47 protein-coding genes (2 of these 47 only partly in view) are annotated in these 57671 nt (G+C 38.1%); 14 read left to right on the top strand and 33 right to left on the bottom strand.

The features are described from left to right. Positions 1 to 24: the start of a class I adenylate-forming enzyme family protein gene (locus CHB71_RS05130; RefSeq protein WP_089355829.1), read on the bottom strand. 1821 nt of this gene lie to the left of the window's left edge; 24 of the gene's 1845 nt are visible here — the first part of the coding sequence; its start codon is at positions 22 to 24; its stop codon lies off the left edge, out of view. After that, positions 21 to 2873, bottom strand: coding sequence for an AMP-binding protein (locus tag CHB71_RS05135; RefSeq protein ID WP_089355830.1), 2853 nt, complete (start codon positions 2871 to 2873; stop codon positions 21 to 23). The genes CHB71_RS05130 and CHB71_RS05135 overlap by 4 nt, the downstream gene beginning before the upstream one ends. 318 nt (positions 2874 to 3191) lie before the next feature. Here CHB71_RS05135 and CHB71_RS05140 point away from each other — a divergent pair, with 318 nt between their 5' ends. Next, a complete protein-coding gene (locus tag CHB71_RS05140) occupies positions 3192 to 4811 on the top strand; it encodes a sulfatase-like hydrolase/transferase (protein ID WP_089355831.1) in 1620 nt (539 codons plus the stop codon). A gap of 233 nt (positions 4812 to 5044) precedes the next feature. Here CHB71_RS05140 and CHB71_RS05145 read toward each other — a convergent pair whose 3' ends face one another. Then, positions 5045 to 5683 (bottom strand): hypothetical protein, encoded by a 639-nt coding sequence (locus tag CHB71_RS05145; RefSeq protein ID WP_089355832.1) that lies wholly within the window; start codon positions 5681 to 5683, stop codon positions 5045 to 5047. 66 nt (positions 5684 to 5749) lie between these two features. After that, a complete protein-coding gene (locus tag CHB71_RS05150) occupies positions 5750 to 6721 on the bottom strand; it encodes a phosphotransferase (RefSeq protein ID WP_089355833.1) in 972 nt (323 codons plus the stop codon). A gap of 161 nt (positions 6722 to 6882) precedes the next feature. Here CHB71_RS05150 and CHB71_RS05155 point away from each other — a divergent pair, with 161 nt between their 5' ends. Beyond that, positions 6883 to 8259: a transglutaminase-like domain-containing protein gene (locus CHB71_RS05155; RefSeq protein WP_089355834.1), complete on the top strand. Its 1377-nt coding sequence runs from the start codon at positions 6883 to 6885 to the stop codon at positions 8257 to 8259. Between the two features lie 15 nt (positions 8260 to 8274). Here CHB71_RS05155 and CHB71_RS05160 read toward each other — a convergent pair whose 3' ends face one another. Both CHB71_RS05160 and CHB71_RS05165 read right to left on the bottom strand, forming a co-directional pair. Continuing rightward, entirely contained in the window at positions 8275 to 8538 is a 264-nt protein-coding gene (locus CHB71_RS05160; RefSeq protein ID WP_089355835.1) for a hypothetical protein, read from the bottom strand. Positions 8539 to 8643: 105 nt separating this feature from the next. Beyond that, a complete protein-coding gene (locus tag CHB71_RS05165; RefSeq protein ID WP_089355836.1) occupies positions 8644 to 9033 on the bottom strand; it encodes a response regulator in 390 nt (129 codons plus the stop codon). A 196-nt stretch (positions 9034 to 9229) separates the two neighbouring features. On the opposite strand from CHB71_RS05165, the gene floA reads away from it, so the two are divergent. Next, entirely contained in the window at positions 9230 to 10132 is a 903-nt protein-coding gene (gene floA / locus CHB71_RS05170; protein ID WP_089356330.1) for a flotillin-like protein FloA, read from the top strand. Between the two features lie 19 nt (positions 10133 to 10151). Here the strand turns inward: floA and CHB71_RS05175 are convergent, their stop codons facing one another. Together CHB71_RS05175 and CHB71_RS05180 are read right to left on the bottom strand one after the other, a co-directional pair. Further along, positions 10152 to 11093, bottom strand: coding sequence for a PorP/SprF family type IX secretion system membrane protein (locus CHB71_RS05175; protein ID WP_089355837.1), 942 nt, complete (start codon positions 11091 to 11093; stop codon positions 10152 to 10154). Continuing rightward, positions 11090 to 17425 (bottom strand): FG-GAP-like repeat-containing protein, encoded by a 6336-nt coding sequence (locus tag CHB71_RS05180; protein WP_144017336.1) that lies wholly within the window; start codon positions 17423 to 17425, stop codon positions 11090 to 11092. The genes CHB71_RS05175 and CHB71_RS05180 overlap by 4 nt, the downstream gene beginning before the upstream one ends. A 75-nt stretch (positions 17426 to 17500) precedes the next feature. Between CHB71_RS05180 and CHB71_RS05185 the strand changes: the two genes are divergently transcribed. Further along, positions 17501 to 20371, top strand: coding sequence for a caspase family protein (locus CHB71_RS05185; RefSeq protein WP_089355839.1), 2871 nt, complete (start codon positions 17501 to 17503; stop codon positions 20369 to 20371). A gap of 80 nt (positions 20372 to 20451) precedes the next feature. Here CHB71_RS05185 and CHB71_RS05190 read toward each other — a convergent pair whose 3' ends face one another. From CHB71_RS05190 to CHB71_RS19290, 6 genes are all read right to left on the bottom strand, one after another. Further along, positions 20452 to 20649, bottom strand: coding sequence for a cold-shock protein (locus CHB71_RS05190; RefSeq protein ID WP_089355840.1), 198 nt, complete (start codon positions 20647 to 20649; stop codon positions 20452 to 20454). A 34-nt stretch (positions 20650 to 20683) separates the two neighbouring features. After that, a complete protein-coding gene (locus CHB71_RS05195; RefSeq protein WP_089355841.1) occupies positions 20684 to 20878 on the bottom strand; it encodes a cold-shock protein in 195 nt (64 codons plus the stop codon). Positions 20879 to 21166: 288 nt separating this feature from the next. Then, a complete protein-coding gene (locus CHB71_RS05200; RefSeq protein ID WP_089355842.1) occupies positions 21167 to 21508 on the bottom strand; it encodes a hypothetical protein in 342 nt (113 codons plus the stop codon). A 109-nt stretch (positions 21509 to 21617) separates the two neighbouring features. Beyond that, complete coding sequence (locus CHB71_RS05205) at positions 21618 to 24242, bottom strand: ABC transporter permease (RefSeq protein ID WP_089355843.1); 2625 nt, start codon at positions 24240 to 24242, stop codon at positions 21618 to 21620. Beyond that, positions 24239 to 24574 carry a PadR family transcriptional regulator gene (locus CHB71_RS05210; RefSeq protein WP_089355844.1) on the bottom strand — a complete coding sequence of 112 codons (336 nt, stop codon included), beginning with the start codon at positions 24572 to 24574 and terminating at the stop codon, positions 24239 to 24241. The genes CHB71_RS05205 and CHB71_RS05210 overlap by 4 nt, the downstream gene beginning before the upstream one ends. A gap of 142 nt (positions 24575 to 24716) precedes the next feature. Next, positions 24717 to 28880, bottom strand: a complete 4164-nt coding sequence (locus tag CHB71_RS19290) for a T9SS type B sorting domain-containing protein (RefSeq protein WP_089355845.1) — start codon at positions 28878 to 28880, stop codon at positions 24717 to 24719. A gap of 138 nt (positions 28881 to 29018) precedes the next feature. On the opposite strand from CHB71_RS19290, the gene CHB71_RS05220 reads away from it, so the two are divergent. The 5 genes from CHB71_RS05220 to CHB71_RS05240 all read left to right on the top strand — a co-directional run bounded on the left by CHB71_RS05220 (position 29019) and on the right by CHB71_RS05240 (position 32428). Next, positions 29019 to 29528: a hypothetical protein gene (locus tag CHB71_RS05220; protein WP_089355846.1), complete on the top strand. Its 510-nt coding sequence runs from the start codon at positions 29019 to 29021 to the stop codon at positions 29526 to 29528. A 33-nt stretch (positions 29529 to 29561) separates the two neighbouring features. Further along, complete coding sequence (locus CHB71_RS05225) at positions 29562 to 30341, top strand: MBL fold metallo-hydrolase (protein WP_089355847.1); 780 nt, start codon at positions 29562 to 29564, stop codon at positions 30339 to 30341. 74 nt (positions 30342 to 30415) lie between these two features. After that, a complete protein-coding gene (locus CHB71_RS05230) occupies positions 30416 to 30859 on the top strand; it encodes a PAS domain-containing protein (protein WP_089355848.1) in 444 nt (147 codons plus the stop codon). A gap of 164 nt (positions 30860 to 31023) precedes the next feature. Continuing rightward, positions 31024 to 31419 (top strand): DUF1987 domain-containing protein, encoded by a 396-nt coding sequence (locus tag CHB71_RS05235; RefSeq protein ID WP_089355849.1) that lies wholly within the window; start codon positions 31024 to 31026, stop codon positions 31417 to 31419. Between the two features lie 106 nt (positions 31420 to 31525). Beyond that, the gene (locus CHB71_RS05240) at positions 31526 to 32428 is read left to right on the top strand and encodes a type III secretion system effector protein (protein WP_089355850.1); all 903 of its coding nucleotides are present in this window, start codon (positions 31526 to 31528) and stop codon (positions 32426 to 32428) included. Between the two features lie 2 nt (positions 32429 to 32430). On the opposite strand, the gene CHB71_RS05245 is transcribed toward CHB71_RS05240, so the two are convergent. After that, positions 32431 to 32910 carry a hypothetical protein gene (locus CHB71_RS05245; protein WP_089355851.1) on the bottom strand — a complete coding sequence of 160 codons (480 nt, stop codon included), beginning with the start codon at positions 32908 to 32910 and terminating at the stop codon, positions 32431 to 32433. Positions 32911 to 33075: 165 nt separating this feature from the next. Between CHB71_RS05245 and CHB71_RS05250 the strand changes: the two genes are divergently transcribed. Then, positions 33076 to 34683, top strand: a complete 1608-nt coding sequence (locus CHB71_RS05250; RefSeq protein ID WP_089355852.1) for an ABC-F family ATP-binding cassette domain-containing protein — start codon at positions 33076 to 33078, stop codon at positions 34681 to 34683. Between the two features lie 49 nt (positions 34684 to 34732). On the opposite strand, the gene CHB71_RS05255 is transcribed toward CHB71_RS05250, so the two are convergent. The 15 genes from CHB71_RS05255 to CHB71_RS05325 form a co-directional block, all read right to left on the bottom strand. Beyond that, positions 34733 to 37456: a TonB-dependent receptor gene (locus tag CHB71_RS05255; RefSeq protein WP_221406678.1), complete on the bottom strand. Its 2724-nt coding sequence runs from the start codon at positions 37454 to 37456 to the stop codon at positions 34733 to 34735. A 65-nt stretch (positions 37457 to 37521) separates the two neighbouring features. Continuing rightward, entirely contained in the window at positions 37522 to 38316 is a 795-nt protein-coding gene (locus tag CHB71_RS05260) for a PP2C family protein-serine/threonine phosphatase (protein ID WP_089355854.1), read from the bottom strand. Between the two features lie 9 nt (positions 38317 to 38325). After that, entirely contained in the window at positions 38326 to 38793 is a 468-nt protein-coding gene (locus CHB71_RS05265) for a chemotaxis protein CheX (RefSeq protein ID WP_089355855.1), read from the bottom strand. Beyond that, positions 38783 to 39157 (bottom strand): response regulator, encoded by a 375-nt coding sequence (locus tag CHB71_RS05270; protein WP_089355856.1) that lies wholly within the window; start codon positions 39155 to 39157, stop codon positions 38783 to 38785. The genes CHB71_RS05265 and CHB71_RS05270 overlap by 11 nt, the downstream gene beginning before the upstream one ends. Beyond that, positions 39154 to 41757: a nitrate- and nitrite sensing domain-containing protein gene (locus CHB71_RS05275; protein WP_089355857.1), complete on the bottom strand. Its 2604-nt coding sequence runs from the start codon at positions 41755 to 41757 to the stop codon at positions 39154 to 39156. Before CHB71_RS05275 ends, CHB71_RS05270 begins: the two co-directional genes overlap by 4 nt. Before the next feature lie 15 nt (positions 41758 to 41772). Then, positions 41773 to 42135, bottom strand: a complete 363-nt coding sequence (locus CHB71_RS05280) for a response regulator (RefSeq protein ID WP_089355858.1) — start codon at positions 42133 to 42135, stop codon at positions 41773 to 41775. A gap of 78 nt (positions 42136 to 42213) precedes the next feature. Further along, positions 42214 to 42810 (bottom strand): hypothetical protein, encoded by a 597-nt coding sequence (locus tag CHB71_RS05285; protein WP_089355859.1) that lies wholly within the window; start codon positions 42808 to 42810, stop codon positions 42214 to 42216. A 78-nt stretch (positions 42811 to 42888) separates the two neighbouring features. Further along, the gene (locus CHB71_RS05290) at positions 42889 to 43251 is read right to left on the bottom strand and encodes a response regulator (RefSeq protein ID WP_089355860.1); all 363 of its coding nucleotides are present in this window, start codon (positions 43249 to 43251) and stop codon (positions 42889 to 42891) included. Positions 43252 to 43255: 4 nt separating this feature from the next. Further along, positions 43256 to 44074, bottom strand: a complete 819-nt coding sequence (locus CHB71_RS05295; RefSeq protein ID WP_089355861.1) for a CheR family methyltransferase — start codon at positions 44072 to 44074, stop codon at positions 43256 to 43258. A 17-nt stretch (positions 44075 to 44091) separates the two neighbouring features. Then, positions 44092 to 45804 carry a chemotaxis protein CheA gene (locus CHB71_RS05300; protein WP_089355862.1) on the bottom strand — a complete coding sequence of 571 codons (1713 nt, stop codon included), beginning with the start codon at positions 45802 to 45804 and terminating at the stop codon, positions 44092 to 44094. Then, positions 45805 to 46842 (bottom strand): chemotaxis-specific protein-glutamate methyltransferase CheB, encoded by a 1038-nt coding sequence (gene cheB / locus CHB71_RS05305; RefSeq protein WP_089355863.1) that lies wholly within the window; start codon positions 46840 to 46842, stop codon positions 45805 to 45807. It abuts the gene before it with no gap. Continuing rightward, entirely contained in the window at positions 46843 to 47529 is a 687-nt protein-coding gene (locus CHB71_RS05310; protein ID WP_089355864.1) for a chemotaxis protein CheW, read from the bottom strand. Positions 47530 to 47532: 3 nt separating this feature from the next. After that, positions 47533 to 48279: a ParA family protein gene (locus CHB71_RS05315; protein ID WP_089355865.1), complete on the bottom strand. Its 747-nt coding sequence runs from the start codon at positions 48277 to 48279 to the stop codon at positions 47533 to 47535. Positions 48280 to 48282: 3 nt separating this feature from the next. Beyond that, positions 48283 to 50808: a methyl-accepting chemotaxis protein gene (locus tag CHB71_RS05320; protein WP_089355866.1), complete on the bottom strand. Its 2526-nt coding sequence runs from the start codon at positions 50806 to 50808 to the stop codon at positions 48283 to 48285. A gap of 33 nt (positions 50809 to 50841) precedes the next feature. Continuing rightward, positions 50842 to 51423, bottom strand: coding sequence for a chemotaxis protein CheW (locus tag CHB71_RS05325; RefSeq protein ID WP_089355867.1), 582 nt, complete (start codon positions 51421 to 51423; stop codon positions 50842 to 50844). 144 nt (positions 51424 to 51567) lie between these two features. On the opposite strand from CHB71_RS05325, the gene CHB71_RS05330 reads away from it, so the two are divergent. From CHB71_RS05330 to CHB71_RS05345, 4 genes are all read left to right on the top strand, one after another. Continuing rightward, a complete protein-coding gene (locus CHB71_RS05330) occupies positions 51568 to 52032 on the top strand; it encodes a DUF2061 domain-containing protein (RefSeq protein WP_089355868.1) in 465 nt (154 codons plus the stop codon). Between the two features lie 98 nt (positions 52033 to 52130). Next, positions 52131 to 52949 carry a hypothetical protein gene (locus tag CHB71_RS05335; RefSeq protein ID WP_089355869.1) on the top strand — a complete coding sequence of 273 codons (819 nt, stop codon included), beginning with the start codon at positions 52131 to 52133 and terminating at the stop codon, positions 52947 to 52949. 67 nt (positions 52950 to 53016) lie between these two features. After that, positions 53017 to 56208 (top strand): ATP-binding cassette domain-containing protein, encoded by a 3192-nt coding sequence (locus tag CHB71_RS05340; RefSeq protein WP_089355870.1) that lies wholly within the window; start codon positions 53017 to 53019, stop codon positions 56206 to 56208. Continuing rightward, the gene (locus CHB71_RS05345; protein WP_089355871.1) at positions 56205 to 56585 is read left to right on the top strand and encodes a DoxX family protein; all 381 of its coding nucleotides are present in this window, start codon (positions 56205 to 56207) and stop codon (positions 56583 to 56585) included. Before CHB71_RS05340 ends, CHB71_RS05345 begins: the two co-directional genes overlap by 4 nt. On the opposite strand, the gene CHB71_RS05350 is transcribed toward CHB71_RS05345, so the two are convergent. The 3 genes in view from CHB71_RS05350 to CHB71_RS05360 are tightly spaced (each overlapping or abutting the next) and all read right to left on the bottom strand, a layout consistent with a single transcriptional unit that may run on beyond the window. Further along, on the bottom strand, positions 56571 to 57164 hold the full coding sequence (locus tag CHB71_RS05350) for a pseudouridine synthase (RefSeq protein WP_245811218.1): 594 nt from the start codon (positions 57162 to 57164) through the stop codon (positions 56571 to 56573). The two genes, CHB71_RS05345 and CHB71_RS05350, sit on opposite strands and share 15 nt — an antisense overlap. Then, a complete protein-coding gene (locus tag CHB71_RS05355; RefSeq protein WP_144017337.1) occupies positions 57157 to 57522 on the bottom strand; it encodes a VanZ family protein in 366 nt (121 codons plus the stop codon). Before CHB71_RS05355 ends, CHB71_RS05350 begins: the two co-directional genes overlap by 8 nt. Continuing rightward, positions 57522 to 57671, bottom strand: the end of a protein-coding gene (locus CHB71_RS05360) for an MBL fold metallo-hydrolase (protein ID WP_089355874.1). The gene runs 582 nt beyond the window's last position; the window shows 150 of its 732 coding nt (coding positions 583-732); the start codon falls outside the window, past its right edge — the gene reads right to left on this strand; the stop codon is at positions 57522 to 57524. The genes CHB71_RS05355 and CHB71_RS05360 overlap by 1 nt, the downstream gene beginning before the upstream one ends.

Genomic DNA, 57671 nt, shown 5'->3' on the forward strand with positions numbered 1-57671 from the left:
TATCCGATTCATTGTTACGCTCATACGGTTAGTTTAGGATTTTTTAATTCAACATTTCCTCTGCCATTTCTTGTCAGCGCATTGACAAACTCAATTATCGGCACTTTGGAATTGCCTATTTTCTTTCTCACGAAGGATTTTATATCTGTTTCAACTTCTGCTCTGGCTTTTGTATCCTTTTTCAAAAGAATTGATGCCAAAATGGACTCAGCTTCTTCATGATCTAATTTCGACACTTCAACATCAAGTATGTCAGGATGTGACAACAGCGTATCTTCGACTTCTGACAGGTATACTACATTCCCAGAATCATCTTTTATGATATTCCGCTCCCTGCCCTTTAAGAAAAAGTTTCCCATACTATCTTGGACAGCAAGATCACCAGTGTATAGCCAGCCATTTTTTATAGTAAGATCACTTTTGTTGTCTTTACGGAGGTACCCAGACATCAACCTGTCATTGAAGATTCGTAAACGACCAACATTCCCTGATTCAATTACATTATCCTCCGAATCAACAATTTGTGATATAGAATCAACCGGAATTCCTATCGAAACTTCTCCAACATTACTGGTACTTTCGGGTGTTTCCCCTATGCATAGTCCGCTGGTTTCAGTTAATCCATAGTAATTAAGGATTCGAATATTGAATAAATTCTCGAATTGAGTCACTAACGTTGGAGATAAATTAACGCCGGTGCATAAGACCTGTCTAAGTGATTTTAATGAGTTTTGAATTCGCTCTCCAAGACTATTGAATTGCTTAATTAACGCGGGAGTACACGTAAGAAGCGTCGCTTTCGATTCTTCAATACCCTGAATTATAGAAAGGATGTTGTTTGGTCCTGAAAAGGAAGGAATGACAATGGTAGTTCCGGAAAAGCTTGTTGCAATTGCGATGTTTCTTAATCCACTCATTGAGTCCAATTCTGTAACCATCACTAGTCTATCGCTTGGATTCCATCCATATGTTTCTGCAAAGACTTTTCCACTTTTAAACAGGGTTTCCTGACTTAGCTGAATGCCTTTTGGCTTCCCGGTACTACCTGAAGAGTATAAAGTAACTGCAATATCATCAGGCTCAGGAATTGAAGTTTGGTCAATAGGATCTTCAGGACCAGACTCCAACCAATTACTAAAATATTTTTCGTCTGGGATCTGGTCATTTTCATTATCCAAAACAACCGCAATTACATCATCAATTTTTTCCCTGGATTGAAGAAATGTAATTGAATCAAGAAAGAGATACTTAGCATCTCTTTCATTGAATAGTTCTATTCTTGTTTCAAGCGGAATTTCCGTGCTCACAACACTTACCTCAATACCAAGTTCTAAAGCTGACCAAAGAATGAGCAAGGCTTCAAAATGAGGCTTGGAGCAAATAAAAACACAATCCCCCCGACCTACATTATTGTCTATAAAACGTGATTTAATTGAAGACGTTAGATACGTTACATCTTCAATAGCCAGTTCAGAGCCTTCCGCCAGATCTACAATTACAGGTTTTTCTGATTGCTTGTAAAGCCCTTGCCTTTGATGATAAAAAGTCTGCTGTTTCTTAGAAGGAAGAAATGGTATAGCGGAATGAAACAACTGAAGATTGACAGCTTCTTCCGTTAATGGAAGCACATGTATTATCTCACTATCTAATAATCGATCAAGTATTTGTACTAGTAAGTCTGAAGATATTCTCAACTTATCTTCTATCTCAGCGATTGTATAATTGTGTTGAGCTAGATATAGCACTTGCACTTCCTGCGATGATAATGGGTATTCTATTAGATGCTCAACACGCTTACGATAGATAGGATGTCTTTCCAGCATTTTTCCAACAGCACCATTCAAATAATTTTCATCCACATTTACTTTTCCTCTATTCAAGTCAATGGTTAAATAAGGATTTACAATGATTCGATCATTGTCCTCTAATTCAGGTTTATAAGGTGCGATATTCCAGCTAATATCTTCCGGCAATAGGGCAATTAGACCATTGTAATCTGATGTGTTTGGCTTGCTTTCAATCTCTTTTGACACTTTTAAATCGAACAACTGCGGCTCTGAAAGCACATAAGATTTCCATGAAGTATTGGTCAATCGCTTTTCAAAAAACCGTGCCCACTCTGTACCATGGAGTTGCTTCTCCCCTCTTTCAAAAAATGGGTCAGGTTCTGAATTTGTAAGATGAATATGTGGAAATATCAGCGCTCCATCATCTTGGGTGATACGAAGTAGTTCTGAAACCAGGCTGGTTTGATCATAGCGATGCAGTGTGTCCAGTCCGTATATCACTTTAAATGTGTTATCTGCAAATGGGAGTTGCTTATTAATATCGAGATGCAGAAACATTAAGTTCTCAGGTCTTTTGCAATTGTTTAACCAATAGTCAAAACCAGCATAGCCTAACACATCCTTATTACCTTCCCATACTGATACAATCGTTTGTTCCGGAAACAATGAGGCTAGAAAATAGCCCGTCCAGCCGGTTCTGCACCAGGTATCTAAAATCAAATCGCCAGGCTCAAGTAGCTTGCTTTTTAAATCGGAAATGAAAGGACAAAAGGATCTGGACGATTCATTAAAGGGTTGAAACGCAGAATATGGATCTATTAGTTTACGTGAAATCTTATTGCTAATAAACTTTAGATACTCATCTCTTTTTTGCTCTATCCTATTCCTAAAGTAATCCAAGAAACTCCTTTCGTCAGAATGATATGCGATTTCCTTCTCAGTATAATAAACAATGCCATTTACAACAGGAACGACCGTTTGGCAATGGTTACATTTTATTACTGAATCAGTCTGATCAAACTCTTTAGATGAAGAAGAATATGCAAAGTCATTTGAGCAATTAGGACAGATGAGTGGCGGTAACATGGTGATAAATTAATTCAATATTAATCATCCATATCAATTAAGTAAGAATAGCTCTAAACTTTTTCTTAAGAAAATCACGTAATTGCAACAATCCTAAGTATTAAAGGTCAGGCGATAAATGCATCTTTGATCAATCCAGACTAAATACGCTTGCTCATGTAACGAGCTGGCTCTCGATATACTAAATCAATCTATTTCTATTTGCAAATTGTAATTATTTTATAATTTAAGTTTGAAGTATAGTATTTAAATCATCATATCTTGGTTTTGATTTGTCTTAAAAGAATTATAATCTCAATTCCTATTCTTATTGGGGTAATGGTAAATAACTGTTATTCCCAAGATGCTCCTCCTAATGTTGTGATTTTATTAATCGACGATTTAGGTTGGGGGGATTTTGGCTTTTATGGTAATCCATTTAATGTCACACCCAATATCGATTCAATCTGCAATCATTCACTTGTATATAAAAAAGCATATGCAAACTCACCCGTTTGTTCGCCATCAAGAGCAGCTTTGATTACTGGGAAATATCCATTTAATGTTGGAATTAGAACTGCTATAAATGATGACCATGATAAAAATATGGCAAAGAATCAGGTCGATTATTTAGATCCTGAAATTCCAAACATTTACCAAATATTTGCATCACATGGCTATACTACTGGCCATTTTGGGAAATGGCATTTAGGAGGCACAAAAGATTCTCCGGTGCTTTCTGAATATGGTATTGATTTTTATAAATCTGATCAACTCCATGATCCTGATTATTATATTGGCAAAGAAATTTATGGGAGAAACTTTAGACCAACTGCCTCATCCTTTTTGGTAGACTTGAGTATAGATTTTTTGAATAATTCATCCGAAAATCCACTGCTACTTAATCTATGGTTTTCCGATGTACATGCTTACCTAAACCCTTCACAGGAACAGATTGATAGACTACAGCTATTTGATTTTTATGATCAGCTGACTGATAAACAAAAAATCTATCTGGCAGCACTTCATGAGTTGGATATTCAGGTTGGTCGGCTAGTGAAAAATATCCCGGACAATACCTTATTAATAATAACTAGTGATAACGGACCAGAAACAGAAGCAATTTCCAAAGCATCCCACAGTGCGGCTGGCTATGTTGGAAATCTGAGAGGTAAAAAAAGGAGTCTCTTTGAAGGTGGTATCCGAATCCCTCTGATAATCAATTGGCCCGAAAAAATTAGTAAAGGAGTTAACAACTTTACAGAAATTGCACACATTGACCTCCTCCCTACCTTAATCGATTTTGTATTGTCCGATTCAGAAACAGACAATGGAAATTTTGAATTTGATGGTGAAAGTATGGCGGAAAGTTTTTTTAATCAATCCTTTAATAGAGAAGCGCCCATTTATTGGGAATATGGGTTCCCTTATCATGGAAACGAAATAAACAAAAGTCTTCCGTTTGCTATACTAAATGGAAAGAGAAAAATATTCTTTGACGCTTCATATAATGAAATTCAAGAATATAATTTACAGTCTAACCCCCAGGAAAACGCTAATATTTTCGACCCAAAAAACTGTATTACTTTAAAGTTGATTAATGAATCAAAAGAAGAGTTTGGTTCATTGCTATCACAGGAGGGTTTTTTTCTCGAAAATGAATGGAAACGGTGCAATGAATCAGTAACATCTCTTGATTATGAGATCGAGCAAAATATTTCCATTTATCCAAATCCTTTTGAAAAGGAAATTAACGTTTCTTTCCCTGAAAATAAGTTGAAAGAGTTTGAGTTAAGAATTTCCAATGCTATTGGCAAAATAGTTTTTATTGAAAATAAAGCAGAAAACATGGATAACCTTAAAATTGATTTGTCCAACCTCAATCAAGGTCTGTATTTTTTGGAAATTCGTCATCAGAATGGCCTTAAACTCATTAAGCTTATTAAATCAAATCACTGATCTGGTTGGGTAACTGATTTAGTTATTTACAATAATCATCATTGAGAGTGTTCTACCAATTGAATTCTTTTCATCAAAAGACTGCATTGCGATCTCTGTGACTTGAGCTCACCATAGCTCGAATGCATTCAATGTAATGGTTAATTAATAGCAGATGAATCTCGACAAGCGAAAAAGTGCCTTAACTAGGCATGATCCAAATATCTGGGTGTCATGATATTATTGATTGCATTTTAATACTTCAATACCCATACATTTCCAAAGTTGCTAAAAGAAGATAAGGCAGCCTCTGCTTGAGCCCAGGTCTCATAATCGCCAACAGAAATCCCATGAAAGGGTAACTCATTGTAGTTGTGCTGCACCAGCTTTACACTAGTTCCTTCCTGGGCTAATTTTTTGGCATAGTCCATGGCCAGGTCATCGTCTATACTACTCGATACGATCACATAGAATCGCTCGGTGGGTGAGCTTACTGTTTCTACTACACCTGCCGCAATCCGTGCTTCTCTTGCGGCTATCTCCTCCAGTTTAGCATTAACCAGAGCTAGTTGATCTTTAGGATATTGTTCGTTTGGTAAAAAAGTTGAGGCATTTGTATACAGAGACTGTGCCGTTTGCCAATCTTCCGAGTCAAAAGCATCATCAGCGTCCGTAATTAGCTGATCGTATCGAGCTTTCCGTTTCGCAGCTTCTTCCTGTCTCTTTTTCTCTGCTTCAGCTTGTGCTATTTGCTCCAGGCGTGCTTGTTCCTTCGCCTCTTGTTCAGGTTTATACATCCCAAAATACCAGGCTGCAGTCAAACCGGCTAAAACAACCACAATGATGACAATGATGCCTGTGGTTTTACTGCTATTGTTAGAATACTCACTCATTCGTTTAAATTTCTTTTAATTAAAGGTAACTAAATGTACAAGACTGCTATATCTCACTATGAAAAATCATTTAATAGAGACCTCATCAAGCACTTCCTGTGCGAGCCTCTCGCTATACCCATGCATTTTCCAATGCCCCGGATTCCATCCATCCAGAAAACGATAAAAATCAGCCCATGCATATTTATACAATCCCATCCATTCCTTTTTAACTAACTGAAAATCAATGTTTTTATCCAGTGATATTTGAAGTTGATTAAAATAGTGATTCAGTAATTCGTCTTCATAGGTTTCGCATTGAGCCTCATCAAAGCAACTGCTAATAAAATAGGCAACATCTTTCATTCCACACCCTTTACCAATATACTGAAAATCAACTGCTGCAACTGATACTTCATTGCTAAAACAAAAATTTGCCAACTTAGCATCACCATGAACCAATGTTTGGAACAATGCATTTTTTAATCTGTCATCTATCTGCTTCGCAGCATTTTTTAGGGTGATATTTTCCATCCGTGCCAATTCATCCGGTCTTGTATCCAGATGCCAGTAGCTACCTGTGGGCCAGAGTCCTTCAGGCTCTGTTCCCATGAAAGTGGCATGAAAATGAGCCAACCAACTAAGGCATGTTTTAACATGGATTAAATTAACTGATTCAATATCCGGTCTGATAGAATATCCACTGGCATCAAGGTCTTCCATAAGCAGTAATAGCTCGCTTTCCTCTTCAATAATTTGATGGCATTGCGGTATTTTACTATGTTCATTTGTATACTGAGAATAATGCCGATACCATTGGCACTCAACTTGATATGATTTAAGCTTTCGCTGATGAGATAAGGGTGTACTCCACCCTTTGGGATGATGTGGTTTGGCTGGAAATTGGATATGTTTGACAATGACGCTTTTGTACTTCCCTCCTTCCAAAAAATACCTTTTGATTCCACCATATTCGCTCCAAAGTGATTGGACCGACTGTACACTGAGTATTGCTGAAGCCTCCGTGTTATTTAGAATGACTTCCTGTATTTGCTGCATAAACTAAATAATGGATATCAAGTATAGCTATTATGAAGCATGCTCGTCAAAAATTCTAAAAAATTGATGAGGTTTCGAATCTTCCTTGCAGAATAAATTAGATATGTAATTACTGTCAACCAGTGCTTGGTATCCATGAAACGATTCAGTACTTTTTCTACATGAAGCGCTCTCATTTCTCCAAAAGCATACGAATATTAAAAGCTACTTGCTTTTTCACGCTGATCATTTATTTAACAGGATGCAACGCAAAAGCAGATAAGCAACCACAGAAAACGCCAAAGAGCAAGGTCACAGTCGAAGATGTAGATCGTGGAATACGAGCACACATAAACAAAGAAGTAGCTGTCAGCAACGGATACTTTCGCTATGAAGGGGATACCGCAACATTCGACCTTAAATTGGTACGTGTGCATACAGAATACCTTTCTGTCTTAGGACCCAATGAGTTTTTTGCATGTGTCGATCTGGCAACCTCTGAAGGTGACGTTTACGACGTAGACTTCTTCCTTAAAGGAACCGCTGATAGTATGATCGTGACTCAAACCAACCTTCATAAGCTAAATGGAAAACCGTACTACACCTGGAAGCAAGCAAAAGACAAAACCTGGTCTACAGTACCGGTTAAGAGCGCTTCCAACGAGCTACTTGGTGTCATTGAAGGTCAAGATCGGTTTTCTTTTACCTACAAAGTGACATTACCTGAACTAACAAATAATGCAAAGCTGTGGTTGCCATTGGCACAGAATGATCGTTTTCAGCAAATCGAATCAAAACAGATCAATGCTCCAGTAGGCTACAAGATCATCAAAGAAGTAGATTTTGGTAACGAAATACTATTTATGGAGCTCACTCCAGCACACAGTGGTAGTATCGTCAGTGTATCTTATGAAGTCATTCGTGAGGAAAAATATCCGTACAGAGAGGATCATTTAAACCTTGACCAATACCTGACTAGCACCCCTCTCATTCCATTGACAGATCGATTTTCAACCATAGCGAATGAGGTGATTACTGAACGAAATGCAAACACTCCTTTAACCGAGGCAAGAGCATTATATGATTACATTATTGATAACATGAGATATGCAAAGCAAGGGACTTATGGAACAGGCGATGCGAATTATGCTTGTGACAGCAAGTCAGGTAACTGCACGGAGTTTCACTCTTTCTTTATAGCGTTAGCAAGGTCTGTTGGTATTCCGGCCAGGTTTGCTGTTGGAGCATCCATCCCATCAGAAAGAAATGAAGGTGGTGTGAATGGCTACCATTGCTGGGCAGAATTTTATGCGGATGGAAAATGGTGGCCTGTAGATATAAGTGAAGCAAATAAATATACGCCATTGGCAACCTATTATTTCGGACATCATCCGGCCAATAGAATAGAATTGAGTCAGGGTCGGAACCTTCAATTCAGTCCGGGACCCGCTTCCGGGCCAGTACCATTCCTGGCCTACCCCATTCTTGAAGTAAATGAGGAGCCAGTCAATGTAAAGACAACTTTCTCATTTGAGAGAAAGTCTGATTCATCTAATTAAATTTAAAGCAAGTGTTTATTCATTGCCTTCTGTAGCTGTACTATCAGCTTCTGCCTCATCACCGGTTGGGTGCTCGCCACTAGGGTGCTCATCACCTTCAGCAGACGGATGCTCATCTGATGCCGCCTCTTCTTCAGCAGCTTCAGCAGGCTCTTCTGTTTGATCACTACTTTCTTCTGATTGGCTTCCTCCCGTGCATGAAATCATAGTACTTGCTGTGAAAAGCACAGCTAATAACATCGCAATCAGAGATTTTAAGGTTTTGGTTAGCTTTTTCATAATTTAAATGTTCTGTTTTTTCAATGAGGCAGAAAGCTAAACGTATTTTGAACTAAATTGAAATGAATCATCGAGAATTAAGGAAGGGTCAGTAGAATGAAAAGCTTATTTCAACAGCAATTTTACTATTTCGTTAATCATCCGAAGGGACAAAGGTTTAAATTTCAAATCAGATACAAGCACATTTTCTTCAGCCAGTTTTTGATCTCTGGGGTCAATGGATGATGTAAGCATGACTACTTTGTCAACCGCTTTATTTTGATTTTTCGTTGCGTAAAGCCTTAAAAATTCCCACCCGTCCATTACAGGCATATTAATGTCAAGAAGGATCAAAGAACCCTTTTCTTCATCAGGCCTTTTGTTGAGATAGTCCAGTGCTTCCAATGGAGAGGAGAAGATTACAACTTCATCAACAACATTCGATCGCTCGATGGTGAGCTTGTTAAGGAAATTAGTTTGCTTGTCATCATCTATGAGTACGATTCGCTTCTTCATCTATCTACCTAAGGCTTGAAAAGTTATTCCAACAGGCAAACTAGTACTATTTATAATGAGATTTCTAAGATATTTTAATAATCTAAGAAAATCACGCTTCAGTGAGGTAGATAAATTTTTAAACTCAAGGGTATCAAAGCACATCACAAATAGGTGTACCTTCCCCACATCTTATAAAAATCGATCCTTAGATCCTATGGAAGTACAAACGTTGATTATAATAGGATCGGTTGTAGCTGCTTTATGGCTGATTCTCTTCATTTTTCCTGTTAGTTTATGGGTTACTGCCATCTTCTCCGGCGTGAAAGTTAATCTACTGGATCTGGTATTTATGCGATTTCGAAAAGTGCCACCAACACTCATTGTAAACTCTTTGATTCTTGCGGTAAAAGCCGGAATTAAAGACGTCAATACTCAGCTATTTGAAACCCATTATCTAGCTAGTGGAAACCTGAGCAAGGTTGTCAAAGCACTTATTGTTGCAGATAAAGCAAACCTCCCACTATCATTCAAGCAAGCTACTGCCATTGACCTTGCTGGCCGAGACGTTTTGGAAGCCGTTCAAATTTCTGTCACCCCGTATATGATCATTGTGCCGGCTATTTCAGGCATATCTGCCGACGGCATTCAGCTGATCGCTGTTGCTCGCGTGACCGTACGGACCAATATTCAACAACTGGTCGGTGGTGCTGGCGAGGAAACCATTAAAGCGCGTGTTGGCCAGGGGATTATCTCCAGAATGGGTGAAGCTACAAACTATAGAATTGTATTGGAAAAGCCTGAAGAAATATCAAAGCGTGTACTCGCTGCAGGTCTTGATGCCGGCACAGCCTATGAAATATTATCCATTGATATCGCAGACATCAATATCGGACAAAATATTGGAGCTAAACTACAGATTGATCAAGCCTCTGCAGATTTGGAAGTGGCTAACGCCAAGGCAGAAGAACGACGAGCAATGGCTGTAGCTGAAGAGCAGGAAATGCTTGCAGAGATTCAGAAAGCAAGGGCTGCCGTTATAGAAGCTGAAGCTGAAATACCTGCCGCGCTTTCTATGTCTTTTAGAAGGGGGCAACTATTGACAAGATTGAAAAAGTAGCTACTCTTAACCGAGAGCTTTAATTTTTCAGCCGTTTCTTCCTAAATGTAGTGCTTTTTAATGGGGTGTCTTCAGCTGGATTTACTCTTCGGTAATACTGTTTATTTAAATCATAGCGAAAGGTAATTTCATGAGATGCACCCAGATCCTTTCCCTCATTACTAAGAACACGTTCCATCGAATAGCCAATGAGATATTTATGATCGACTCGGAATCCTAAAGACACTCCAGCTATTGATCCTGAACGGTAAGTAATACCACTAACTACCTGATCTTCGTAAGAATAAAAAATAGCAGCAGAAAGTACATCTCTCCCATCTTCAAATCGCTGATAAATTAACCTTGGCTCTGCAAGGTCATATCCATATCTGACAGGTACACGCCCATTGAGTGTTGTAGTTAAAACCCCTTCTAGCCTACTACTTTTATTACCCCAGATGCTGTTTAAATGGTGATATGCAACACCTATGTCCCCGTATTGATTCGCCACAATAAACCCAGAGCTAACATCCCAACTATTATCCGATTCTGAATTCAATAAAGGATCGTTCATATTTTGGACGAAAATATTCTCCCTGTCCAAGCGAACCTGAAACCATTCAGCCATTAGCCCGAATGAAATACGGAAAGATTCATTCAAGCTCATATGATACGCCCCAGAAGTCACCGCTCGATAGTTCTTAAAAACATCAAACTGCTCATAGTAGACATTACCTCCAACACCAACGCGATCACCTCTCAATAGGGTATGACCTGATAAATATGACATTGATTGACTGCTTTCTAGTCCCGTCCATGCTTGCCTGTAGGTAAATGAAACAGAACCACCAGAAAGCCCGGTAAATGCTGGATTTAAGCTAAATCCATCTGTCATAACTTGCTGAAAATTAGGTATTTGCTGAGCTTCAGCAGAATAAATAAATATGACTATTAGATGGATATATAATAAAAGCTTTTTCATCTGGTTATGATGGTTATTGGCTGCTTAATTACAGTTGATTGCTCATCTACTTTTAGCACACATAGATAAGTGCCCGCGGAAAGCGGTTTACCTCCTGAAGTTGCATACCAGTCATTGGCATACCCTTTTCTACTAAAAATCAATTCCCCAGCCCCTGAGTATACCTTAACACTATTTTCCGGATACCTCTCAATATTTTCAATGTAGAGGTAATCATTCATTCCATCGTTATTGGGTGTTATTACATTGGCGATTTTGACAGGAACATTGGTTGTAACAACAATATCCTTTACTATACTATCTGTGCAACCATTATCATTGGAAACAGTAAGCCTCACCTCAAAAGCACCAGCCTGGGAAAAGATATTTGTAGGATTTGACTCTGAAGAGGTATTGCCATCTCCAAAATCCCAATTCCATGTGGTCACAGATTTTGATGAGCTATCATAAAATTGAATCAAAGCGCCAGTTCCTGGGTTTTCATCCATAAAAAAGGATGCTTCAGGGCTACTGAGAACGTTCATTTCAATGCTATCCGTCCTATCATATATTGTATTTGTAACCCATAACCAGTGAGGTCCTGATTCCGTCCATGTAATAGTTACTTCATCATTATCTGCAACAAGTTCTCCTCCTGAAACAGTCCATTCATAATTCTCTGCAAAACGACTTGGGCTTACAAGGTGGGTTGATGATTCACCCTGACAAATTTCGAAAATTTGTTGCTCAATTTTTGGATCTACATTTATTTCAAAAGATGCTGACTGTGAAGGGCCCATTGTAGCCAGTTGGCTATCAAACGATTGCACGGACCACATGTAACTTCCGTCCGCTAAAGAATCAAGTACAACTTCGGTGGTTGAGATCACATCATCAATTCTAGTTCCGAGTGGGATTAAGTCCTGACCATCTTTTATCAAAGAGAAAGTGTAGTACAATCCATCTCGAGCAGTTTCTGTATCCAGTGCACGATCCCACGTCAATTTAACCTGATCATTAGTAACCGTATTGGCCAGGTTTTGTGGAATTGTAGGAAGCTCATTGGGGTATAGCAGGTTATTATAATGAATGTAAGAAACCGTATCACCCGTCGCATTCAGGCCACTAATCACGATTTCCAAATTGGTATCCCCATTCACATCGATCCAATGGACAGCTCCAAAACTTATGCCTTCATACTGGATCGGAAAGTCATCAAATTGAAGATCATTGTTTATCAAAATCTCTGTATAGTCTGGATAACTTATCATAATATCCAAATCTCCATCGCTATCCAGGTCTCCCATATCTGTGCTGGTTGCACCTATGGCTAGTGGAAAAACATCGAAAATGAAATTGGACCTGTTCACATACAAAGTTGCCTGGGTATCTAAATTCAGTGCCATGAAATCCATGTTTCCATCTGCATTAATATCACCCAGATGTGCTTGCGAAAAGGACGTTTCTAACAATGACCGATTATAAAGAACTGCATTATCATTACCGATACTTAAATTTTCATAAATATTGATCTGAGTATCTTCTGATATAAATACATCATGTTTTCCGTCATTATTTGCATCCATTAATTTGTAATCCAATCCCGGATATGCATCAAAATAGTCATATGCACCATTTGCAGTCTCATACATCCAGACGATGAATTCAGAAGGCTCAGCTACTATCAGTTCTTTAACACCATCCAGTCCCATATCTACTGCTTCTACCCTACTCGCATTGATGCCTGTAATCAATATTTCTCTGCTGCTTTCCGGAGTATTGAAATCATAAATCACCTCAACTGTGGAAGGAGTAGCTAATAGTATATCCATTGATCCGTCATTATTCAAGTCTTCCCACCCGGCATATGTCACACTTGTAAAATCATATGCATTCCGAACAAACTCATCTGCACTTTGATTATAAAGTGCGTAACCGTTAGCCTCTTTTACCAACATGTCATATTGGCCATCTGAATCGAAATCTGCCCCACTCTGAGCATCCATAAAGATTCCTTCGAATGGATTTGTTTGTCGTTCAAATGTTTCGACTTCAAAACTGAGCTCCTCACTAAATGGGCTCGTAGCATAGCCATTATCTATCGTTTGTACAGCCCAGTAATAAGTGCCGTTTTCAAGATTGGTAACAATAAATTGTTCTACATGACCAGCATTTCCCTGATCAATCAGTTTTCGGGATCCATCCGGATGGGAATACGGATAAACAATGGTATCACTTTCAGAGCGTACATAAACATTATAGAATAACCCATTTTCATGTGTTTCGGCATCAAATGCCTTATCCCAATAAATTGTTGCTTCATCAAACTCAACGATTGAAAAAAGATTGCTTGGAGCAGAAGGTGCGGTATTGATTTGGCCATCGATTTCCTCAATATCTGCCATAAACCACGAATCATCTCCGTTGAATCCTCCATTACCTGAAAGCAAATGATTGATTTTACCATCTCCATCAATATCATAATAGACACTCCACGCACTGTAATACTCTAACCTTCCGAAGTGGCCTGTTTTATAATATTCTCCATTAGAGGACTGAGGAAAAAAATTACCTTCTGGGTCAATTAAATCCGATTTTCCATCAACGTTTAAATCGATGATTGATAAAGATCCACCCTGTTGACTAATATAAAATGGTTCAGTTAGTGATCCTTCATCGTTTATAGATATGTATCCCTCTCCGACCATATCGATATACTCATCATTGTTATAATCAATGAATCCATCCACTGGAATAGATCCGGATCTAAGACTTGTTTTTGAGAAATTATTTGGATCAAATCCATCTTTACTCCCATAATAAATTATATAGGCATCATTAATGTCGTCAAAAGCAAAAGCATCTAACCAACCATCATTATTGTAATCTCCAATTTTTCTCAAAAATCCTTCAATAGGAATGGAATCATATTTAACAAACTTTTCTCCATTGTTGTGAAGTATCATAATCATTATGCCTGATTCTCCATAGGCATCATCAACCAAATCAATATCCCCATCTCGGTCAATGTCAACCAAAAAACGTGTTGAAACATTTTGAATTCCATTCGAGTATATCGAGTCGTACTTATAGGAGTTTTCACTTTCCCATAGCGCTATTCGTCGTTGATTCTCTGTTGCGGAAAAATCTTGATAGATGATATCTAAATTTCCATCATGATTAATATCAGACAAACCGATTATAAAGCTGATACTCCCATTTACTTCAAGTAAAGAAGTCTCTAAGCTAAGTGACCCATTTATATTATTTAACAGACTAAGTTGCCCATCCACAACCTGCAATAAGTCAATGTCACTGTCATTATCAAGATCTGCTGCTAATATGTTGCTGAGATCTATGTAATCATTGGAGTTTATAACGAAATCATAAGCATATTTTTCATGCTTATAAACGTTCCATTCTGAAAATTCACTACCTGCCAGGGCTTTATTGATTGCCTGCACCCGCCAGACATAATATCCTTCTTTTAGGTTAGATAATTGGTGAATATTTGAAGTTGCTGAATTTCCAGACCTCCAAACTTTTCTGAAACCATCATCAAAAGCCATAGGGTGTATTAATGTCGACTGATTCAAAGAATCATAAAGCGGAGCATACAATACCTCGACATTATAAGAGTCAAAAGGTAAGTCATAATCCCAGGTTAATATGAGTGTGTCAGATTGCATAAATGAGCTCTCATTATATGGTGAACTCACATCTGTAGCAGGATTACTTGTATTTAGGTATTTAGCATTTCCATTAATTGCAACCAGATCAAGATCCAGATCTTGATCCAAATCTGCAAAGTGGACAACACTTGATTCAAACTGTTGAATGATTTCCAAAGCGTTTGCGGAATCATTTTTAATCAGATATGATTGTTTAAAGGCCTCTTCACCGAATAGCAGAATTCGATATCCTGCTATGACGTCAGTGAAGTTATCGTGATCCACATCACCCAGTTCCATATAAAAATCACTCACATGATAACCTGAATTATCATCGACAAATGGCGAAGAGAGAATGGCTTCTGATACTTTTTCAAATTGATTATTTTCATTCTCAAAATATTCAACCAAAAGATCTAAAGTGTATACCCCTTGCTCGATATCAATGGGTGCATAAACCCTGCTGAGTAGAATCATGTCCACATCACCATCATTGTTAAAGTCGGTCAATAAATGTTCATAAGATTCTCTAAAAACATCAGGTGCTAATTCAGGTATTTGAAATCCTGTACTAACAGGATTAAAATTTTCTTCTTGTCTTTGATATAATAAATCACCATTTAGCAAATGATACATATCATTAATACCATCCATATTCAAATCTCCAAACGCAACATATTCTGAAAAGAAGGAAGATCCTTTAGTATGGGTTAGATAGTCTTTCGGTTCGGATATTTCATTTCTGATAACACCCTGAAAGTATTGATCCTGCCCCATTGGAAAAAGGTCATTAATCCCGTCGAGGTTAAAATCGAAAACATCCATTCCTAGTAAGAACTCATAAGAAACATCTACTTCTTGCTCAAAGAAATTCTGTCCATCGTCATTAATATAAACACCTTGCTCATTCACAATATCCAAGAGCTCATCGTTGGATGTTTCAACAATTTTTGAGATAAATAAAGCCCGATCCTCACTGTAAGAAGTTTCTTCATATTTTCCATCTCTAAATACAAATGCCCGTTCATTGTTTAACCCATTGGCATTTCGTAAATCACTAATAACTAATAAGTCGGCTTCTCTATCATTATTAAAATCACCGACAGCAACGTCTTTCTTAAACCTAATATTCTCATCTTCGATAGATAGAACTGAAACTTCATATGGGCTAAGTGTAACAGGAAGCTCTGAGACTACATTAAAAGTAGATTCAGTACTAAAATCTGATAACTGTCCATTGGCCTTAAAGGCCTGAACAGACCAAAAGTACTCGCCAGCAGGAAGTTGCTTCACCTTCACAATTGTATCGCTTTTAAACCCCGGCCAACTCACTTGAGTGGTATTATCCGAAAAATTGACGGATGGTTGAATAACATACCCTGTGGGTCCAATAAGCGAAATATTGAAAGCATGTGATGTGTCATTTGGGTAGCTCCACATGAGAGTCACATCATTATTGTCAACCTCAGAAGTAAGCAATGCAGGAACTGCAGGCATAAAGGATGGGTACCCACCATCATTGCGAAGGATTCTGGTCGAGTAATAGTCATTATCCAGCGATCCGCAAACGGCTAAATCCACATTATCATCTCCGTTAATATCTCCCCAGGCTGCAGCAAAGCGTACGTTAGGTAACAATTCTGCTACATTAAAAGTGAAATCACCAGTGTTCTGATAAACCATTGCTTCTGGCTCATCCCCGGCGGATTCATTAAGCCCTGTAATAACAAAATCTAATAAGTTATCATTGTTAAAATCACCTGCTTCAATGTCTCCCCAATATGAGTTTCCTATTGTATCAACCAGGTTAAAATCTCCGGAACTATTAAAGTTATTCTCATAGATATAAACTCCATCAGACTCAGCATCAAAATCATATCCAGAAGCAAGTAAGTCCTGATCTCCATCATTATCAAAATCACCCCATTCTGTGGCGGGTAAGTACAATGTTGTGAATTCATATGCTTCATAGAACACACCGCCATCATTTATCAAGAGTTTGGCCACTAATTCGCCAAAGGCAGTTTGGCCAAAAATGGAAACATCTAAGTCTCCATCTATATCTACATCTACAAATTTGGCATCTCCATTATACAGGTTATCTGTGAATTCTATAGGTGTAAAGACATCATTACCATCATTTCTAAATAGTCTTGTTTGCACCAGCCCCTCTTCGTAACTGGCAACTCCCATCCCAAGTAAATCAAGATCACCGTCGTTATCATAGTCACCAAACTCCAGGTTCCCTCGGTCCATACCAATATTTTCATCGTTCACTGCCACGAAACCTTCACCTGTGTTCTTATAAATGATTAGCTTAATTTTTCTATTACCACTCGCGTCTAAATCTTTGGTTAGTCCGGTTACCGCAAAATCCACCAGTGCATCTGAGTTGTAGTCACCAACTGCAAGTGATGGTATGGAAGATAAGCCTTCCAACCCAAGGTTGAATGCTGGCTTAAAATTCCCAACGCCATCATTGACACTAATTCGACAAACAGGTTCATTATTATCAAAACCCGTAACAAGTAAATCCAGATCCCCATCAGAGTCAAAGTCAATGAAAGCTACATCACCAGCTGCTTGTGGGATTTCTGCAGATGTGATATCAGTGAATTGAGCGCATGTAAATTGAATTGAGAGTCCAAAAAACAATATCAGGCAGAATCGTATAAGTTTCAATGTCTTGGCGGTTAGAACTATAATATTAGGAATATTTTCTAACTTTTCATTCGACAATTCGACAAACCACCAAAGATGAACAGATATATAGTTTACTTTTCAGTCATATTATTTTGCCTATTTGCTTCTGCGCAAAATAAAACATCAATTCTCTTAAGTTCTACCGGGCACACAGGAAAAATAAGAGATCTGGGATTCATATATGGCACTAACGAGCTAGTGAGTGTCAGTGAAGATAAAAGCCTGAGATGGTGGAATATCGAGGAAATGTCCCTTAAAGAAAAACGATATCTACCTGATATCATTGAAAGATCTGGCTCCAATTATGCCATTGCAATTAATGAAAATCTAAATCTGGTTGCAGTGGGATCTGCCTACAACACATTAAAAGAATATGCGCCTGTAACTATCATAAACAATAGCAATAAATCGATAACCAAAACCTTAAATGTTCACCAAAATAATATTGTTGCGATAGCGTTTCATCCTACCGATCCACTGCTTATAAGTGGAGACGAATCCGGAAAATTAGTTTTGTGGGATGTTTCAGATGTGCTCTCCCCTACAGAAATCAATGCCATAAATCTCTCAGATAAGATTAATGAAATTTCATTTCATCCATCACAAAACATCATAGCTGTGGCTACAGATTCTAAGCTTATTGAAATCATCGAATATGACCCTACAAACAAAAAATTAAAAAGCAATAAACCAATATCCGGCCATTATCTTGGGGTTAATAGAGTTTCATTTTCATCCAATGGGAAGTACTTGATTTCCGGAGGGCAAGACGGTTATGTTATCATATTTAGTCAGGAAGGAAAAGTATTAAAAAAAATAAGCGGGCTTGGGCATGAGATTACAAGCCTGGCCATCACAGACGACTCTGAAATGGCAATAGCGATGACAAAGGTTAGCGGTATGGGCAGAAGTTATACACTTCCTGAAGGCATTCCCATCGCGGAATTTAACGGTCACAGCAATACCGTTTATGATGCTGTGTTTCTAAAGGATGAAAACAATAATTACCTGGTAGCTTCAGCTGGTGGCCTTGAAAATGAAATATTGATTTGGAATCCTATCAATGGAACATTGAGTGGTAAAATAGGCAATGGAAGTGCGGCTGTGCACAATTTAGAATTTGTTGATAACAAACTACTTATCAATCAAACATCAAACCGACAACAATATCAGTATAGTTTTGATCTGACGGATTTGGTAATTACACCTAATCCTGATAATGTGATTTCAAAAAATAATAAAGAAGACATAAAACAACTCACCCCCTATTTATTAAAGAAAGGGTCAATAAATGTTAAGAATGATAAGGATATCGATGGCCGCATTTTAAGCTATTACTCAACTGCTGATGAAGGCATTCTTGTTGGTAGTGATTTTACGCTTAGCCACTACGATAAAAATGGTGAGTATGTGGGCTCCCTTATAGGTCACACAGGTGGCGTTCGATCAATTACATCAAATAAAAAGTACTGGATTACTGGTGGTGAAGATGAGGTCATTCATTTCTGGTTAAAAGAAAAGTATGAAGATGGACCTTTTGCTAGTCTGTATATAAAAGATGATAATGAATGGGTGCTATGGAGTGCAGATGGTTATTTCGCTTCTGCGGGTCAGGGTGCTGATCATTTTGGTTGGCTCAAGCCTTCATCTGATGACTTTCAAGCCTTCTTTAACGGAAGCCAATTCTTCTCTATACTCTTTCGTCCTGAGGAAGTACAGCTTTCCCTGGAACAAGGAATTTCAGTCGAGAATATATTGAAAGCCCAAGGAGATCGTATTTTTTCGATAAATAACATTCAAAGGCCTGCAGTAGCACTTCTCGAGCACCCTTTTTCGATCGATGAAAATAATCGGAGTTTTTACTTGATTTCTAATGGCGAAGTGTATCAGTCTGATGTCGCAAAAATCACCCTTCCTGTAAAAGCAATCGATGGTGGTTCCGGCATCAAAGAAGTTGCCGTCTATCAAAATCAAAAATTAATTAAAAGCCATCAAATATCTTCTGATGAAAGAACATTGAATTTGGAGTATGAAGCAAGTCTTCTCCCCGGCATCAATAAGTTTTCAGTAATCGCAATAAATTTTCAGGGAATTGAATCCCGCCCAGATCAGCTTTCAGTAAACTATACTGGTAGTGCAATTGCTACTGGCGATTTACATGTATTCAATATTGGTGTGAATAATTACAAAAACTCCTCATATAACCTCAATTATGCAGAACCTGATGCTAAAGCTTTCCTTGAGAAAATTCAGGCTCAATCGGGTAATATTTTTGAAAATGTTTATGCGTATTCAATGTATAATGAGGAGGTCACCAAAGCTAATGTGATTGCAAAGTTCCAAGAAGTTATAGCTAAAGCAAAACCTCAGGATTTGTTCATATTCTATTATGCAGGTCATGGAACAGTTGACCTGGAAAGCGAATTCAATGATTACTATCTGGTGCCATATGATGTTACTCAGCTCTATGGAAATAATGAAATGCTCAAAGAGCAGGCAATTTCTGCTCAGGAACTTAAAAATATGTTGGCAGAGGTAAGTGCGCAAAAACAGCTTATCCTTTTAGATGCATGTCACTCTGGTGGTGCTGTAGAGTTATTTGCCATGCGAGCGAGTCCACAAGAAAAAGCGATTGTCCAATTGGCTCGAAGCTCAGGAACTGTATTACTTTCGGCTAGCGGTACACAACAGTTCGCAACGGAGTTTGATGAGTTAGGTCATGGGGTGTTTACTTATGCACTATTACAGGGCCTGGACGGAGATGCTGACGGGGGTAATAAAGACGGGAAAATAACAGTGAACGAACTTAAGGCCTATGTAGAGGATCATATACCGGAACTCTCCAAAAAGTATGGTGGTTCTGCTCAATTCCCAACTGGTTTCAGCACAGGTCAGGATTTTCCAATCAGTGTTAAGCAAAACTGATTAACCAGAAATAAAAAAAGGTGATTCTGCTAAGCAAAATCACCTTTTTATCAACAGCTTTTAAAGCCCGTGAACCGAAATTAATCGTTCACCAACTCTACATTCACTGCGTTTAAGCCTTTTCGGCCTTGCTCAGTTTCAAACTGAACGGTATCATTTTCTCTGATCTCATCAATAAGTCCATTGACGTGAACAAAAATATCTTCATTAGAACCTGAAGGTGTAATGAACCCAAATCCTTTTTCTGTATTGAAAAACTTAACTTTTCCTTCTTGCATTGTATTATTATTATCGATTCTTAATTACTGAATATCAGTCGATTCGCTCAACGTTTACAGCATTTAAACCTTTTTTTCCTTCTTCTACTTCGAAAGCAACCATGTCATTTTCCATGATCTCATGGATTAGGCCACTTGTATGAACAAAAATGTCCTTACCGTTATTACTTGGAGTAATGAATCCAAACCCCTTTTCACTGTTGAAGAATTTAACTTTTCCTTCTTGCATTGTATTTATTTGATTGTATTAAAAATTCTATTTAGCCTAATGAACCTTCTTTGACACTGAGGAAAAATCCGGACGCATTAGAAAATTCAATAATGAAGGAAAACGTTTGAATTTGACGTATGTCAAATCAAATTGAGTGGGAAACGTTGGAAGGAAATTCTTTTAAGGAAAATACTACTTATAACGGATACTACCTACTGTGTGGAACAGCGTACTTACTTTACTATTGATCCATCGCTTTGATGAATGTTGCAAATGTAGTCTATTATTTTTTCAAAAAATAAAAATTTACAATAAAGTCTTCTCAACTTGAATGATAATCTTTTTTTGCCTTGCTAATTCTTCTTTAAGAGCGATAATGAAGGTCGGGATTCTTTCCCAAAGATCCTCATCCCTCGATCGTGGCATGACAGTTAATACATCATTCATTGCCATATGCCCCAGGCTGGAGCGCATACGGTGAAGTGTGTTCCGAGCAAAAACACGATCCTTTAGCGAAATAGCTTCAGCTAATTCCAATAAATCTCTTTCGAGTCCCTCAATTGTAATCTTTACAATATGTAGTACTTGATCTGCATCTTCGCCTAGTAGATTCGTCAGAAAAGGATAGGCATCTTTAATTCCAATCATTCATACTTCTTTATAAACCTCCAACTGAGCGAACCCAGGAAATGTTTAACCAGATAGCTACAATTTATGAATTAAAAGTCTTAAATATTTAATCACTTAATGCATCATATCATTCGTTCCGAAGAGATTCTACCGGATTTGCTTTTGATGTTTTAATTGCCTGATAACTCACAGTCATTATAACAATCAGGAAGGCTAGAATTCCTGCGGTGAGAAAAGGAATTGCATCCAGGGTCACCCTATAGGCAAACGCTTCCAACCATTTATCGAGAATAAAGTATGCAATAGGCCATGCCAATAATGTAGCTATTAGTACCAACTTGATAAATGATGCAGATAATAGCAGTGTCAGGTTTGACATGGATGCTCCTATAACCTTACGTATGCCAATCTCTTTGATCCTGCGCTGCGCACTGAATGAAGACAAACCATATAAACCCATACAGGCAATGATAATGGATAGAATAGAGAAAACACCCGTCAGTTTCCCCAACATGGCTTCAGCGGTATACTGCTCCTTTAGTGTTTGATTCAGTAAATGAAATTCAAAAGGGGTTTCCGGAACAAACGAAAACCATTGATTTTCAATATAAGCAAGAGTCTGCTCTATTTGACCACCTTCCACTCTCAAAGCGATATATCGAGCCGAGAAAGCCAGATTATCTAGGTTATCAGAAACTTTTTCTAAAATGAATGGCCCCATTTCATGATGTAAAGAAGCAAAATGAAAGTCCTCTGTTACTCCCACAATTGTTTCATCACCTATTGATTTTCCTATAGCTTCTTCAGCCGTCCATCCAAGCAGTTTCGCCAGGGTCTCATTAATAATCACCGACTCCTCAGCATCTTGTTTGAATGTATTTTGATAATCACGACCAGCCGCCAGCTTTATTCCCATGGTTTGAAGAAAATCTTCATGAACAACCAGTCTTGGAATTTGCTGTGCGTCCTCCCCCTCTACTATCTGATAAGAACCAGTCTGAAACTTCATTCCGGGCACATCTTCCACAGTGGTAATAGACTTGATTTCCGGTCTATCCAGAAGCTGGGTTTTGAACGAGTGATAATGCTCCATGATTGGTGATCGTAAAGAAGGCAGTAGCACAACCCTCTCTGCATCAAAACCTAACGCTCGGTCACGCATGTACTGAAACTGTCTGGCAGCTACTATGGTACCGATAATCAGCACTATAGATAAAGTAAACTGCCCGATCACCATCCATTTGCGAATAGAGAGCATACTCAAGCTTTCATTGACACGACCATTTTTGATGACCTGAATGGGTTGAAAAGACGACATAAATACTGCCGGGTAAATACCACCAACAAAACACATACCTAGAAAAATGGCGATCGTCTCCCACGGTTGAATTGGCAGGCTATTTATATTTAAAATAAGCTCCTTCCCTATTAATACTTGTATTAACTCAAGCAAGAAATACACCATTGGAATGGAGATTAAAACCGCAATGAAATTGGCAATGATGGATTCGTTCAGTAATTGACCTATCAATTGAATTTTCTTTCCACCCAGCACTTTTCTTACGCCTATCTCTTTTGCTCTTGTGCTTGCTCGCGCGGTGCTCAGGTTCATGAAATTGATATAGGAAATAAGTAGAATAAAAAATGCGACTGTGGTGAAAATGTACACATATATGATGTTACCATTAGGCCCCATCTCATAATCCAGATTGGAGTATAGATGAATGTCTGTCAATGGTTGCAAAAAAAGCTTCACCCGATCTTTACGAGACTCAGGAAAATGCTTTTGAACAAAATCCGGAAATTGTGCCTCCAGTACTTCAGGTTTTACATCCTCATCAAGTAAAAGGTAAGTCCAGCTAGGATTCCATACCCAACTTTTTCTTAATCGATTCCTCATCACCTGAGGGTTATCCAAAGTGGAAAACGAGATCAAAAAATCAAACTTAAAATGCGTGTTAGCTGGTATTTTACTGAATACTCCAGACACAATGAGGTCATGTTCTCCTTCAAATCGCAGCGTCTTCCCAATCGGATCGGCTTGCCTGAAATACTTTTCAGCCATCTCCTGACTCAGAATGATTTTATTAGGACCATTCAGTGCTAATTCCGGATTCCCTTCAATCAGATTGAAATCAAAAACACGGAAAAAGGCATCATCAGCAAAGTAAATATTTGGCTCATTGAATTGCCTCAATGTTCCATTATCAGAGTGGTAAGCAAGCGCAAGAGTAGGTGCCTGGAAATTAAACAAACGAACGGCCTCTTCTATTTGATCCGGATAATCCAAAAGCATAGCCTCAGCTAGCGGTGTTGGGGCGCTTGTGGACTCCTCTCCTACATCATTGACTTTACGAATATCCAGTACTCTGTGAATCCGATTAGCTTTTTCATGCCATTTATCATAAGATTTTTCCTCCTGCACATAAAGCATTAATATGACAAAGCAGGAAATTCCCAAAGCGAGACCAAGCAGATTAAGTGCAGAATGCCCCAGGTGTCGGTGTAGATTGCGGAAAGCCAAAATAAGCGAATGACGAAATAGCAACCACTTATACTGTAAGCTATGATACACAAATGATGGTGATGACAGTAGCACCTGATACCAGAATAATAGAACAGCCACTCTCCTTCCTCTTTCCTGAGTCGTCTTTTCAAAGTACTCTTCAAAGTCACCAATAAGCAAATCTTTTCTGCGCTCAGGCAATATGAGTTCCAGCCATTTCTCTCCTAGTTTGGGGATTCTGTTCATAACAAATTATTTTTTTTCAGTACTACTTCAGGAAGATTCCACAGTGATTGCTGCATCTCCCGTGTTTTTCTCAAAATCTCAATACCTTCTGCTGTCAGAATAAACCGCCTTCTCGGTCTTCCCATTCGTTCCTTTGTCGGATTTTCATCCTGAACATCCAGGTAGCCTTTTAGAACTAGGCGATCGAGAGGAACATAGATACCACCTATTGAATATTGTTTCCCAGTTTGCTTTTTCACCTCTTCTCTTATCTGCATTCCATAAGCTTCATCCTGAAGCCTACAGACCATTAGTAGCAGCATCTCTTCTGTTCGTGTAAGCAAGTTGTCCATTTTGATTTACTAGTTTTTCTGTGTTATAGAAAAAGTAAATTAATCATACGGATACTAAAAATAAAAGGTTGTTAAAAAATTAAAATGGAAATGATTTTTAAGGTACAAGATCAAATAGGCCGCTATCAGTAAAGGGAAAATACTACCTGATCAAATGAACAAACCCGTTCAGTTCATGTGTGTCACATGAATTTCCATATGTCAGACTCCAGAAGTACACACCACTGGACATACCAGCTCCTTTCCATTGAAAATCATGGTTAGTAGTCTGGAAAACCTTACTCCCTGCCCTATTAACAATGGTTAATTCAAATCTCGATAAAGGATATACCAGTCCATCTGCAAAAAAGTAATCATTTAATCCATCGTTATTCGGTGTGAATACATTCGGTATAAATAAGTCGTCTTTCTTTAACACATTGATTTCAAATGTCTGACTTGTTTCATAGGAACAGCCATTTATTTCGTAATAATACATCAGTTCATAAACTCCATTCTCCAAGTCGATTGGGTCAAATACCGGTTCGCTGAAGGTAAATGAAGTGTTCTTTATTTCAAATGTGCCTCCCAATGGTGATGTCAGCAAGTCTACTTTTTCCGAGACGTCACAAATATTTTCAATTGGTTCAAATGTCAAATCAAAAACTTCCTGATTAATGGAAATTGTGTCGCTCAAGTATTGACATCCACTTGATGAAATCGATCTGCAATAAAAAGATCCTTCTTGATTAGCTGTTATAATTTGATCATCAGAGTATAATTTATAATCTTCAAACCCATCCAAATCTGCGTACCATTGAAATTCAATCATATCCTCATAATCATTTGATATACTTAACTCAATAGATTCTCCCATGCATAATTCGTATTCGTTCTGATAATTCAGCTCAGATTTAGAAATATCAAATTGGACATTCACTGTATCACTATCAAAAACGCAACCATGACGAATGAATTGACAAAAATATAAGCCCCCGGAAGCCACTTGTATGCTGTCATTAGAAGAAAACTCAATAAAACTTAGATTAGATGTATCCTCACTATAATACCAACTGTAACTATCCATCTGGGTTTCAGAATTTAGCTGAAGTGTGAAAGTCTCTCCTGTACAATATGCCACATAATCTTCATGACTCAGTTCTGTTGATTCATCGACGGCCACAACTTGAAAGAATTCGGGTTCAGAGTTGCATGCAGGGTTTAAAGAAATACCATAATAATAGCCAGGTGCTTTAGCTACAATTCGGTTTTCTCCATTCCATATGAACTGTTGAACGTACTCATCATCGATTGTATTTTTAAAAAACCACTGGTAGTCATGAGAAGTTTTATCAGACTCAATGAATATGTCTACCGAGTCATCCAAACACAAGTATTGCAACGGGTTGGAGGCATTTATTATAACCGGTTTTGTGTAAACATCAATTGTAGTAGTGGATGTGCATTCACCGTATTGATATCGAATTGAGTAAGATTTTTCATCTAATGCTGATGGGTCAAAAATGCCTTTTTCTGAATCAATTATACCTTCTCCGCTCCAGATGCCTCCTGAAACAGGATATGCGATCAAATCAACGCTACCACTTTCAATGCACATTGGCGGAATATCCTCTTCTATCGATCCGACTTTTTTGTACATATAAGCAGCCCCCGACCTGTCTCCATTATCCGTATCTGCAAGTGGAGCATTCACTACGACCTCCAGGAAATTTTTTGAAATACTTGCTCCAAACCCATCCAATGCTTCTCCATCGTCCGGAATAATCCGACCAACTTCATTAACTACTTCTTCACTTTCATCAATGAATGCTCTATCAAACACATAAACCAAACCTGGTTCTTCATCCTCTTTATTGTAGGCATCTGTATATCTTCTTCTGAAAAAGGAATGAGGCGCACCGACTAGTATATTCTTGCTATCTATATAAACCGAGTTGCCAAACATACCATCTACAATCCTATCCTTTGGCTTTAAAATACTTGTGTGGTTGATATCCCCATTCCAACCTCCTACTGGCATTTTAAAAAGGTATGCTCGTCCACTATGAGCTCCTAAACGTTCATCTCTTTCACCAAAAGGCGCCCCCACGATAATATATTCACCGTGCAAATCGATATCGACACCAAAATTATCAAACTCTTCTACCGGATAATTACCGTCCAATTCTTCTCTGTCCGGCAGTAAGGTCGCTGTTTCATTCCCACTTCTCCACTCTTCACCGGGGTTTCGCTTAAAAAGCAAAGCTTTATTCCCATATATTGCCGAGCCGGCTATAATAAGCGTGTCGTTCATGAAGATGGGTAACATACCAATGGCATCTCTAGTATACCTATCTGACGATTGTAATGTGGCCTGATGGTCCCAACCTCCTGTGTGGTTTTCTTTAAATATGTAAATACTTCCTTTGTAATTGGAACCACCGAAGTACCGTTGACCAACAGCTAAGTATCCGTTATGGTATGTTAGGGTTCTCCCAAATTCCCTATTAGAATAGCTATCATTTTGACTCAAAACAGAAACTCCCGTTTGCTCTGATTCTACTTCCGGATCTGAGGCTATTAATACATTACCCTCCGAAAGGTTTTGAAAAAACACTCCTTCATTCTCTGCTTTTTTATGCTTGTCTGCTGAAGCTTGATTGTTCAAATAGTTGAGGGCATCTGGTGAGATTATTTCATTGATTAAATGCCATTTCTCGTTTCTTTTTTCAAACTGAAATACTTTACCCATCGCACTCACCACTCTTGATCCATCAATGGCCAGACTATCATAAAATGGAGCCGAAACAAATAATTGTTTTTCGTTTACATCCACAGCCAGGCCAAACCCCTGATTAGATTGTATTGTTGGTGAATATATTTTCGAGACCTGTTTCCAGGTTAAACCCTCGTTTTCTCTTTCATAGATATTTACAGCGCCGCTTGAAGAACCTCTGTCATCATCCAAATGAGTACCTACAGCACCCACAGATTTATAGAAGGCACTCGAACTTGCAAACTCATCGCCCGATGCAGTATTAGAATATTGGGTCAGGACTTGATCTGGAATGCTTCTTGAGCTGTCCAAAGGTGTCTCGAGCAACACAGTGTTTACTTCACTGCCAGTTGTTGTATAGTTGGAATATCCAAAATCATTTGAGTTGTAAACGAAATGCTTTGAATTGATATCCATTTCCCACCCATATCCTCGCTCCAGATCGGGAAGTTGTAAAAAAAAGTCCGGCTTCTCTTTGGCTTTAAGCGTGTCATCTAGCGAAAAAACACTCATTATTCTTTCAGCTGGCTGAGAATGTATCAAGTACTTACTACTAGCAGATATATTATCGTTGGTAGACCCAACAGCAGGAGTTGAATAGATCACACATTGATTTGTCTCCGTCCATTTATCTTCTTCTTTTTGATAGACAAAAACTTTAGATGTACCTGTCCCTTCAGGGCTGTCATCGCGTAAGCTGCTTACAAAAATATTATCATCAACAACATCAACGGAGGTGCCAAAACCAATTTGATTTTCTAATGGTGGAATTAATTCATGAGATAGTTCTTCCCAACCGGCTACAGAATCATAATTGTATACAATACTAATTCCGCTAGAATAGTTTGGCCTACTATAAAAGCCAGAAGATATAACTAAAAAATCATCCTCAAGATTCAAGTGAACTTGTGTTTGATAGTTTCCATCATCATACTTCAAGCCATCATATGCATGAATTAATTCTGCAAAATCATCACCAAGGCTATAGATATTGCACTTAACTTCATGATGATCTTCAAAATAATAACCATAGCTATAATATAAAGCAAGAAATTTGTCAGAGACATCAAAATTCACACGTGTCCCCCAAAAATCATCTTCAGCCACAACAGGAACCGGATCAATAACATAGCTTTCATTCTGTGTAACCCAGCTTTCTACGGAATCTTTTTCAAATACATAGACTTTTTGGTACGCTACTCCTTCCGGAGAATATTTGGTCCCACTAATAGCTATTATATTCTTATTTGCCTCAATTCGCTGACCGAATCTCATCCCATTGGATGGATCAGATGGAGTCAACTCAGCAATCTTAGTCCATCTGTTGGCTTTGTACTCATAAACGAAAACCAATCCATTTGCATAAGCAAGTGAATCATTTGAGTCGGAGGATGTGATTAAATAATCGTCTTGTATAACCACCTGTCTTCCAAAACCAGTGAATAAGTCAATGCTTTTTGGAGGGAACATTATGAGGTCATCATCGAGGCATTGGGAGAACAAATTTCCGAATGGTGATATGATTAGAATAAATAGGTAGGCTAATCTCATTTGAATCCGTGAAATTAGAAAAATTTATCAGCAACATTGAAAAAATCATTTTTCATCGAAACCTTCTCCTGCTACTTTGTTTAATCTAGTATCAAATAGTATTTTTATTGCATACGTAACTAACCAACAACCCATATCATGAAGCATATTGTAGCGTCTATTCTTATTTCCTGTTCGTTTTTCACCTATTGCCAGAACGAAAATATCGTTAAAACTATTGATGACCTAACGGCTAAATGGGACAAGCAAGCTGAAGAGCTAGGCACCTATGCCGGTATGAAATATTATTGTACCTCTCAGGTTTACAAAGACAAAACGATTGGATTATTAGATAAAATCCATCATTATGACACTTTACTATATCAAATAGTAAGTGAAAAGTATGCGGACAGTAATGATAAGGAGGCAGAGGAGACACTAGCGGAAATTCTTACCGTAGAAACCAAGTATACTACCCCAAATTTTAAATCCTTTCTGGAGGAAGAATGCCTCAAGTTTGAGGAAGTTGGAGAAGATTATGATAGAAACAGCAAAAAATATTTTAAAGAGATCGAAAAGCTTGAAAAAGAGTTGTCTAGTTATGTTAAAAACATAACTGAACGAATTGACCTTATCGATGAACACATACATCACCTGAAACTTGATTAATGTAGCATCGTTTGATTAAGGAGACATTCATTTATGCTTTTCCTTACGTTTATTCTAACGTTACTAACCCCAAATCAGGACTCATTAAGTGTTTGGTACATGCACCATAGTGGATGGATGGTAGAGACAGATAACCATCTGATAATATTTGACTACTTCCCGGATGAACTTGATGATAAAAATAGAAATTCTGTAAGTAGTTTATTGAGCCAAAAAATTGAAGATGTAGATAAGCCTGTGGTATTTATCATCAGCCACAGACATAAGGACCATTATTCAAAAGCAATATATCAGTGGAAGGACCTGGATCGTGTACGCTATGTTTATGGGTGGGAATATGATTCTGATGTCGATTCTTTTATAGCAGCACCTCCCGGAAGTCAAAATTTAACTGCAGGAGATTTGATGATATTAAAATCAATCCAATCGACCGATCAGGGCTCTGGATTGTTAATCGCTGTTGATGATATGGTTATTTTTCATGGTGGGGATCATGCACAATGGGCAAGTGAGTATAAAGCACAATTCCGATCAGAACTGGATAAAATTGCAGCATATGATGGTGAAATTGATCTTGTGTTCATGCCAATTTCACGAGGCACATGTGGTGAGGTAACTCCTGATTTAACTGAAGGGATTATTTACGCACTTGATAAGTTGAAACCTAAATACTTCTTCCCTATGCACGTCAGGTGTGTGGACAGAATTCCGCTTTACAAAAGTTTTACGGATGGAATTAAGGATAGATTTCCACTTGTTCAATTTCGATATGGAATATTTCCGGGAAAAGCTTTCACTATAAGTTTGAAATAATCACAGAATTGCATTGCCTATTTGATTTTAAGTATTCTAAGGATATCTATACCTTTAAATAATCATAGCTGATCATGGAGCCTCATCTAGATATTGATAAATTAAATGATGCATACATTGAAGGAGAGGAAAGCTATCAACTTTTCATAGAACCTCTTGAGGTTGGTGTTGGGGTGTATAATTCAAATGCTTCACCCATCGCTTGTAATCCTGCTGCTTACAAATTATTGGGTCTCTCAAAAGAGCAGTTTATGGGAAATACAGCAATGGATCCATACTGGAAAGTAACCCACGCAGATGGAAGTAAATTTGAAACGTATGACTTTCCAATTGTAGAAGTAATTACAAGCTACAAGCCAAAGCTTGGTGTTATCATGGGGGTCTCGCGTCCGCTGTTAAACGATAAAGTATGGTTGGAGGTAAATACACATCCGGTGCTAAATGCGGATGGCACCATCCATTATGTTTTTTGCACGTATAAGGATATTACAGAGAAGTTTAATGAATCACTGGATTGAATAATTCCAAGTTCACTTATAAACGAATGAAGCTAAGCATCAACAATGGAATGATGTGAAGAATTAATCACCTGACTAAACGAGAAAATTGATCAATTCACCTAAAATGATTTAGTACTTCCCGAAATTTTTATTCTCTTTATAATTGAGATTAAATCTTCACAATGGAACCCATTAAAATATATCCAACACGAACCACACCAGCAGTACTACTAGATCCAAACCGGGGTGTTTTTAAGATGTATGGTAGGTCAAGTCCTGAAAATTCAGTGCAGTTTTATGACCCAATCAGAGTCAACCTCACAAAAATACCGGGAGAGAAGGTGGATGTTCGAATCAAGTTGGAGTATTTCAACACTAGTTCCTCCAAATGCATTTACGATCTTTTAAAGGAAATCAAAGCTTTGCGCGACAAAGGAAAAGACGTGATTGTGAGGTGGTACTACGACGAGGATGATGAGGATATGTTGGAAGCTGGCGAAGATTATAGTGATCTATTAGACCTTCCATTTAAGTTCATTGAGTATCATCCGAAAGATGAATATCAAAAGACTGCATAAAATCTTCTTTTTTACAAAAACTCGAAATATTCTTCTAAATCATAATCGGTAGCCAATAGATGTCCGTATCAAATAAGTAAAGGACAAAACTCTTAGGACTACTTTTATGAAATTTAGCAGGATACGTACTTTTTGGGTCCTGGCACTTCTTGGAGCAATATGTGTTTCAGCGCAAGGCCAGTTTAGAAATATACTGAAGCCTCAGCAAAGCCCCATTCACGAATTAAGAATTAAAGCAGATGAAGAATATCTGTCTAACCAGCGAGATAGGTTTAGATTAAAAAGTCCATTAGGGCCACAGGCTCATCTACTCAGAGCAAACTCTTACAAAAAAATCGAAGACAAAATTCGCCGTGAAAAGCCATGTGGGTTTTGGATAAAATCTCATGGAGACGAATACTTGTATAAGAATCAAGAGCTTTATGTTTCAAACATAAAAGGAGAAATACTTGGCAGAGCTAAAAAATGGAAGATCAACAAGAAACTTCGAAAAACATTCAGAGCTCTTAGGCAGCTTGAAAAGAAATCTCAGTATGCACGTAACATTATCCAAACATTACAATATTCTGAGAACAGATTTACTCTCTCAATTGTCAAATGCATCGATAGCTATACCCTGTTCCCGCTACAGAATGACAAATACGGTGTTTTAAATAACAATGCGTATGCCTTTCAGGTAATGGAAAATGACCAGTTATTGGTAGATTATGCCCCTTTTGACAGAATAGGAAGTGGTGCTGAAATCAGGTGGGAACCGCGTCACAAAAAGATGAAGCTAGCTCACGAGCTTGCACATGCTTATGATGCCAACTTTGGATTACTCGATGATCGCCTTATTAAATCAAATGGCAACATTATGCCAGCACGGGAAATACGCGCACTATTCCATGAGAATATGATTCGAAAAGAAATGGAAAGGAATTTAAGAACCAGAATAAACAGCGGCGAAGCATGGTTGGCATTAGGAGTACCTTATACCTATCCATTACCCGTAACTGCAAGGTATTGAAGCTATTGCGCTGGTAATTGCTTTGCAGAATATATGATTTTATTCAGTTGAGTTGTATCTGTACAGTTGATATAACCAAATACATAATCTCCATAAATATTTTCTTTCCAATGCTTTTGATCTTCTTGCTTTCCTCCTACGCTGATTGTATCCTTTTTACTTCTTGCATTTGAATATGAGTCTACTCCTATTGCATGCCGGTTATCGAAATTAAGTGATGACCCATTATAAATATCTGATGTTACATACAGAATGGAACCATTAGCCAAGCTGATTCTATATTCGCAAAACTGATATTCAGTCCTTAAACTTTCAATGGTATAGTCTTCAGGAATACTCAAGTGAATAGCCTGATATCTTAAATCATCACCGCAATTCGTAAAATTGAGTTTTACCTTTTCCGACAAGGCTGTAGTCTTAGCGTTCGGTAGTGTAACGCATCCTGCTACAGCAAATAGTACGACTATAAATCCCCCTCTCATTAACTTGATAAAAGTAATGATAAGAAAATGATCTACTCAACAAGGAATCTATTTTTAGAATAAGAAAATGAACTCGAGTGTATTAAAATTATTTTGCTTATTGAAAATTCTGTTTTATACCTATTTTATTATTAATAACTTCGCGGCACTATTTAAAGCAGTCTTATGATCTCTACAGAAAATGTTTCCCTTCAGTACGGCAAACGCATACTTTTTGATGAAGTAAACATCAACTTTACACCCGGTAATTGCTATGGAATAATCGGTGCAAATGGTGCCGGAAAATCCACCTTTCTTAAGATTCTTTCAGGAGAGATCAGCCCTAATTCAGGTCGTGTGAAAATTGAGCCTGGAAAGAGAATGGCAGTCCTAAAACAGAATCATCATGAATATGATGAAACTGCGGTTCTGGACACTGTGATGATGGGCCATAAAGAACTGTGGGATATAATGAAAGAAAAGGATGCTATCTATGCTAAGCCCGATTTTTCAGAAGCAGACGGTAACCGGGCATCAGAGTTAGAGGCCCAGTTTGCAGATATGGATGGATGGAATGCAGAGCCAGACGCAGCGGCATTGCTTAGCGGTCTTGGTATTGTTGAATCAGATCACTACAGGTTAGTTAAAGAGTTAAATGGATCGGAAAAAGTGAGAGTATTGCTTGCTCAGGCGCTTTTCGGCAATCCTGATATCTTAATTCTGGACGAACCTACTAATGACCTTGACATACAGACCATCTCCTGGTTAGAGGATCATTTGCTTGAATTCAACAATACATTGATCGTGGTTTCTCACGATCGACACTTTTTAGATACCGTATGTACACACACAGCTGATATTGATTTTGGTCAAATCAAACTATACACCGGAAATTACTCATTCTGGTATGAGTCTAGTCAGTTAGCACTAAGTCAAAGATCTTCTGCCAACAAGAAAGCTGAAGAGAAAAAGAAAGAACTCCAGGAATTTATTGCTCGATTTAGCGCCAATGCATCCAAGTCAAAACAAGCAACAAGCAGGAAAAAATTGCTGGATAAGATCAACGTAGAGGACATTCAACCTTCCAATAGAAAGTACCCGGCAATTATTTTTACGCAAAACAGACCTGCCGGAGATCAAATTCTTGAAACTAAAGGCTTGAGTAAAGAAGTAAACGGTGAATACCTATTCAAAGATCTGGATCTCTTTGTAAATAAGGGCGATAAAATAGCTGTGGTAAGCAATGACAGTCTCGCTGTGACTTCATTTTTTCAAATACTGATGAATGAGCAGCAAGCAACTTCTGGCTCGTTCAAATTCGGGCAAACAATAACCCATGCCTATTTGCCAAATGAAAATTCGAAATATTTTCAAACGGATGAAAACCTGATCGACTGGTTAAGAAAATATACAGATGATGAAGAGGATAAGGATGAAGTTTACATTCGTGGGTTTTTAGGCAAAATGCTCTTCTCCGGGCAGGAAACATTAAAGAAATGCAATGTACTTTCAGGAGGTGAGAAAGTGCGATGCATGCTCTCACGCATGATGCTTCAAAAAGCCAATCTATTGATACTGGACGAACCAACTAATCACCTTGACCTGGAATCAATTACGGCGCTTAATAATTCATTGAAAGAGTTTCCCGGCACCATACTCTTTACATCCCATGACCATACATTTACTCAAACGGTTGCCAACCGTATTTTGGAATTGAATCCAGATGGGTATCTGGATACCTTAAGTACGTATGATGAGTACCTGGAGAAAAAGAAAGCAATGGAAATGGCATAAAAAAAGTCGTTCCTTTAATCAGGAACGACTTTTTTACTTCAAGTATATCCTAGAAATTAAAACCAATTCTTCCAAAGAAATACGCCCCATCTGATCCCATCTGAACAGAATCTGACAGACCTCCTTGATCAGTCCACGCATCAAATTGTGGTGTAGGGTATGTATTGAAGATGTTGTTCCCTCCTAGTGTGAATCTGAAACTATCAGTAAACGAGTACGATAAGCTCAGATCTACTGTTGTAGCTGCTTCATATACATCTGTAGCTACAGGAAACAATGCATCAGCCTCAGCTTGAGTGGTGGCTGGCGAATCAACCCACTGAAAATCTTGTAGGATTACTTCACTAAATTGAGTTACAAACAAGTTCGCGCTAAACTTATTAAGTGTATAGCTAACCCGTGCACCAAGTTTATGATCTGGTGCTGCTGCTTTTAAGTAGGCTTGAGAAAAAGGGCCAAAAAAGGTGAACTCATTCAAGTTACCATTCTTGATTTTATCAATTTTCAACTTGTTGAAGTTTCCGGAAACACTCACATCTAAATTACTGTTAGAGGCTAACTCATACTTATAGCCTACTACAATATCGACTCCCTTGGTGTTAGTGTCTACTCCATTGGCAAAAAACTGTGCTGCATCCACTCCAAGACCAAGCCCTGAAGCATCAAAGTTGTCTGTCAGCACAATTCTATCATCAACTGAAATGGAATATGCGTCTACAGTCATATTAAAACCACCGGAGTTATAAGTGAATCCAATGGATGTATTGATGGCTGTTTCCTCCTGTAACGGGCCAATGCCAAATGCCTTTGTCACTGTGCTCGTATTAGCAGATAATAAAGAAGGAACAGATGCTCCTGCTACAATATTGTTGAATATCAAGTTGTAATGAATCTGAGCCAGTGATGGAGCACGGAAACCTGATGAAACAGACCCTCTCAATGAAAGGCTCTCATTTATGCTATAACGAGATGCCAGCTTAAAATTGAAAGTTTCACCAAAATCACTGTACTTTTCAAATCTCAATGCACCTCCAATAAGGAAGTCGTCTGATAGGTTAATTTCGCTATCCAGGTAAAGTCCCAAATTTGTTCTACCTCTGTCCACTACATTATCAGGACTATACCCCGGAAATCCCTGAGAACCACCTGGTAAATCATCGCCATTGGTATCTGTAGCAGGAGACTGATCGGCTGGATTGCGAATGGCTACACCATTATTGTCATATAAAGCATATGATCCCTCCTCGCCAGCAAAAATGGTAAAACGTTCAGTTCTATATTCCATACCATAAGCAAGGTTAAAACCTGCAGCTATGTCCTTATAGAATTTATTGAAATCCAGATTAGTTACATTTTGTGAAAGGTTGTGCCCTCCTGCATCAAAATCCGTTGGAGAAGCTGCTTTTAATGACGCATTGTTTGTTTCCACTATGTAGTAATGGAAGTTATTCTTCCCATAGGTATTACTAAAATCTACGTTCCACCCATTATCCATTGTATGTCTGAAACCTGCGGATGCAGAAACATCGTTAATATCTGATGTAATGTGTGGGGTAAACCCATTTGGATGCAAGCTTGGTACGGATCTATTATCTCCATTCGCAAAACTATCTCGTGAAAATGCATGTGCATCTGTGTGTCGGAAGCTCCGCCCACCAAACGCATAAAAACTAGTCTGTTCACTAATTGGAACCTCTGAATTGATCATGAAATTGAAACCATCCACAGCTGCTGTTCCGTACCCCTTTCGCCATGAAAAACCTGGTCTAAGGGTTCGATCTTTGGAAAGAAACTCCGTTGTGATATTAGCAAAGCCACCTTTCTCACCTATTGGTAAACCATAGTTGAAGTCCATTTTATAGGTATTGCCATCAAAGCTTTTATTTTTTCCATCAAGTCTATTCTTTCCCTCGACGTTGAATAAAGTTTCACCGGTTTCCTCTTCCCATCCTTCCCCAATCGCAGTACTGTAAGCTCCGTAGGTTACGCCTCCTGAAACACCTTCATCATTTCGCAAAACAATGTTGATGACACCTGCAATCGCATCTGACCCATATTGAGCTGAAGCTCCATCTCTCAGGATTTCAATTCGCTTAATGGCCGAAGCAGGAATAGCATTTAAATCCGTGCCGGAATTGCCTCTACCCCTGGTGCCAAATACATTTACTAAAGAAGATTGATGCCTTCGCTTGCCATTGATTAAAACTAAGGTCTGATCCGGTCCCAGGCCTCTTAAGGAAGCAGGGTCTATATGATCCGCACCGTCTGATCCTGACTGCTTAGTAGCATTGAATGATGGAGCTGCATATTGCAATATTTGATTGATTTCAACCTTTCCATTGGTGGCAGCAACATCTGCAACATCTATCACATCAATCGGAACCGGGGAATCGATTACCGTTCTGTTTTGATTTCTGCTGCCAACTACCACAATTTCAGAAAGTTGCTCTGCAGAAGGCGCCAGGGATAAATCGTATGTAGACTGTGATGCAAGCACTTCAAAAACCTGCCGTTCATAACCAACATAACTGACTTCAATTCTATCACCAGCTTTTGCATTAAGTGTATAGATCCCATCGACACCAGTAACATCCCCTGTGGTTGTTCCTTGAATAACTACAGTAGCACCGATGATTACCTCACCAGATTCACTATCCACAATTTTGCCACTAATGGTTTTTGATTGTGAAGCAGCCAAAAAACTACTCAACCCTAAGATGGACAGAAGTACGATACGAATCCTGCTCATCGTTATTTGTAATAATCTCTTCATATTTATAATTATTTAGTTAGATCAAACAGAATCTAATATAAATTATAAACAAACAAGAATAATATTTATGCTTTAAAGCCGATGACCATAATATCATCGTTTTGACGGTTGGCTCCAGTCCAGGTTGCCAGATATTGTTCTGTCATAGACTTTTGTTCAGACATGGCTACTTTTCTTCTATCACGTAGAAATTCTCCGAACTGATTGGTTGTGATCTTCTTAAAATCTGGACCTCCAATTAGGTTAAACACACCGCTACTGCATAGGTAAAAATTTGAATCCTTAGTGTTTTCCAATGATATAGATGTATAGCTGGAACGATGCTCCCCAGTCTCACCTACCTGGCTTTTTTCACCTGTAATAATTTTTATACCTGTTCGATGAACCTGCAATAAATCCATGTTTGCCCCGGCAAATTCCATTGCCTTGGAAGTAGTATTGAGTTTTACAATCCCGACGTTTGCATTGGTGTTGAGTAGTATATTGTTTTTATCCTTGAATCGAGCCTGTACTTCTCTGTGCAAAAATTGAAGAATTGACCCGGGAAAATCAATGGAATATCCATCAACCATCTTTTTAAGTGCATTCATGTATATTCGGATCATCATGCTAGCCAGATGACCTTCACCGACACAGGTAAATAGCGCTAAATAGACATCATTACCGTTACTGTGAAGCCAATACCCGTCACCTCCTACTCTCCCTTTTGGTTTGTTTATTACGAAGGCATCTGAAAAAAACTCCATGAGCATTTGCTCCTGAGGTAACACAGAAAAGTAGTTACGCCTGGTACTATCCTCAATCTTATCAAGATTGACGATCCAATTAGATTCATTTACCTTTTTACCTGATTCACTCATCACAAATCCTTAATCTAAACCTAGTACAACAAAAGCCTCATGGTTATTCCATTTTATTGGAATGACGTACATGGAAACATTTTCAGGAATATTTAATTCCTCCGGCATACCTTCAAAAACTGTAGGTACTGAGATCATAAAATTTGCGCCAAGGTTGGCTCGAACGTTACCAGCTACAACGTTGGAAATTTCCCCAGCCATATCTAATATATCTTCTTCACTAGGGTCTTCTATTCCAATAAAAAGGTTAATTAAATCCGCAAACATTTCTCTATTAGCCGATATATAGACAAACCCTTGCCTGCTTCCGGATATCCCAATCATTCCAGTAAAATCCTTAAGCACCAGCCCATCAGACTCCTTTAAGTAAGGAACCTTCATATCTGAGTCAATCTCTGTGAGATGCTTGAAGTAATTGCTCACAGAATTAATGAACAAATTGCACGTTGCTTCGAATTCTTCTTTCCTACTCTCCATCCCTTTTCAATAATTTATCAAATGCCCTGGACAGGTCATCTGCATTTACAGGTTTATACATAAACCCCCTGGCGCCTCTATCTAAGGCGATGAGGCCAGTAAGTTTATCTGCAAGTGCAGTAATAATCATCACTTTGGTTTCAGGATTAATTTTCATTATTTCCTCAAGGCAAGCTATTCCGTCCATCTCTGGCATAGTGATGTCAAGTGTCACCACATCGGGTTTTTTATCCATCACCATTTGAACGGCTTCTACTCCATTAGCTGCCTGACCAATGATTTCCATATCGTAATTTGCCAGGTTTTTTTCGATTGTTCGCCGCATTACTGACGAATCATCCACTATTAGTAATCGCTTCTTCATTCCTCAACCTTCTTGGTGTTAATTATTGGTAATTTGATAGTCATTTCGAATGACTTGCCAGGAGTGGAGGTGATTTCGTAAGCGCCTTTGTATTCATCAATAATTGACTTAACCAAATGCATACCCTGGCCTCTGCCAGCGTGTTCATCTGATTTATCAGATGTTGAAAATCCTTCATGAAAAATGAGGTCAATAACTTGTGAGACTTCCATTTTCTTTAGCTGTGTTTCAGTAACAATACCATGCTCAACAGCCATATGCTTAATGCGATCCATATCAAGCCCTCTTCCGTCATCTTTATAACGGATAAACATCTCTTCATCCGATTTGGATAATTCAATAAGAATCTCCCCCATAATAACCTTCTTATCATTCATTCGGACACTAGGTGCCTCAATGCCGTGGACGATAGAGTTTCTTATAAGTTGAATCATCATATCCTTGAAAGGATTGATATATGCTTCTGGAAGAATGACATTCTCAATATTATCAAATGTCACATTCACGGTTTTACCAACTTCTCTTGCAATCAATTCAGCTCCTCGTTCCAGTGAATCAATAACCATAATATTAGATACCGAATCACCCTCAGCAGGAAATTTTTTGTAGATATTGATGATCTTATAAAGCATTTCGGCTATCTCCGCAATCATACGATCTGCTTCATCTACTTCATATAAAATGGCTAGGAAGTCTTTACCTCTGACATCCTTAGATTGAAGCTCTGTAATGCCGTCTTCAATTTCATGAAATTTATTAGCCATAAGTTCCATGCCGATTACAACCGCATTTCCTTTGAGGTTGTGAATAATATCAAAAGTAAAACTCAGTAGCTCAGAGTATTCATCCTTATCATTTTTCTCATACTTCTCAGAAATGCTCTTTAGCATTTTACGAGAATTGTGAAGAAAGCCACGTAGAATGGAAGGATCAATCTTAAGAATGCTTAACACTCTTTCTGTCTCTTGCTGTTTCTTCTTCTCAGCCTCGCTCAAGTGCTGCTGAAGTAAAATCGATTCGGTTTCATCTGAAACAGTGACCATGATATTTTGAATCTTATCCTTTCGAAAGATTCTTGTGAAGTCTACACGGATATATTTGGTAGCTACGATCCCATTGTTTTCCGTATGAATCTTTACTTGATCAATAGGGTTCAGCTGATTTACTACCTCTTCATCCATGTCTTCATTGAAGAGGTGGCGCATAAACATTTCCAATGCTTCTAACTCTCTTGGCAAGATGAGTGGGCGCATGAAGTTTGAAAAGTTTTCACCAGCAATCCGGTCATTGTTGAAGATTTCTTTCATTGCTTTTGAATGAAATTTTGAAATCTTAAACTCTTTATCAAGCAGGAAAATACCCTGCTCTATATTTTCAAAAACCACAAGCGAAACACCATAGATATTCTTATATAGAAACTTCGCTTTGTCGCGTTGTTTTCGTAGTTCAAAGTGAGACTTCTTGATCTCAAAGACCATTTTATTAAAAGTATTGGCATATTGACCAAGCTCATCCTTTGTTGGAATCACTACTTTTTTGCTCATATCCCCGGCTGAGATTCTTCTGGTATAAGCTTCAAGAATTTTTACGTTCTTGAGAAGGTTTGTGACCAATGTTGTCATCAACCAAAACGCGATGATGCCGATGGTTATGTCAAGGATAAGAAAGGTCCAGAAATTTTGAACAGAACGTTTTGCTATAACCTGAGTCTTTGTCTGAATATTGTCAGACATATAATCCTCTACTCTTTTAAGCAGGTTAATTTTGGTTGTGCTAGCCTCATACCAATCATCTGGATTTTCAGAAAGTGTATCATTGGCAAAAACAACCTCACGCATTCTATTTACCTCCTCAACTTCATCTCCCTGTACGATTTGATTGTAATAGTCTATTGATTCTTCATTTGCAATAATGGTAAAGGCATCCAAATAAGAATTTTGACTTGAAACTAAAGTTGTAAAGCGATTATAAAGATCAAACCCAATATGATTATGAGAAAATGCCTGAGTGCCGATTGCTCGCTCAATACTTGCATACTCTTTTGATTTCAAAAAGTAAATAATTGCATGGATCTGTTGTGCTACTTCTTTATCTCTTGTTTCATCTATCAGCTTAATTACCGTATTTAATGCAATATTGTTAACCTCTGAAAATCTATCTATTGATTCTTCAGAGCTGATTCTATGCTGGTCAATACTTTTTCTAAGGGCTGCTATTTTGTCAAAATGGGCATTTAATTGATCCAGGTCTGTGCGGTGAAATGTCAATAATTCATCAAGTTCACCGCTTGAGAGTTCGTTGTAGTATTGCTGAAGCGTACTATCTGTTCGCTCCCTTTGCCTATTGAGTTTAATACCGAAATTATCTCCCTCATTGGCCAAAAATCCGGAAGAAATACTTCTCTCTTTTTGTATTTCATGAACAACATGATTGATTTCAATCCCGACAGTGATCGCCTTGTTTAGTCTGACACTATCAGAATAATCAAGGTAATGATACCTTACCTGTAAGTAATCGAATGCCAAAATGATAACGATGAGCGGAATAATAATTACCGCAAATTTTTGGCGAATAGGTAAATTGGTTAGTCGCTTTATCATAGAAGTTGCATAAAACTATGCAAGTACTTTTTCTACTACCTTGAGTAAATCCTCTTCGGTAAATGGTTTAACAATATATTCTGAAGCCCCGAGTGATAGTCCTTTGTTCACCACTGTTTGCTGGCCAACTGCACTTACCATAATTACTTTTGATGGTACTTCTTCATCCTTTAATACTTTAAGAATTTCAAACCCCATCATGTCAGGAAGAATATTATCTAATGTAATCAAATCTGGCTGTAATTGCACAGCTAAATCAATGGCACTTTCTCCATTTTGGGCTTCACCTACTACCTCAAAGCCTGCACCTTCCAATGCAGACTTTATCAATGACCTCATATAAATAGAGTCATCTACAATCAATACTGTCTTGCTCATTTTTCTTTTTATTACTGTTTTATCACTTAATTAAATTTATCACTGCTATAGCAGTACGATTAGGGTGATAATGAGTAGCTAAACCAGGTCCTTTATTTTATCCACAAACTTATTGTGAAATACCCAAATAAAGTCTGGACATATATCTAGTTCTTTTCCATGCAATACGGCTTTAAAATGAATCATTGATTCAAATTCGCTGGATTCTTTATCTATAAAATCATTTAGTTCCGTTGCTTTAAGCACCTTCAATGATGGCACATTTCCATAAATTTCAACTCCCAAAAAATTAGAAAACTCGGTGATAACTGCTGCTGAGACCATATTATCAATCTCGGTAAGAAAACCTAACTTCATGATCATACTCTCTTTGGAATCATCCTTTACTATTTTTTCAGGCAAACATGCTTCGTAAAGTTTTGACACCTCTTTTTCAGAAAATATTAAATGGCTGGTTCCTTTTAGCTCTCCCATCAATTCTGTTTTAATAAGGTGAACATCCTGGTTGGCGCCACCAAATCGACTGGTCTCTAATTCAGCATTTACATAATCAATCTGTTCGATACTCACAGGACTTTGAAGTATTTGCTCCATTGATGCTTTCGCCATGGAAAGCCCATCAAATATCAGTTTGGTGGCTACCTTCATTTCAGAGTCGTTCAAATCTGCTATCATCTTCTCAATTTTTAAGTCTTAGTTGGGCTCTCAAAATAATTCTTTATTCTAAATCTCAGTTAAATTTTAGGTGAACTGTTAAGTTTCTTCATCGAGTCCCCTCAAAATACCGATTAATTCTTCATTGTCAAATGGTTTTACCAGGTAATGTTTTGCGCCATTCTCCATTGCCTCTACAATAGCAGATTGCTGTCCTACAGCACTTATCATGATTACTTTTGATGTAAAGTCGTCTGTATTAATCGTTTTCAATACATCCAAGCCTGTCATATCCGGCAAAATATTGTCTAGCGTAATAACATCAGGATTTAATTCAAGCGCAAGATCTATGGCTGATTCGCCATTTTTGGCCTCACCGACCACTTCATACCCATTGTCATGAAGCAACGAACGCAAGCTTGATCTGATGTATGTTGAGTCATCTACTATGAGTACTCGCATGGTCTTACTGTTTTGTTTCGTTTAATTTCTTATAAATACGAGTGCGTACATCATAAATTCCAAACTTTGTCTTACCATAGTCAGGCATGATGTCGTAATAGCCAATGATCAAATAGCCATTGGGTTTCAGGCAGCTATGTAAAAGATCTAAGACTCTTCTTTTAAGCGAATCATCAAAGTATATCATTACATTTCTGCAAAAAATGATATCATACGTATCATTCATCTGCTCCATTACTAGATTGTGGCGTTTGAAGCTCACATTTTTTGTGTATTTGGTTTTAATCGTTGCATGTTTATCATGAAAGTCGAAATAGTCACTCATTTCACGATTTGGAAAAAATTTCAGAAACGGAACCAAATACTGCTTTAAGGTTATCAGGGAATAATCACCTTTTGTAGCTTTTGCAAGTGCTGTCTTACTTAAATCAGTTGCTATTAATTTTGTTTTATTTAGCAAATTTAGTGTCTCAAGTACGATATTCATTGTATAGACCTCCTCGCCGGTAGAGCATCCTGCATGCCATATTTTCAGTGACTTGTTTGGTATCTCTGGGATAATTTCACCACGAAGTTTGATCCATACATCAGGATTTCTGAATAACTCAGTCAGGTTCACCAGTAAGTCATCAATCGCATTTTGAAAAAATTCATTGTCTTTTAAAACCAAAGACCACAACTCAATGATGGAATCCATATTGTTCTTGAGCATCAGTCGTACTATTCCTCGTTTTAAGGAGGACCGTTCATAGTTTGTAAAGTCTAATCCATAACGATTGTTTATAGCTTGCATAAGTGCTGTAAGCTCCTCATCGCTAATCATATCGGTTGTTATCGTTCCTATGATTGTGTGGTTTTAGTTGCTGATTGAAACAATATATCCATTATTGATGCGACATCAAGCACCGGACAGACATTTCCGGATCCAAGGATGGTTGACCCGCTGAGTAATCGACTGTTATTCAGTGGCTTAGGTAGTTTTTTCTCTATTATTTCTTTTTGCCGATCCAGCCGATCCACGACTAACCCCAATAATCGTCCGGAATGCGAGGCTATAACAACATTTAGCTGAGAATCATTTGCAATCTTTTGGAGAGGTTGCTGGCCGATGGCATGCTGCTCAAAGTCATTCAGGTTGCGAATGTTAAGTAGCCCCTTTAAAAACACAATTGGAACTGACTTATCATTATAGTCAATCATTAAATTATCCGCAACATGGTGAATATTGTCTTTTGTGAGATATGTAACAGAATCAATATAGGTTAGTGGAATAGCATATTCTTGATCGTCTACTATAAATAAGAGTGCTCCTTTTAAAGCAAGTGAAGAAGGAAGCACCAGGTGAACAGATGTACCAATTCCTATTTCAGTTTCTACCAGAACCTGCCCACCAATTGATTCTACAGCCTTTTTAACGACATCCATACCAACACCTCTTCCTGATATTTCAGTGATTTTTTCAGCGCTTGAAAAACCTGGCTCAAATATGTATCGGATGATTTCATTTTCGCTGAGCTTGTCTGCTACCTCCTGTGAAACCATTTTTTTCTTAACGATTTTCTCTTTGATCTTCTCTTTATCTATACCCTTTCCATCATCTGAAATGGTGATGACTACACTATCTTTTTCTAATGTAGCAGATAGCGTTACACTTGCTTTTAGGTCTTTCCCTGAGTTTTTACGCTCCTCTGAGGATTCTATTCCATGTGAAACGGCGTTACGAACCAAATGCACCATGGAATCGCTAATGATTTTAAGAATATTCCTGTCTATCTCTACTTCAGTGCCTTTGAGAACAAGTTCTACTGACTTCTTTTCTGTGGCTGCCGCATCTCTGAGCACCCTGTGAAATTTATTGAAAAGAAACCCCATCTGCACCATTCGCACATTCATGATACCATAATGTAGATTAGATGAAATGCGTTTTAGACGTTCAAATTCCAGCGTACTTTTTCCTTCTTCCCCAAATAGAGATATCAGCCGATCTCGCTCGATTACTAACTCCCCAACCATGTTAAGCAGGTCATCCATGCGCTTTACGGGAATCTGTACGACATCTGCAAACTTGATACTTCCTCCCTCTTCTTTTACTTCTTCTTGTGGTTGATCAGTATCTATTTCAGGCTCTTGAGGCTCATCGGAATCATCAGAGGGTTTACCAGCGTCTTCAAGGGCATTCTTCAGAAATACAGATAGTTTCGTTTTAATACCAAGATAGCTAACCTTCTCATTAGTGGTGATCGCATTGATCAATCCTCCAAGCTTATCATTGGCACGAAACAAACTATTGACCAATTCAGTATCCAATGGAATATCTCCATTTTTTATTGCACCAAAAATATCTTCAACTGTATGAGACAAATCCGCGATTTTGTCATAACCCATCCCCATTGCATTACCCTTGAGGGTATGGACTATTCGAAATATATTGGCGATGGCTCGTTTACTTGAGTGATCCTTTTCAAGCTCGACAAATAAACGGTTTAGCTCCTCAAAGTTTTCGAGGGCTTCTGTTAAAAATAACTGACGATATTCTTCTTCTTTCGAATTCACTTATAGATCGTTGACCAGATAGTTTCCAATTTCTTTAATATCCAAAATCTCATCTACAGCACCTGACTCGTTCGCGGCTTTAGGCATTCCATATATTACACTGCTTTCTTTGTTTTGCGCTATGGTTTTTCCTTTTGCCTCGTGCACTGCTATCATGCCTTTTACTCCATCTTTTCCCATCCCTGTCAGCAAAACACCTACCATCCTATTCTTATAAATCTTAGCTGCACTAAGCATCATTGCATTTATAGAAGGGTTATTATAGTCAGGATAGACTTCATCCGTAAAATCGATTACTGCCTCATTGTTTTTCTTTGTTAGTATTAGGTTAGCGTGTCCTGGGCAAAACATCACTACCCCTGGTGTTGGTTTAGCACCTTTCGTCGCTGAAACCACCTCAAGGTTCGTCAAAGAGCTTAGGCGCTGAACAAACTGAGGAATAAATACTGCCGGCATATGTTGGCAGACAATAATAGGAATATCAAAATCAGCGGGTAATGAACTTAAAACCCTTTCAATTGCTGTAGGCCCTCCAGTAGAAGCCCCAATGGCTACCAGATCATAATTAGACTTCTTCTTGCCCCTTTTTTTTGATACCACCTGTACTGTTTTCTTAGCAGCAGTGATCGTTTTGGGTTTTGCACGAGATGTGCTTTTTATTTTTTGAATCAGCTCCTTTTGAAGCTCTCGCATTTTCGATTTATTCCGGTCGGGCTTATTGATGTAGTCAACAGCTCCGTTTTTCAGTGCTTCAAAAATGGGTTGCAAATCTGTATTTCCAACTGAGCTTAAAATTAAAATCGGCGTTGGGCGACTTTCCATTATAGCTTTCACTGCATATAAACCGTCATAGTCTGCCATATTTAGATCTAGCAAAACAATGTCTGGTTTAAGCGTTAAAACCTGCTTTGTTGCTTCCAATCCATTCGTGGCTGTTCCGACCACTTCTATTTGTGAATCCTCTGAAAGCAAATCCGTAACAAGCAACCGCATGAATGCAGAATCATCTACAACTAATATTTTAAGCTTACTTGCCATCTATTTCAAAAATTCATCAGGAACAACAACTGTATGATCACTTCGAACCAATTCATCGATATCCAGGTAAAAAATAATTCGATCATCCAACTGAATCAACCCTTTAATGTATGATGATGTGCCTGTTGTATTGTCTATCATCGAAACGTCACTGGTGATGTTGTCCCCAGAGGTTTTAAGCGTTACCGGCAAACTATTTAGAAGAAATCCAATAGGACTATCTTTAGCTTTAACGGCTAGAAAATACTCACATAACTCTTCGGATTTATTCACGAATTTGCGTCTGAGATCCATTGCTAAAAAGGTTTTCCCGCGGATTGAGGCAATGCCCTTCACGTGAGCCGGACTGTTAGGTGCTTCTGAAAGTTTAGGTGTTGACACTACTTCACTAACCTTAGCTATTTCTACCGCATACTCTTCATTACCGACATTAAACACCACAAATTGAACTATTTGATTTGAAAGGCTTTCGATTTCTTCGCGGAATTTTTTCCTTAGTTCTTGTTTTCTTTTCTGTTCCTTTTCTGTTATGAAATTTCCTATTATTTGTGCTTTTCCAGGCTCAGTTGCCTTTTTTTTCACAGAGCTCTTTTTAATAAGTTTCTTTTTCTCCACTTTCTTTTTGGGAGATTTCTTTTTCTCACTTGCAATTAACTGCTGCTTTTTTAAATTCTTCCCCAATGCCATTCTTTACACATTTAATTCTAAAATTTCATCAGCAAAATGCATGTAATCAACCGCACTATTAGAAGTTGGTTTATACGAAATAACGCTTTTTCCAAATGAAGGGGCTTCTGAAGCTTTTACATTATTTCTTATATGGGATTTGAAGATTCTTAAGTCGTAATTTTCTTTGATGTAGTCTTCTACCTCTATACTAAGCTTTCTCCTTTTATCTACCATTACTGGAAGAACTCCTTCAATGGACAAGTCTTTATCATACGAGGTTTGTACTTTATTAATCGTATCTACAATCTGGTCTAATCCCTGGAGACTCAGCACCTCCATTTGCATGGGTATAATTACCTTGTCTGCAGCTAGCAAAGCATTAAGTGTAAGTGTTGATAAAGAAGGTGGACAATCAATCAAAACAAAATCAAAACCTTTTGCATCAGTGAGCATTTGAGATAGAACCTTTTCTTGTCCTTCACTTCGTGCCAGCGATAATTCCGTATCTGCAAGGTTATTATCTGATGGAGCAACAGTAATTCCTTCCCGGATTTCCATGACATCTCCAAGAGAACATTCACCTAACAAAGCATCTGCCATGGACTGGCTAAATTCGTTTACACCCAATGAATAACTAAGGTTGCCTTGTGGATCAAGGTCAATGAGTAAAACATCCTTGGCCCGACGCTTTAATGCTGCTCCTAAATTGATTGCAGTGGTCGTTTTTCCTGTTCCTCCTTTATGATTTATAATGGAATAGACTATCATTTATTAATCACCTTTCTGTGATAACTTAAACATGCCTACCTTATCCTTGAGCGTTTTAGCAATTTCGGTAACTTCCTCCGATCGTTGTGTATAGCTCTCCATTCCAGCGCTAAGCTCAGTAGCCGAGCTTGCAACCTGCTCTGTACCTGCGGCCGTTTCCTCAGCAATGACCACAATGCCTTCAGTAATACTTACCACATTCTTTATGCTATCCATTTGTTCTTTGGTAGCATCAAGAATTTGCTTCGATATCTCCAGATTTTGATTTGAAGATGAGGCTATCTCTCTGAACGCCTCGGATGCATCATTAGAAGCACTTTCACCTCCAAGAATGCTCTCATTCATGACTTCAATCACTTTAGCCGCAGTAGCGGTATCGTTCTGGACGTCTGTGATTAGTTTTTCAATTTCTCTAGCTGAATTTCTTGAATCTTCAGCGAGTTTTCTGATTTCTTCTGCAACTACTGCAAACCCTCTTCCGGCATCACCAGCCTGAGCAGCTTCAATAGCTGCATTTAGGGCTAATAAATTGGTTTGAGCAGCTATATCAGTGATAATACCCAAAACCCTGGTTATCTCTTTGCTTCGCTCAGTAAGTACCTGAATGGATTCATTCGTGTCATTCGCAAAGGCTTTGATGTCCTTCATGCTAAAGCCTACCTTGTTCACCATTTTGAGTCCTGTTTCAGAGCTTTCAGATACCTTATGTGCTGCCACATTGATTTCATCTGCCTGAACACTCATACTAGAAGCTGCTCGTTGAATGCTTTCAACAAGGTTTGATGATTCATCTACCTTGCTTACCTGATTTTGTGCCCCGCTACTCATTTCTGCAATTGCGGAAGCGATTTCGCCGGTGTTGGTATTCATCTCTTCACTGGCTGAAAGCATCTCCATAGAGGAATCACCAATGATATTTGCATTCTTAACAATTCCATCGAGTAATTCATCAAGGTTATTTAAAGCTTTATTTAAATTTTCAGCTAGTTGAAGGATGTCTCCTTTCGCTTCTTCTGTATATCTAACAGTTAAATCGCCTTCTGCCATTCGGTTAGCCATTTCATTCAGTATTATGAATGGTTTAGAAACTGATTCCAGAAGACTATTAATCGAAATACTAAGTTCCCTCCATGCTCCGGATTTATTATCAGAGTTCATGCGTGATTTTAGGTCTCCTTCACCTTCTGCATGCTGAACGACATTGTTTGTTTCATCAATTACGGATCGGAGATTGTTTCTCATCATTATTAATGAGGCACCTAAAACGTCATTTTCGCCAGCAACTTCAAAGTCAGCGTTTAAATTACCTTCACCAATTTCGCGAGAAAAATTTGCCTTTTTCCTTAGTTCAGCAAGCAGGATATTAACCGAATGGGCTATTTCCCCAAGCTCATCGCCAGAAATATTCTTTATCACAAGCGAGTTATCTAATACTCCTTTCGCAAGATTCTTCAAAAGACTATTAGATTCATCTAAAGAGTCGGTAATTCTATTCGCAAGTTTCCAAATGGTGTAGGTAAGGAAGACTAGCCCTATCAGTCCAATAATGAGTGTTAAACGAAATGTAGCATTAAATGGGGCTGTAATCTCAGAAACGGGAACAACAAAAACAGCCCACCAGGATTCATTAGATCTGCCCACTGGAATATTTGCGAAGGAAACATATACATCATCATCCAGTGAATCATCATGGGTGCGGTATGAAAAAGGCTTTCCTTCTTGCATTTTTTCAGATACATTAACAGGGCTTTTTTTGATAATGTTAAGCGTATCCATTTGTTTGTTGAATAGACCGGCGTTTTTATGAGCTGTAATTACACCTCCGCCCGAAACAAGTAGCGCATATGCATTTTCATAAAAGTCTACCTCTGAAATACCTTGAAAATCATCAACAGACATATCTGTTCCAATTACACCGGCGAACTTTCCATCCACTTCAAATCGTACGGTAGGAGAAATGCCTAATAGTGAGTCTCTGGTATTGGATGAATAATCATAATCTAAATACCAGTAAGGCTCACTCAATAACTCTTTAAGGTCATCTTCTGCTTTGAATCGTTCATAAATTGAGCTTGCTTTTCTTCCATCTAGTTCAGCAAGCTCCAAAGAAGATTTTACCTCGCCCCCGTCCATGTATGAGTTAAAGCGCTCTCGTCCATAACTTTTATCCCAGTTTGGATCGATAAACTCCAGCTGCCAACTCATCCAGGTTGCATCATACTTTGGATACATCACGAGCACTTTATCCAAAAGTGATTTCCGTAGTTTGTTGCGTTGATCATCAGGAAGAAGTGTGTATTCTTCTACGGCTACTGCCATGATTCTCGAAACAGCCAAATCTTCATCAATAATCACTTTTATTTCATTGGCTTTTTGTTTGGCATAGGAATCAGCAAGTTTCTCTGCTTCGCTAATCGCATTATTCCGCAGATTGTAGCTTATATATCCTAGTGTTACGACATAGATGATTACTGTCAATCCGAGGATAAACAACATCATCTTTCTTCGAATGGTAAAATTCTTAAGCATTTTGGTTATGGTTAACTATCAATAAATTAATCCTTAGGCAGTTTGAGTAAATTGATCGCCAGTAATCATTCCTAATATATCAAATAGGATAATCATTCGACGATCTTTTTTAATAATTCCTTTTAAGTATTTCTGACCAGTGACGGACTTTAATCTAGAAGCAGACAACTCTTCAATCATTTTTTCTGCAACCATTAATGTGTCAGGCACTTCAGGTATTGCGATTCCCATTTTATATTCTTCATGTTCTAAAACCAATAAATAATTGTACGTTTTATCATTTGAATGATTATGAGGATTGAAGAAGGTAGCCAAATCAAGAATTCCGTAGATATTTCCTCTCACATTAACCATTCCAGAAATATATGGTGGCATTTCCGGCAATAATGAGACACGAGGGCATTTTACTACCTCACTAACCAACTGGATGGGTATAGCATACTCCTCTCCTCCTGATTTGAAAACGCAAAATTGATGGAGCCTTGCTTGTAAACCCAACTCTTCATCTCTCTCACCCTCTTGTATCGACTCATTTTGGTTCTGCTTCCCCTTTTCGGCTTTTTCTTCCGCAGTAATCTCGCTTGTTTTCTTTGTTAGGTTTTTTCCTAATGCCATGACAATTATAACTCAAGGTAAAATTGAACTTTCTAAGAAACTAAATACAATTGACTTTTACCTAAATCTTTATCGGTAAAATGACCAATTCACTCCTGAGAGTTAAGAATTGAATTATTAAAACAGAATTTTTCCAAATAGAGCATGATGGTTATCATTTCAAGGATATTTTTGCTGACTTTGGAAAAACAAATGAATAGTAGAAAAAGACATATCCTTAAAACATTGACATGGAGGGTGATAGCAACAGGCACAACCTTCCTTCTTACCATGTTTTTCTTCAGGGAGGACCCAAATGCAACAGAAAAAGCTTCTTGGGTAGCTTTAATAGAGACCAGTTTTAAAATGATTCTTTACTATTATCATGAAAGAATTTGGTTCTCTTTAAAAGTTGAGGTTAAAAGTGCAATCAGGCATTTGTATAAAACTTTAACATGGCGCGTTATAGCTTCGCTAACTACATTTTTAGTGGCTATATTCATTTTTAGAGAAGATCCTATGGCAATTGAAAAAGCAACAGGAATTGCGCTTGTTGAGAGTTTGCTTAAAATGCTATTTTACTATTTACATGAAAGAGCATGGCACATATCAAAATTTGGACTTAAATGATATTATTAAGGTAATTAGCTCCAATAAGTGTTTGATGAATGTAATTAAAAGATTAATCTTGAATTTGAATTGACATTTAGCTGATCAAAATCTACATAATGATGAAAAAGAAAATCATACACCTTTCACTCTTCACTTCTGCTTTCTTCCTGATCTCCTGTGGCGGAGGTAATAAAGCATCTGATGAATCAACCGCAGAGAAAAAAGAGGAAATTGAAACATTTGTGGAAAAGGAATTCACATATCCACTTCCCACAGCATTTGAAGTTTCACAAATGCTAAGTAATGCGAATACTACCTATTCACCGGAAATTGTAAATGATCCGGCCAATTCAGATAAATATATTGCTACCTGGCAAAAGGCTGCAAATCTTGGCGTTTATGGCGCTGACCTAAGTTATGCTGCAACTTTTGATAAGACACAGGAAACTATCGATTTTCTTGATGTGTCAAAAAAGCTGATAGATGACCTGAATATTACATCTGCTTTTAATGAATCAATGGCTCAGCGTATTGAAAATAATATGGACAATGTAGATTCATTGATTTTCATAGTAACAGAGTCATTTTATGATACCTACAATTACCTTAATCAAAACGGAGAGGAAAAAACTTCCATTCTAGTTATAGCAGGGAGTGTAATAGAAGGCTTGCATATTACTTGTGAACTTGTAAAAATGAGTGAGAACAAAGGTGAGCTTATGGCCGTATTAGCCAATCAGAAAGCACAAGTAGATAAACTTGTAGAATTAATGGAAAACCATAAGGACGATGTAAATGTGAGTAAGGTGCTTCCTAACCTTAGATTTATTAGTCTTACTTATGAACAACTAGGTGAAGGTACTGAAATGACAGAGGGACAATTTTCAGATATTGCCAACAGCGTGAAAGAGATGAGAGATCACATCGTTGGATAATCTTTCCCGAAATGATATTTTTAGAGCCTCGACCGAAAGTTGAGGCTTTTTTATTACAAAACATCCTATGACCGAATCCATAATTAATGCATTAGTACACCTCTTTGCCATAATCGAGAGCGCGAAAGAAGATACCGATGCAGTTGATTCCGGTGAATTGGTCATTCGCCCTTACCTTCAGAAAAACCTCAACAATGAGACATTAACTGCAGAATACATTAAGCTTTTTTATGATTATCTGAATTTTTATAAAGATCAGCCTACAGCAAAAGACAGTGAAGGGATTAGCATTGATAGCACGAGTATTCTGCAAATTGCCAAAATATGCAATCAGCTGAATAAGGAGTTACTCAGATCTGAACGACTCATTGTTTTCATGCAATTGATGGAGTTAATTCGAGCTGATGAGAAGGTTACAGACAAAGAAGAAGAGTTTGCCGCTTTGGTAGCTCTAAATTTCAATCTGGATCAAGAAGATGTACTAAACCTCAAAAATTTCATTCTTAAACCTGATGATAAGGAGATCAATCAGGAGAAAATTCTGATAATAGATAACAAGCAAACTGAGTGGCCTGAAGAGATGGCCTGGATAATAAGGAAAAAGAAAAAAGACAATCAGGCCAGACACTTATTTGTTCAAAATCTATTTGGTAAAATCACTGTGCTCTATCTCAAGAGTGTAAGTACGTTTGTTTTTAGGTATGACGGACCACTTAACTTATTTCTGGAAGGGATAAAAATCATTCCCAGTAAATCGTATATACTAAGGCCCGGGTCTATCATAAAAGGGCCAAATATTTCCTCCATCTATGAATCAGAGATTACTAAAAAATTTATTCAGGACGAGACCAGCACACGTGTGGTACTTGCCGGTGATAAGATTGAATTTAAATTCAAAAACAGCAGCAATGGTCTGAAGGCATTTTCATTTTCTGAAGATTCGGGGAGACTAATTGGCATTATGGGAGGTAGTGGTACTGGTAAGACTACCCTCATGAATATTTTGAATGGAAAGATTGATTTGGATAATGGACGACTCCATATCAATGGCTTTTCACTTGAGCAAGCTTCAACGGAAGGTGTAATTGGATATGTACCTCAGGATGACTTGCTTTTTGAGGAACTGACGGTATATCAAAACTTATATTTTAATGCGAAAACCTGTTTTAGTGATTTTTCAGAAGATCTAATTGATCGGACTGTTCATAAAGTACTGGAAGACCTTGACCTGGAAGACATTAAGGATCTTAAGGTTGGTGATCCTCTTAACAAAACTATATCTGGAGGGCAAAGAAAACGCTTAAACATTGCGTTGGAGCTCATGAGAGAACCTTCCGTGCTATTTGTAGATGAGCCAACATCAGGTCTTTCATCAATGGACTCTGAAAAGATGATGATGCTGCTGAAAGATCTTACAAGAAAAGGAAAACTTGTAGTAGCGATTATACACCAGCCTTCCTCCGAGATATTCAAACTCTTCGATCGACTCTGGATACTCGACAAAGGAGGCTATCCAATATATAATGGCAACCCTATCGATGCGGTAGTGTATTTCAAAACCATGAATACTCAGGTTAATGCAGCAGAGAGTGAGTGCCCACGCTGTGGTAATGTAATTCCTGAACAGATTCTTCAAATAATAGAAGCCAGAGAAATAGATGAGCGCGGGCGTTCAACTAAAAAGCGAAGAGTAAACCCTTCGGTTTGGTATTCGAAGTACAAAGAGAATATTTTACCAAAACTGGTTCGATTAAAATATGAATCTGTACTCCCACCAACAAACTTCCGAATCCCTGATAGCTGGAATCAGTTTAAAATATTTAGTCAGCGAAACCTACTCTCTAAGATTTCTAACAGGCAATATATTATCATTAATATGTTGGAAGCTCCACTCCTGGCTTTCATTCTTGGATACTTCTCGAAATACTCACCCGAAAAGGTGTACTCATTTTCTGAGAATATCAACCTGCCAGTCTATCTGTTTATGTCCATTGTGGTTTCACTATTTATGGGGCTGACTGTAAGTGCACAGGAGATATATAAAGACAGGCAAATACTTGAAAGGGAATCATTTCTGAACCTTTCCAGAATAAGCTACATAAACTCCAAAATTGTGTACCTCTTCATTCTCTCGGGCATTCAGACTATTTCATTTGTTTTGATTGGAAATTATATCCTGGAAATTCATGGGATGACATTGTACTATTGGACTGTACTTTTTACAGTCTCATGTTTTGCTAATTTGATAGGGCTAAACATCTCCTCTGCACTCAATTCTGTCATTAATATCTATATTCTGATACCATTCATTCTTGTTCCTCAACTCCTCCTTGGAGGTGCAATGATCAAATTTGATGAGTTGCACCATTCGTTGAGCAATCAAAAAAATGTGCCGATTGTAGGTGATATGATGGCTTCACGATGGGCGTATGAAGCACTAGCTGTAGCCCAATTTAGATACAACGATTATGAAAAACACTTCTTTGAAGTAAATGAAGAGATCAGTAGAACTTCAGTATACAGATCATTTATGGTTCCTGAGATGATGGCCATTAATCAGGAGATTCTTCGTGATAGTGCAGACTGGAGTGATAAAAAGCGCTCTTTCCGGATATTAAAAAATGAAGTAACAAATCTAGCTGAAATCCATTCTCTGCGACGATTTCCATATATAGATCAGATTGAGTCAGCTTATTTCAGCACTTCAATAGGTGATAGGCTTCATAACTACTTGCTCTACGCAAAAGATCAGTTCGCGGCAGACTATTTAAAAGCACAGAAAAAGCGCGATGATTTATACATCAAATTAGTTGAGGAGCTTGGTAAAGAAGGTTTTGCTGAGTTGGAAAATAAATATCACAACCAGTTTCTCGAGGATCTGTTAATGAATAGAGCCCAGTTTAATATGGTATATAGAGGTGATGACCAACTGATTCAAAAGAAGGACCCTATTTACATGCGGCCTTATTCATCGATAGGGCGTGCGCATTTCTACTCTCCTAATAAGATTCTTGGTGATATAAAAATCCCAACCTTTTACTTCAATATTGCTTTCATTTGGTTTATGACTATTGTCCTGTATCTCACATTACTGGATAACAGCCTTAAGAAACTTATCAAGTTTTTTGAGTCTAAAAATAGAGATGAAAGCCGACCTAGTGCGTGGATTCGCATATGGGACACAATTTTAATAATTATCAGTTCACCTGGAGTGTATCGAAGGGCACTAAAAATAAAAAAGAACAATCAAGAAGAATGATCTATCCCAATCTTGCGTCATTAATTCTCAGACTTAGCGTAGGCAGCATGATGCTGACACATGGCTGGGGAAAATTTAATAAACTTATTTCAGGTGATTTATCCTTTGCAGATCCAATTGGTGTTGGTGAAGCTCCTACCCTGATTCTCGCTGTGCTTGCAGAGTTTATCAGTCCTATTTTATTGATTGTGGGTTATAAAACTCGATTAGCAACTGTATTGCCTGCACTTACTATGCTTGTAGCTGCATTTGTAATTCATGCTGATGATCCGTGGGGGCGACAGGAATTTCCACTCCTTTATTTCTTTGGCTTTGCAACGATATACCTACTTGGAAGTGGGAAATATTCGCTTGACTGGCAGCTAAAGAAGGTTTAGCTTTTTATAGATCACTTTTTCACTAACCTGAGTAATCTCTCCGGATTTTAGTGGTTCGAGACTTAAATCTTCGATCCCAACACGTAATAGTCTCAAGGTAGGGTGACCTACTTTTGCCGTCATTCTTCTGACCTGCCGGTTTTTTCCTTCCGTAAGTGAAAGCTGTAGCCAGGTTCGAATAGGATGTTTCTTGTAATTGACAGGAGGGTTTCGTTCAGGAATATCAGGAGTGACGATACTTACTTTTGCTGGTTTGGTTCTATGCTTTTTCCCACTGACATTGATCTCCACACCTTTTTCAAGCTGTTGAAGTGCTTCCTTATCGGGACCTCCATCCACTTCCACCCAATAAGTTCGTTGATGGTTATGTTTTGGATTTAAAAGCCTGTTATTTAATGACTTATCATTAGTTAAAATCAGTAACCCTTCACTATCCAGATCCAGACGACCAACAGGGTATACATCTTTTGGAAGATCATTATATATAGCCCCAAGCCCGATATTTTCACCTTCATTGGAAAACTGACTCAGCACCTTAAAGGGTTTATGTATAATGAAGTAAAGATTCTTCTTAGCCACGAACAAACAGTTTAAATAAACCATAGCCAAGAAATACACCCAGCATATTTGCAAGCGCATCAATCCATTCAAAAACACGAAATTCGAAGAACAAATACTGAACCAACTCCAACGCAAAACCATAAGCACTGGCTAATAACACCAGAATAAGGGAAGTCTTCTTGCTTAATATTTCTGTCTTGCGAAAAGCAATCAGAAAACTGACTACCAAAACAAAGTATGCAAAACAGTGCTCCCATTTATCGATATGACTCACACCTTCTACCTGGATAGGAATAGCCAACACGGTGGATAAAAGTAAAATACCCAAGGCCACCATACCTGCGGGAATAAACCAAATGAATTTATTATTTAGCACTAGATAATAAGTTTTTGCCCATCTGATAATCGATTGATTTTAAGGTCTTTGGCTTCAATCACCTCGTCCGCCATATGGGTGAGCCATAGTTGCTTGGTGTCAAACGCAGAATGCTTCTCTAATAGTTCAGAGTAGCCTAAATGTCCAAA

The organism is Ekhidna lutea (assembly GCF_900188325.1).
In the GTDB taxonomy this organism is placed as follows: domain Bacteria; phylum Bacteroidota; class Bacteroidia; order Cytophagales; family Cyclobacteriaceae; genus Ekhidna; species Ekhidna lutea.

Excerpts from the sequence above, each read along its gene's own strand:
- CHB71_RS05135 (WP_089355830.1), bottom strand. The coding sequence starts at position 2,873 with ATGTTACCGCCACTCATCTGTCCTAATTGCTCAAATGACTTTGCATAT.
- CHB71_RS05140 (WP_089355831.1), top strand. The coding sequence starts at position 3,192 with ATGGTAAATAACTGTTATTCCCAAGATGCTCCTCCTAATGTTGTGATT.
- CHB71_RS05145 (WP_089355832.1), bottom strand. The coding sequence starts at position 5,683 with ATGAGTGAGTATTCTAACAATAGCAGTAAAACCACAGGCATCATTGTC.
- CHB71_RS05150 (WP_089355833.1), bottom strand. The coding sequence starts at position 6,721 with ATGCAGCAAATACAGGAAGTCATTCTAAATAACACGGAGGCTTCAGCA.
- CHB71_RS05155 (WP_089355834.1), top strand. The coding sequence starts at position 6,883 with ATGAAGCGCTCTCATTTCTCCAAAAGCATACGAATATTAAAAGCTACT.
- CHB71_RS05160 (WP_089355835.1), bottom strand. The coding sequence starts at position 8,538 with ATGAAAAAGCTAACCAAAACCTTAAAATCTCTGATTGCGATGTTATTA.
- CHB71_RS05165 (WP_089355836.1), bottom strand. The coding sequence starts at position 9,033 with ATGAAGAAGCGAATCGTACTCATAGATGATGACAAGCAAACTAATTTC.
- floA (WP_089356330.1), top strand. The coding sequence starts at position 9,230 with ATGGAAGTACAAACGTTGATTATAATAGGATCGGTTGTAGCTGCTTTA.
- CHB71_RS05175 (WP_089355837.1), bottom strand. The coding sequence starts at position 11,093 with ATGAAAAAGCTTTTATTATATATCCATCTAATAGTCATATTTATTTAT.
- CHB71_RS05185 (WP_089355839.1), top strand. The coding sequence starts at position 17,501 with ATGAACAGATATATAGTTTACTTTTCAGTCATATTATTTTGCCTATTT.
- CHB71_RS05190 (WP_089355840.1), bottom strand. The coding sequence starts at position 20,649 with ATGCAAGAAGGAAAAGTTAAGTTTTTCAATACAGAAAAAGGATTTGGG.
- CHB71_RS05195 (WP_089355841.1), bottom strand. The coding sequence starts at position 20,878 with ATGCAAGAAGGAAAAGTTAAATTCTTCAACAGTGAAAAGGGGTTTGGA.
- CHB71_RS05200 (WP_089355842.1), bottom strand. The coding sequence starts at position 21,508 with ATGATTGGAATTAAAGATGCCTATCCTTTTCTGACGAATCTACTAGGC.
- CHB71_RS05205 (WP_089355843.1), bottom strand. The coding sequence starts at position 24,242 with ATGAACAGAATCCCCAAACTAGGAGAGAAATGGCTGGAACTCATATTG.
- CHB71_RS05210 (WP_089355844.1), bottom strand. The coding sequence starts at position 24,574 with ATGGACAACTTGCTTACACGAACAGAAGAGATGCTGCTACTAATGGTC.
- CHB71_RS19290 (WP_089355845.1), bottom strand. The coding sequence starts at position 28,880 with ATGAGATTAGCCTACCTATTTATTCTAATCATATCACCATTCGGAAAT.
- CHB71_RS05220 (WP_089355846.1), top strand. The coding sequence starts at position 29,019 with ATGAAGCATATTGTAGCGTCTATTCTTATTTCCTGTTCGTTTTTCACC.
- CHB71_RS05225 (WP_089355847.1), top strand. The coding sequence starts at position 29,562 with ATGCTTTTCCTTACGTTTATTCTAACGTTACTAACCCCAAATCAGGAC.
- CHB71_RS05230 (WP_089355848.1), top strand. The coding sequence starts at position 30,416 with ATGGAGCCTCATCTAGATATTGATAAATTAAATGATGCATACATTGAA.
- CHB71_RS05235 (WP_089355849.1), top strand. The coding sequence starts at position 31,024 with ATGGAACCCATTAAAATATATCCAACACGAACCACACCAGCAGTACTA.
- CHB71_RS05240 (WP_089355850.1), top strand. The coding sequence starts at position 31,526 with ATGAAATTTAGCAGGATACGTACTTTTTGGGTCCTGGCACTTCTTGGA.
- CHB71_RS05245 (WP_089355851.1), bottom strand. The coding sequence starts at position 32,910 with ATGAGAGGGGGATTTATAGTCGTACTATTTGCTGTAGCAGGATGCGTT.
- CHB71_RS05250 (WP_089355852.1), top strand. The coding sequence starts at position 33,076 with ATGATCTCTACAGAAAATGTTTCCCTTCAGTACGGCAAACGCATACTT.
- CHB71_RS05255 (WP_221406678.1), bottom strand. The coding sequence starts at position 37,456 with ATGAAGAGATTATTACAAATAACGATGAGCAGGATTCGTATCGTACTT.
- CHB71_RS05260 (WP_089355854.1), bottom strand. The coding sequence starts at position 38,316 with ATGAGTGAATCAGGTAAAAAGGTAAATGAATCTAATTGGATCGTCAAT.
- CHB71_RS05265 (WP_089355855.1), bottom strand. The coding sequence starts at position 38,793 with ATGGAGAGTAGGAAAGAAGAATTCGAAGCAACGTGCAATTTGTTCATT.
- CHB71_RS05270 (WP_089355856.1), bottom strand. The coding sequence starts at position 39,157 with ATGAAGAAGCGATTACTAATAGTGGATGATTCGTCAGTAATGCGGCGA.
- CHB71_RS05275 (WP_089355857.1), bottom strand. The coding sequence starts at position 41,757 with ATGATAAAGCGACTAACCAATTTACCTATTCGCCAAAAATTTGCGGTA.
- CHB71_RS05280 (WP_089355858.1), bottom strand. The coding sequence starts at position 42,135 with ATGAGCAAGACAGTATTGATTGTAGATGACTCTATTTATATGAGGTCA.
- CHB71_RS05285 (WP_089355859.1), bottom strand. The coding sequence starts at position 42,810 with ATGATAGCAGATTTGAACGACTCTGAAATGAAGGTAGCCACCAAACTG.
- CHB71_RS05290 (WP_089355860.1), bottom strand. The coding sequence starts at position 43,251 with ATGCGAGTACTCATAGTAGATGACTCAACATACATCAGATCAAGCTTG.
- CHB71_RS05295 (WP_089355861.1), bottom strand. The coding sequence starts at position 44,074 with ATGATTAGCGATGAGGAGCTTACAGCACTTATGCAAGCTATAAACAAT.
- cheB (WP_089355863.1), bottom strand. The coding sequence starts at position 46,842 with ATGGCAAGTAAGCTTAAAATATTAGTTGTAGATGATTCTGCATTCATG.
- CHB71_RS05310 (WP_089355864.1), bottom strand. The coding sequence starts at position 47,529 with ATGGCATTGGGGAAGAATTTAAAAAAGCAGCAGTTAATTGCAAGTGAG.
- CHB71_RS05315 (WP_089355865.1), bottom strand. The coding sequence starts at position 48,279 with ATGATAGTCTATTCCATTATAAATCATAAAGGAGGAACAGGAAAAACG.
- CHB71_RS05320 (WP_089355866.1), bottom strand. The coding sequence starts at position 50,808 with ATGCTTAAGAATTTTACCATTCGAAGAAAGATGATGTTGTTTATCCTC.
- CHB71_RS05325 (WP_089355867.1), bottom strand. The coding sequence starts at position 51,423 with ATGGCATTAGGAAAAAACCTAACAAAGAAAACAAGCGAGATTACTGCG.
- CHB71_RS05330 (WP_089355868.1), top strand. The coding sequence starts at position 51,568 with ATGATGGTTATCATTTCAAGGATATTTTTGCTGACTTTGGAAAAACAA.
- CHB71_RS05335 (WP_089355869.1), top strand. The coding sequence starts at position 52,131 with ATGATGAAAAAGAAAATCATACACCTTTCACTCTTCACTTCTGCTTTC.
- CHB71_RS05340 (WP_089355870.1), top strand. The coding sequence starts at position 53,017 with ATGACCGAATCCATAATTAATGCATTAGTACACCTCTTTGCCATAATC.
- CHB71_RS05345 (WP_089355871.1), top strand. The coding sequence starts at position 56,205 with ATGATCTATCCCAATCTTGCGTCATTAATTCTCAGACTTAGCGTAGGC.